Genomic DNA, 46,795 nt, shown 5'->3' on the forward strand with positions numbered 1-46,795 from the left:
AAAATCGTTTCATAAGGGGCAGCGGTCTTGGGCGCGTATTCTTGCTGCTTTCGCAAATAGGAGGGTAAATGGCTGAGATTCGCGTTCATCAAGGTGATTTACCAAACTTAGATAATTATAAAACTGACGCCATTGCGATTGATACTGAAACTTTAGGGTTACAACCCCATCGTGATCGTTTATGTGTTGTTCAGCTTTCTTCTGGAGATGGTACTGCCGATATTATACAAATTGCTAAAGGACAAAAGAGTGCACCTAATTTGGTCAAGCTTCTTGGAGATAACGCAGTCATCAAAATATTCCATTTTGGGCGTTTTGATCTTGCGATTTTAGCGCATACATTTGGTGTTATGCCAGAGGCTATTTTTTGTACAAAGATTGCTTCGAAACTCACGCGTACTTATACGGATCGTCATGGCTTGAAAGAAATTTGTAATGAATTGCTGAATGTGAATATTTCTAAACAGCAACAATCTTCGGATTGGGCGGCAGAAACGTTATCACAGGCACAAATTGAATATGCTGCGTCGGATGTGTTATATTTGCATCGTTTAAAGGTTATATTTGAAGAACGTTTAAGACGTGAAGAGCGAGAAAATGTTGCCAAGGCATGCTTTCAATTTTTGCCTATGAGAGCTAGGCTTGATCTTTTAGGATGGGCGGAAGTTGATATTTTTGCGCATAGCTAACTTTAAAATTGGCTTTTAATGGAGTTAATTATTGATGTGAGAGGATGAAATGCTTGTACATTATGGGCATTTTATCCTCTCATCTTTTCTGATAAGAGTTATAATAAATTCTTAAGTGCTATTTCATTTGAAGTTTAGGTAATCAAAGTGCTTTTGCGAATTCATATTTTTTACTTTTGTAACAGCTTTTATTTGAAAAAAGCAATTTTGAGGAGAGTTTTGAAACATATGGTAGGTTCGAAGACCTAAATCTCTGAAACCAGTACACAGCCTAATTGGGAAAAAATATGAAGGCGTAAATATAAAAACCAAATCTTATCTTTACCATCATTTTTAATTCTGCTTTACGACTTTCAAAAGTATCTAAAGCAATGTCTGTTAAATAATAGAGATTACGCATTGCCTCACGCTTTTGTTTCTCACGTTTTTAATGGATTTACGTTCTTCATGTAAAACAGAACGCCCTAAACGGAATATATTTGTGTTGCTAATTCATGTGCTTTTTTTAAAATAAACCGGCACCCAAGCTCATTTCACGGCGGCGCTTATGAGTGGTATAACGATAAAGCCCCCAAATATGATATAAAATTCGTTGAGCACTCCCATCTTTACGCTTATGGAGTAACAAGCCGCTACCATCACACAATTTGCCAACTCCCAATGTTGTGTAGCTCTTGGCACTTGGGATGGTTTATAAGAGGCATTTTTAGTCTTTTTTATTTTTGTCTACACAGCTCTCCCCACTTGTAACATGCAATCAAATGGTTTTGATGGATTCAACATGAAAAAGATTTGGATGAGAGAATCTTACGGTATTCAGGGTTTTTACTCAATATGAATAACGCTAAACTATCATTATAAATCAATATATTATATGATTAATGTATACAGATAACTACGATTGCACTGAACAATGCAAAGAGCAACTCCTAGAAAAGTGTGCTAGAAACAAGTCAGCAAGAGCGCTTTTTACTAAGTCAAAACGTTGCAATAGCTTTTGCATTTAAATAGATTCGTAAGAATCCCCCTGTTTTCAAGAGTTTTATCTCTATACAAACTTCATTTATGATGTGGACGCGAATAAATTTGCTTAATGTATAATGAACAAGTTTGGAATGAGAGAATATTCTGATATTCTAGGGGCTCATTTTATGTGAGGAAATGTACATTATATTTATAAATCAATATATTTATGTGAGGCTCGTATAGTTTATTATTTTCAGACGATACTTCGTGCCTTTAATTTATTACTCAATAAGTGATTTCTATGTTGGTAGAGCAGGGCAATTTGCTTTTATTTTAAAATCAAAAGGGCTCCAAAGCTTTATTTGTAAGGATTTTCACTTTTTATCTATAAACATATTATTTTTCTCTAGAAATTTGCAATGAAGGCACTAGGTAAAATCCATTATGGATATTTAATGAGGTTAATTTATGAACATAAAATATTTTATTACAGCTTTTGCTACTTTTGCTTCAATCTCTATCGCTCAGGGTGCGAGTTTTTTAGCGTCTCAAAACCTTATACAGAGAGCATCTTCGGCTGTTCCTCCAATAGGTCTTTTTTCTGGTGAACAGCTTCGCAAGGTATTATCTGAAGTTTTTCAAATAGAACTTTCTTGCACAAATAACAGTGAATACATAACAGCAGCTAAGTTAGTACCTGTGTCACATTCTGGTAAAAAAAGAGGATATAATCCTAAAAAAGGACTAGGGAAAAGAGGACGACCAAACCTATTTACACGAAGTCCAATGAGTTTTTAAAAAGTGAGAAAACAACATTGAGAGCTGTAACGTATGCTCGAAAAATGAAGAAAAGAGATATTATCACCTGAAAACAGGAGGGGAGCTATTTTTTTAAATGGTGTTATAATTGTATACGGTGAGAATGAAGAGTACTGTTCGGAAAAGATACGAGCAGGGAGATTTTAGTGAACGAATAGTACTGTATAATAGCAACCAGTCGTTACAAAATTCATGGGTTTAGATGAATATAGCCTAGAGATTTCGGGTTATTTTGTTATGCCGATCGTCATTTTAAGTGTGGTTATATAAGGCATGTAAAACGCCTTGATAAGTGCTTTTAGAGTATGGGGTGGGATTAGTGAAGGACTTGTCTATAGGGAATCTTTGGTTAAGTGAATTACATGAATGGGAAGCTAAATGAAACCCACTCGACAAAAATCTGGACTATTTGCAGACAGGGTCTGATAGGACGCTTCATCCAAATCGAGAAGAAAGCCAAGTATTTATTTTAATGTTAAACTTTTGATCTTGGTGTGTTTCAAGGAATAAAACGCCATTGAGTTGCATACTTACGTGAGCTTGTTTTAAAGAAACATTTCTCAATGCTCACAAGCCTATTTCGCGACGCCATTTATGAAAGGTATAATGGTAAATCCATTGAGTACTACCGCCTTTACGCTTATGAAGGTGAAAAGCCAGCATTCATCACACACTTTGCTAGTTCTCAATATTGTGACAGCCTTTGGTATGTGAGACGATTCATAAGGAGGCGTTTTTAATCCTTTCTTGTACAGTTTTTATCGACACGGCTTTTCTTGCTTGTAATGTGCAAGCGAATGATTTTGATTGATTGCGACATGCAACCAGTTTGGAATGAGAGAATCTTACGATATGTGACTACAGAATTTTATAAAATATTCTTTATTTGTCTATGATTCAAAATATCAGATATTTGCTCTACCAAATTAATGACTTTTAAAGCAAAGTTTGGTGTGAACACTTTAAGAAAGATCTCTCATCTTTTTTGCTTTAGGGAGAGTTTTAATATAGATGTCAGCATTTATCATACCAGTTTCTTGTCTTTAGGCATTTTTTTCAATTTAGTCTTGTAATGGAGTATGAAATGATAGCCTACAAATAAGGCTGAAGCTCTGAAAAAGACTTTACTATAAGGTTGAAAGAAGAAAAAAATGGTAAATATTTAAAAACAATAAATGCCTAAAGTAAAAATAAAGAGCAGGCAAGTTGCATGTGATCTTGTTTCAATCCATGGATTATTGGAAGTCTTATTTTGTGCGATACAAGTTTATGTTTGAAATAAGCATCCTTTTTATGAAAAAAACGAATACATAGTTTTCATATTTGGTTATGCGAAGGATGAAGGTAAAAACGTTATTTGTATAAATTTAAATAGAACGGTTGCATTTGACAGTTCTTGCTATTGAAAACATTCATAAGTGACATTTTTAGTTTTTTAACGGTTTCACATACTTGCTCGTTTGTAATGTATAGAGGGATGATTTTTGTTGCTTGAATATACAATGGTTTAAGATGAGAGCATTTGAATTTAATATAAAAGGATAATTTTTCATTAGACAAGAGCACATGCTTTCCACGGTGATAACGCAGATATTTTTGAAAAATTTATAAAGAAGAGCAAATGTGACAAGAGACAATCATTTGTACATTGGCATAGTTCAATTCTCATTTATTACAGATCAAGCAATCAAAGGTGATTTGATTGGCTTTTTGTTTTTTTTATGAGTGTATCATTTTTGCTACAGATATCTGAAGTTTGGGCTCTATATGAAACGATGTGTTCAAATAAATATTCAGCTATGGAGAGAAAATATGAATATGAAATGGTTAATAACAGCTTCTGCTTTCGCTTTTGTTTCAGCTTCAGCAGCACAAGCAGCAGATGTTATTGTTCCCCCAAGTCCAACACCTGTTGCTCCCGTTATTGTTGCTCCAGCTTTTTCTTGGACAGGTTTTTATGTTGGAGGCCAGATTGGTGGTTTTTCGGGTAAAACGAAAATGGATATTCTCAGTAACGGAAAAAAGATTCCAGCGCCGGATGACCTTTTGCCTAAACTATCTGGTTTCATGGGTGGTCTTTACGCAGGTTCCAACGTTGATCTCGGTAATGGCCTTATTTTAGGTGTTGATACAGATATCGTGTGGTCTAATAAAGATGACACGAAGACAGGAAACACATATGTTATTCTTCCAGGTCATATCAATTATATTAAGAAGATATTAACAGAATCTGGAATTAGTATTGGTAAAGATGCGCTTGAAGCTGGTGCTAAACGGACCCACAGTTTCACTTTTAAAGAAAAGTGGGCTGGTGCGACACGCGTACGTATTGGTTTTGCAGCTGAACGCATTATGCCTTATGTTGCTGGTGGTATCGCCTATACACAGCTTCAAGATACTGCATCGATTTCAATAACAGGCAAAGATTCAGATAAAGTAATAGCTTCTGGTACCTTGTCTGATGAAACAAAGACCCTTGTTGGTTACACTCTGGGTGCTGGTGTTGATTTAGCAATGACCAATAACGTTATTGTCCGTGCGGAATATCGTTACTCTGATTTTGGTAAAAAGAAATTCTCAAATGATAAATATGAGACATCTTACAAAACCAATGATTTCCGAGTTGGTGTTGCTTACAAATTTTAACAGATGATAAGTTAAATAACAGAGGCGCTGTCTTTAACAGCGCCTCTGTTATTCTCTGTTGCTATATTATCACACAATACATAATTTATTGTGGATGTGGAAAGATATTATTCAGATTTTCTTAAAAAAAATCATAAACAATAATTACATTTAAGATCAATAAGTTATTTATATATACAGTTTGTAATTTCTCGTACAAAACAAAGCTATGAATTGCTTTTGTCTGAGATGTGCCCTCCATTTTCTGTGACTGTATCATTTTTACTACAGCTTTTCTTTCTGTAATCTTGTAGCACTGTGCTCATAAATAAATTAGGAGCAAAGTTTATGAATATAAAATCTTTAGTAACAACTTCTGTTATCGCTATAGCAGCAGCTTCTGCAGCACAAGCTGCTGATGTTATCATCCCTCGTGAAACAGCCCCAGCAGTCATTGCAGCCCCTTCATTTTCTTGGACAGGCTTTTATATCGGTGGTCAAGTTGGTAACTTTTCAGGTAAAGTTGATGTAGTTGATTCAGAAACAAACAAGAAAATTACAGATAAAGACTGGACACCTAAGCCTTCCGGTTTCATGGGTGGTATTTATGTAGGTTCCAACGTAGATCTTGGTAATGGCCTCATTCTAGGTGTTGAAACCGATGCAGTCTGGGCAGACCGTGAAGATTCAAAAACGCATTCAGCAGTTATTGGAGAAACTGGCCTTGATGCTTTCAAAAATGAGCTTATAGAAGCGAAAGCTACACCTGCTACAGGAAAAACTATTGCTGGTATCGCGGCGACTGACAAACGTGTAGAGGGCACCTCTATAAAAGAAAAATGGTCTGGTGCAACACGCGTTCGCATTGGTTTTGCAGCAGTTGATCGCATTATGCCTTATTTTGCTGGTGGTATTGCTTATACGCAGCTGCAAGTGGTTGATTTTCTTAAGGCGGAAGGAGCTGATGGTGCCGAAATCGCTTCTGCTAAAGTGTTTGATGCATCAAAAACAATGGTTGGTTTCACTGTAGGTGGTGGTATTGACTTTGCAATGACAGACAATGTTCTATTGCGTGCAGAATATCGTTACTCAGACTACGGTAAAAAAGCATTTGTAAAGGATGGGGATAAATTCGCTTACAAAACCAATGATTTCCGTGTAGGTGTAGCTTACAAATTCTAATTTCGTAAACAACGAAATAAACTTCCAAGAGGCTCTGTCAAAGACAGAGCCTCTATTATTTTCCGTTGTTATATTATCACATACCCTATATTTATTAGGGAAGTAAAAGATATTATTCAGATTTTATTAAAAAGATTTTTATAAACGAAAGATAAGAATTATGCCATAAAATCAATAAGTTATACGTACTTGTAACTTACAATTTCTTGTACGAAGTGAAGTTATGAAATGATTTTATCTTGGGCTTGTCTTTCATTTTCTATGGTTGTGTCATGTTGACTACAGCGTTTTTTCTGTAGTTTTATAATACTTTGTTCCTAAATAAATAAGGAGAAAAGTTTACGAATATAAAATCTTTAGTAACAACTTTTTGTTATCGCTATGGCTGGAGCTTTTACGACATAAGCTGCAGACATTATTCTTCTTCGTGAAACAATCCCAGCAGTTATCACAGCTCTTTCGTTTTCTTGGATAAATTTTTATCTTGGTGGTCAAGTTAGCAACTTTTTAAGTCAAAATTGATGTATTTGATTTAGAGACAAAAGAAAAAACTTCAGATAAAGATGGACTACCTAAACCTTCAGGTTTCATGGGTGGTATTTATGTAGGTTCCAACATAGATCTTGGAAATGTCCTCATTCTAGGTATTGAAACCGATGCAGTCTGGGCAGACCGAGGAGAGACGAAGACGGTTTCAAAGCTTCTTGCGATTGATAAATTTAATGATGTTAATGATGAATTTGAAGATGCTGGTGTTACATTGGATGAAGATGAAAAGTTTCAAAAGGGTAACACAGCAGTGTATCGTATTGGTTTCAAAGAAAAATAGTCTGGTGCAACACGGGTTTGTGTTGGTTTTTCCGTCGCTGACCGCATTATGCCTTATGTTGCCAATGGTATTGCCTATGCGCAAATACAAGGTGTCGATAAAGTTTCAGAAACAAAAAAGTCGGCAAATGGTAAGTCAAGTAAAGAAGTTGCTGCTACGGTATTTGATAAATCAAAAACGTTGGTGGGTTTTACCCTTGGTGGTGGTATAGATTTCACGATGACAGATCATATTCTTCTTCGTGCGGAATACCGCTACTCAGACTTTGGTAAGAAGGAATTTAAAAAAGATTACCTTAAACTAGGCTACAAAACAATGACTTTTATGTAGGTGTCGCTTACAAGGTCTAATTTCATCAAAAGCGCAATTATGAATACAAAGTATTAATAAAAAATTAAATTTTAAAGAGATCTTGACTTTTACAAAACCGCTGTTTTCTAGGCTTTTATTTGTATGACTGTGACATTTTTACTACAGCTTTTCTATCTATAATCTTGTAAGGTCATCTTATAGTTAATTTAGGAGCAAAATTATGAATACAAAATCTTTAATAGCAACTTCTGCTGCTGCTTTAATTTCAGCTTCTGCAGCACAGGCTGCTGATGTGATGATCCCTCATGAAGTCGCACCAGCAGTTATCGCAGCAGCCCCTTCGTTTTCTTGGACGGGTTTTTATCTTGGTGGTCAAGTTGGCAACTTTTCGAGTAAAACTAAAGTAACTATTCCAGGAGCGGATAAAGAACTTTTCAAAAAAGATAACATACCTAGTCCTTCTGGTTTCATGGGTGGTATTTATGCCGGATCTAACGTAGACCTCGGAAATGGTCTCATTCTCGGGGTTGAAACCGATGCAGTTTGGGCAGGCCGTGAAGAATCAAAAAAAGCCCGTGAATTGACTCTTACTGAAAAAGATGCAGAAAATTTTAATGCTGCCCTTGAAAAAGCTAAGGTTGAACTAAAAGATCAGCAGCAGTTTGCAGAAGGTGACAAGGTAACAGAAACGCACAGTTACAAAGAAAAATGGTCTGGTGCGACACGCGTCCGTATCGGTTTTGCTGCTGTTGACCGTATTATGCCTTATGTTGCTGGTGGTATTGCCTATGCGCAGGTACAGGGCATTCAATCCGTTGCAGGAAAAGGAGAGAGAGCTAAAGTTGAGCAGAAAACTGACGGGGATGAAAAAGTGCCAGACGCAGAGGCTAAGCAAACCATAGATTTGACTGGTGGTACTTGGGCTGATGACACGAAGACAATGCTTGGTTTCACTATTGGTGGTGGAGTTGACTTTGCAATGACAGACAACGTTCTTTTACGTGCGGAATACCGTTACTCCGATTTTGGTAAAAAGAAATTCGCAAACGATACACGTGAATTCAATTACAAAACCAATGACTTCCGTGTAGGTGTCGCTTACAAATTCTAATTTCATAAAAATGAAATTAGAAGCATAAAAAATACTAAGGCCTCGTTTAACGGGGCCTTTATTTTATTAGCTCTCTATTCTATATCTCTTAATCCCTTCTATTTTTATTTGTATCATTTTGTGCTATAAGACTTTAGAGAAAAAAGTTTTATATTATAGAGGGCGAATTGGTGGTATATATGGATTTTATAGCTACTGATTACATAAAATCTTATATCATGGCTATCATTTTACGCCTAAGTGAAAAGTATTCAATTAATCTCAGAAATAGGAAAAGATCATAACCAGTGATTAAATTTATTCTGTATATACCAGATTAGAGTGAGCGTATTACATATATCTGTTGGAGTAAGCTTTGGGAAATACAGTCTCATTGGGGAAGCATATGAAGTAACAAAGAGAAAAACTAGTTTTCAACTTTATCCTCTTCTTTTAATTTAGCTTTACGATTTTCAAAAGCATTTAGGATAATGTCTTACGTTTTTGTTTATTGCATTCTTTTTATGGGATCACACTCCTCATGCAAAACAGAACGCCCCAAACGGAATACACTTGTTGTTGTGTATTCACACATTTGTTTTAAAGAAATATTTTTCAAAGTACATCAAGCCCACTTCATGTCAGTATCCGTGAGTGATATAAGACGGTAAAACCTCCCAATGAAATAATATAAAATCTATAGAGCACCACTATCTTTACACTCTTAATAAAAAGAGCAAGCTAGCATCATCATACAACTTTGCCAGCCACCAATGTTGGTGGACAGACCTTGGCTGTTAAAAGCGTTCATAAGAGGCATTTAAAATTCTTTTAATGTTTTTTGTCCACAGACTGTTTCCGCTATCGAGAGACATGGTTTTGATTAATACAACATAGAACAGGTTTTTAATGATAGAATCCTACAGTATTAGTTTTTTCATTCAACATGAAAACAATAAATTATCCTTATAAATTAAACCGATGTGTCATGATGAAGATATTTACGCAAAGAATCTAAAAGTTTTTTTGCGAGTGTTTGAATAAGTCTTTTGTTTCTCTTAATTTTAGATACAAAAGACTATCGCTAAAGCACCAAAAGTAGATCATGTTGATAAATAGATGAAACTTTGATGGCGCTTGGTTTTAAAAAAGGCAATATTTGATTTCACTGTTTTCGTTGGCATTGATTTTGCAATGACAGATGATAGTTTATTGCATGCAGAATACTGTTATTCAGATTTCGGTAAAAAGAAATTTATAAAGAATATTATCATTAACAGTTATGCGAAAATTTAATGAAAATGAATCCAACTTTAAGACACATAATTCTGGTGTGATTTAGTTTACAAATTCTCATTGAATGCAAAATTGAAAGTTTAAGAAGCCTTATTTTCAAAAAAATTTTTATTTTTTTGTGAGTGTGTCATTTTTGCTACAGATCTTTCAAAAAAGATGCTCTATATACATTTCATTTTGGATATTTGGAGAGATTTTATGAATACAAAACGTTTAATAACAGCATCTATTTTTTCTTTAATTTCAGCGTCTACAGCGCTAGCTGCTGATGTTATGATTCCTCATCAACCAGCACCATCGACATCTTCTACCATTGTTGCGCCTACTTTTTCATGGACAGGTCTTTATTTAGGTGTCCAAGCTGGTGGTTTTTCGAGCAAATCTGATATAGCTCTCGTTGATCAAGAAAAGAATTTGCCACTAGATAAAGAGTTCTCTCCTAAACTTTCGGGTTTTGTAGGTGGTTTTTATGCAGGTTCTAATATTGATCTCGGTGATAACTTTATTTTTGGTGTCGATACGGATTTAATGATATCTGGTAAAAAACACACAAAGACCATTACCATAGGTGCGGCTGATAACACTACAATAGAAAATGCAGTCGTAAGATCCCGCAGATCCGCAAACCCACAAACGCCTCCAGCCCCACCAGCAGTACCAGGAACACCGGCACCAGCACCAAAAGCCTCTTCAGGAGGATCTGGGGGTGCAGGAACACCTGCTGGTGCAAGAACTGCAACAGTAGGAACTCCAGCGGTAGGATCCGCTTCAGGAAAAACTGCTACACCGCGAGCCGATCAAGCACCAGCTAAGCCAGCAGGTGCAGTTCAACAACCACCAGCAGGAGCAGGACAAGCAAGTCAATCAGCAGCAACTGGAAGTTCTGGCAATACTAATCCAACATTATCATCACAAACGCCATCTTCACCCCCAGCCTCACAAGCAGGAACAGGAGCACAAACACAAAAAACCAACTCAGGAGTATCTGCAGGTGCAGGAACTGCAACAAGAGGGACTCCAGCAGCAGGATCCGCGTCAAAAAAATCTGCTGTAACGCAATCCAGTTCAGCACCAGCTAAACCAGTAAGTGCAGCTCAACAACTACAATCAGCAGCAGGACAATCAAATCAATCAGCAGCAGGAAGAACAGCATCGAGCGGAGAGACACTTATACTCGCGAGATCAGCATCACAACCATCATCATCAGAAAGAACAGTACCGAGCGGAGGGAGACTTGTACTCGCGAGATCAGGTTCAACCTCTGAGTCAGCAAAAGCTTCCAATGGAACAAGCGGAGCCCAACACGGAGCTCATCATAGCGCCCATGGTAGTGGAAGTAATGCTAATCCGCATGGTGCTTCTCATGGAGGTGGGCATGGCTCTGGCGCTCATGCGCATGGTACTAATTCACATGCTTCTCGTTCTCATGGTGGACAGAATGTGGCTGGACATGGTGCACAAAGTACACAAGTGGTGGATAAGAACAATTCCAGTGCATATGGTATAGAACAAATGAAAAAGCTGGCTTCTGAACTTGGTCTTGATCAAGAGGATGAAGTTGAAACTTTAAGTCATACTTTCAAACAAAATTGGGGTGGTGCTACACGGGTACGTATTGGTTTTGCTGCTGATCGCTTTATGCCTTATCTTGCTGGTGGTATTGCTTATGGGCAGTTCCAAGACACTGTATCAATATCCGTTAAGGATGAGGATGGAAGAGTCGTTTCTTCTAAGAACTTAGCTGATGAAACAAAAACCATGATTGGTTACACACTTGGTGGTGGCGTTGATTTCTCGCTTCTGGATAATGTGATTGTACGTGCAGAATATCGTTACTCTGATTTTGGTAAAAAGAAATTTGCAAAGGAAAAACTTGAAGTTAACTACAAAACCAATGATTTCCGCGTTGGTGTAGCTTATAAATTCTAATTTTTTAAAGAGTAAATTTCTAAGAGGCTCCACTATTAGTGGAGCCTTTATTTTTTAAAAGATCACTTTTTGGTTTCTTTTCTTGTGAATTTCATGATAAAGCCCATAGAGTGTGATGATATATTTTCCTGATCGCTGCTTAATACGAATGATAAGCTCGGCTTTCCCTATAGATAAAAACCAGAGTTGCAGGGTTCAGGGAAGTTATGCAAAAATGAAATCGTAAAAGTGGACAGGAATATTTCACAATGACTGTGAAAAATGAAACAATAGATTATTCAAAAACTCTTTATCTCCCACAGACAAATTTTCCTATGCGTGCAGGGCTTCCGCAAAAAGAGCTTGAATTGATGGCGCGTTGGGAAAATATGGGGCTTTATGCGCAATTGCGCCAACAAGCAAAAGATCGTCCATTTTATATTCTTCATGATGGTCCACCTTATGCAAATGGACATATTCATATTGGGCATGCTTTAAACAAAGTTTTAAAGGATGTGGTTGTCCGTTCATTCCAAATGCGCGGTTTTAATGCAAATTATGTACCTGGTTGGGATTGCCATGGGCTTCCAATTGAATGGAAAATTGAAGAAAAATATCGAGCACAAGGAAAAAATAAGGATGAGGTACCGCTTAACGAGTTTCGTCAAGAATGCCGTGAATTTGCACAGCATTGGGTAACCGTTCAAAGTGAAGAATTTAAACGCCTTGGTGTCATGGGAGATTTTAACACGCCTTATACTACAATGGCTTTCCATGCAGAAGCACGCATTGCCAGTGAATTGATAAAATTTGCTATGTCAGATCAGATCTATCGTGGTTCCAAGCCGGTGATGTGGTCTGTTGTAGAGCGTACGGCTTTGGCAGAGGCTGAGATTGAATATCATGATCATGAATCAGAGGTGCTTTGGGTTAAGTTTCCTGTTTTTGAAGCAAATTCTGATGATTTATATGGTGCTTATGTCGTCATTTGGACAACAACGCCGTGGACAATTCCAAGCAATCGTGCAGTGAGTTATTCTTCACAGATTTCTTATGGTATTTACGAAGTTGAAAGTGCTGAAAATGATTTTGGTCCTCAAGTGGGAGAAAAGCTTCTCTTTGCAGACGCTTTAGCAATGATTTGTGCAGAAAAAGCCAAACTTGTTTTGAAGCGTTTGCGTGTTATTTCTGCTGAAGAATTGAAAGCTCTTGTTCTTTCTCATCCACTCAAAGGTTTGGCTGGGGGGTATAACTTTAAAATTCCATTGCTTGATGGTTCGCACGTAACAGAGAGTGCTGGTACAGGTTTTGTCCATACAGCACCAAGCCATGGGCGTGAGGACTTTGAAATTTGGAATGATTATAAGTCCTTACTGGAGCAAACGGGGATTGATACGTCTATACCGTTTCCTGTTGATGATGCAGGGTTCTATACGAAAGATGTTCCAGGTTTAGGACCAGATCGTGAAGGAGGACCTGCGCGTGTTATTGATGATAATGGAAAAATGGGTGATGCCAATAAAGAGGTCATTAACGCTTTAATTAAAGCAGATCGATTGTTTGCACGGGGGCGTTTAAAGCATTCCTATCCCCATAGTTGGCGTTCAAAAAAACCCGTTATTTTTCGCAATACACCGCAATGGTTTATTTCAATGGATAAAGATTTTGGGGATGGTTCAACTTTACGTAGTCGGGCTTTGGAAGCTGTTTCAAAAACGCGTTTTGTGCCGTCTTCTGGTCAAAACCGCCTAGCTTCTATGATAGAAGATCGTCCTGATTGGGTTCTTTCTCGTCAGCGTTCTTGGGGTGTTCCTATTTGTATTTTTGCGAATGAGGATGGTGTTATTCTAAAAGATGAAGGTGTGAACGAGCGTATTTTACGGGCTTTTGAAGCAGAAGGGGCAGATGCATGGTTTGCTGAAGGAGCACGTGAACGTTTTTTAGGTGAGCGTGCACATGAGCCTTGGGTACAGGTTTATGATATTTTGGATGTTTGGTTTGATTCTGGAGCAAGCCATAGCTTTGTGTTGGAAGATAGGGCGGATTTGAAATGGCCTGCTGATGTTTATTTTGAAGGTTCAGATCAACATCGCGGATGGTTCCAATCTTCTCTTTTGGAAAGCTGTGGTACGCGTGCTTGTTCTCCCTATAAGGCAGTGATCACACACGGTTTTACTTTGGATGAGAATGGTAAGAAAATGTCTAAATCTTTAGGCAATACGGTTGTTCCGCAAGAGATCATTAAAACATCTGGAGCTGATATTTTTCGTCTCTGGGTTATGACAACTGATTATTGGGAAGATCAGCGTTTAGGCAAAAAAATTCTTCAAACAAATGTGGATTCGTATCGTAAACTACGCAATGCAATTCGTTGGATGCTTGGAACTTTAGCATATGATGATGGAGAAGAAATATCTTATGGCGCACTGCCGGATCTTGAAAAATTTATATTGCATAGGCTTTTTGAACTTGATCAGTTGATTAATCGCGCTTACGATGAATTTGATTTTAAAAAGATTATGCGTGCATTATTGGATTTTTCAATCATTGAGTTATCGGCATTTTATTTTGATATCCGCAAGGATTCTCTTTATTGTGATGCGCCTTCATCAAAAAAACGCAAGGCCTCCTTGCAGGTTGTCCGTGAGATTTTTGAGCGTATGGTAACATGGCTTGCTCCAATGTTACCTTTTACTATGGAGGAAGCTTGGTTAGAGCGTTACCCAGAAAGCCAATCGGTGCATTTGGAACAATTTCGCTCTGTACCAGAAGAATGGCAAAACCAATCTTTGTCTGAGCGTTGGAAAAAAATTCGGCAGGTCCGTAAAGTTGTCACAGGTGCTTTAGAGCTTGAGCGCGTTGATAAGCGTATTGGATCCTCGTTAGAAGCTGCGCCTATTGTTTTTATTTCCAATCCGGCTTTACGGGAAGCATTAGAAAATGTGGATATGGCGGAGATCTGTATTACCAGTGCACTCACAATTACGCAGGATACAATACCTTCTGATGCTTTTACTTTGAGTGATGTTGAAGGTGTTGGTGTATATCCAGAGAAGGCATTAGGAAAAAAATGTGCTCGATCATGGCGTTATACACAAGATGTTGGGAGTGATCCTGCCTATCCGGATGTATCTGCTCGTGATGCAGCTGCTTTGCGGGAATTGCAGATTCTTGGCAAGATTTAAAATTTTAGATTAAAGGAAAGAAATGCAAGTAAATTTCTCATATTGATGAATATAGTTTTTTGTGGTACGAGAAAAATTCCGTTGTTTTATCTGCAGGGGGGAAATTTGTGTATGGACCGTTCTCTCATAAATAACGGGAATATTAATCAGCCATACACCTAGGGAATGGAATAGGCAGTGAGAAAACGTGAAATAAAAATATTTCCAATAGGAATTTTAGGGATGTGCTTTGTTTTGACGGGATGCAATTTATCCGCTCCTACCTATGGTACCGATAAACCAGTTTCGATACAGTTTTTTGAAGATGTTGCTAATATTACTTCATTAACACCAACAAATAACAGCAGCCAGATTGTTATGAAACCTCATCCAAAACTTGTAATACCAAGCCCTAGTTCGCGCGGATTTTTGCCGGTGCCGCAACAAGATAGATCTGTCAATGAAATGGCAGCATCGAAGAAGCATCAAGGAAATACTCCTTTTCCTCACAAAGGATCGTCAGTTAATGGTGCTGGTTCAGAAAATCCTTCACAGTTGAATGCAAAGCAACGACAGGAATATTTACGTCGTCAGAGAGCACAAGTTGGAAGTTCAAAATACCGTCGCTACCTCACTGAACCACCTTTAAGTTATCGCCAACCTGCAAAAACTGCACCTATTGGTCGATAGGGGAAAAACAAAATATTTAAGTAAAGTATTTTTCCAATTACTTATGGTACCAAGCTCTCATTCACGCACAGTTATAATGCTGCTGTAGGAGGGGCGTTATTCTCATGAAATAGCAATATGACAACAGCATCGAGAGAGTCCTTATGCGTTTCCTAACACGAAAAATTTCTCAAGCTCATTTTACAACATCGCTCATGTGGATAGTATAACGTAAAATCTATTGTGCTCCAGAAGCTTTATGCTTAGGAAGGAGAAATCTGATACCATCATTTTATTTTCCAGATTCTAATATTGCGACAATTCTTGCATTTGAGAGCCTTCATAAGAGACATTTTTAATCTTTTCTAAAACGTTCTTTATCTAGACGATAATCCCGCTTATGATATGCAAGAAAGTGATTTTTATTGCTTCAATGTAATTTGAAATGAGAGTATATCTACGATATGTTGGACTTTATATTTTATTATATAAAATAATGAATTATTCTTATGAATGAATGTATCATCTAGTAGAAGCAATATGCAGGATTAAAAGAGAGAAAAAATGCTTTGAAGTAGCTTTTGCTATATATATCAGAAGTATTAATAGTCTTGTTTGAGAAATAGGATAGTTTTTAAAGAGTGAAAGTTATGGAAGAAGAATTTTTTTTAGTATCGCTTTTGTACAAAAAAATCTTTAAGTAATTGAGCAGCTTCTTTTTCTTTAAAACCAGAATAAATGTCAGGTTTGTGATGACAGGTTGGTTGCTGATAAAAACGTGGACCATTTTCTATAGCACCCCCTTTGGGATCATTTGTTGCATAATAGAGACGTCGTATGCGTGCAAATGAAATGGCAGCAGCACACATAGCACAAGGCTCAAGTGTTACATAAAGATCGCAATCAGGAAGCCTTTCGCTTTGCAATGTTTTGCAAGCCATACGGATTGCGCGCATTTCTGCGTGTCCTGTAGGGTCATATGCAGATTTTATAAAGTTACCAGCGCGCGCAATGATAGCTTTTCCACGTGTAATGACAGCACCTACGGGAACTTCATCTTTTTTTGCAGCCCCTTGCGCTTCTAAAAGGGCTATTTCCATGGGCGTCAAAGTCATAATATTCTTTCTACTGAAGGTATAGAAAATCTAAAGGTTATCTCGATAAGAAATGCGATGGAATGAATAATTTATTACGCTTTTATAATGAAAGGAATACCTCTATTTTTTAAAGTGTTTGAAACAAACGTGCAAGTCAACAGATACATTATTGTCGTTAAAGGATAGAAAATGATAAATGATTATGCTACTTCCTTTTTCAGGATAAGCGGTATGGTGCATGTGAATAATTTTCTGAACATACTGGCAAAGATTGGTTTGAAACGCAAATGAATGAAAATAATGAGAGTGAACGAATTGCTAAAAGGTTAGCGCGTGCTGGTATTGCTTCGCGTCGAGATGCAGAAATGATGATTGTTGCAGGTCGTATTTCTGTGAATGGTACAGTCGTGACAACGCCTGCTTTTAATGTTAGCCGCTCTGATGTTATTAAAGTTGATGGCAAACCTTTACCTCCTATAGAACGAACGCGTTTATGGCTTTACCATAAGCCAGCAGGACTTGTCACCACGAACCGTGATCCTGAAGGCAGACCTACAGTATTTAGTAACTTACCAAAAGGAATGCCGCGTGTTCTTTCTGTTGGAAGGCTTGACATTAACACGGAAGGTCTTTTGCTTTTAACCAATGATGGTGGCTTAGCGCGTGTATTAGAGCTTCCTGTAACAGGATGGGTCCGCAAATATCGCGTCCGTGCTCATGGAAGAGTAAAACAGAGTGCGCTGGATAACCTTAAAAATGGTATTGCGATTAATGGTATTTTTTATGGTTCGATTGAAGCATCAATTGAACGTGAACAAGGGTCGAATGTATGGCTTTCTGTCGCTTTGCGTGAAGGAAAAAATCGTGAAATAAAGAATGTTTTAGGGGCTTTGGGATTATCAGTTAATCGATTAATCCGTGTATCCTATGGTCCATTTCATCTCTCTGATTTAGAAGAAGGAGCCGTGCAAGAGTTAAAAGGGCGGATGTTACGAGATCAGTTGGGGGAGCGTTTGATTATGCAAGCCAATGCAGATTTTGATGCTCCTATTCTGAAACCTTTTTCAAATTCTGCAGTTGTTGCAGAAAAGCAAAGCCAGAAAGATCTTTCTGTTGCAAATGATGGTTGGGTTTTCTCAAGTGAAAGGGCGATACGGCGCCGACCAAGAGATGGTTCTGTTGAACATAGTCGCGCGCAATTAAGTACAAAGTCTCATGAGAATGTAAAGAAGGAGAAAAGTGAGGAAGGAAAAGCAGAGCGTTTTCTACCGCGTTCTCGCCGTGCTAATGTTTGGATGGCTCCTGGTGCGCGTCCCCAGAGTACACGTAGAAAGCCTTCCTATAGTGAGGAGAAATCGCATGATCATAAGAGCGGTTTGGATGGTAAAAAATCCTTTCATCGAGGCAAGGAAAAACTAAAAGAAAGTCCGTCACACAAAGAGAAGAGGGGAAGTTTTGTTCAAAAACGTGGCAAAACATCTTATGATGAGACGCACCCCTTTGGTGAGAAAGATCGCTTTTTAAAGGATAAAGAGAACATGATAAAAGGTGGACATGAGGAGCATTCTTTTGAGAGAAAGAAAAAGGTAAAATCGTTTGGTGGTGCTATGAAAAAATCTAAACCACATAGGGATGGTGGAAAAACTTCGAAGCGATTTGGAGGCTCACTTGCGGATCATAGGCGGTAAATTTGCTGGTCGTGTTTTGTTTTCGCCTGTTAATCAGTCGATTCGCCCAACGAGTGATCGTACACGTGAAAGCCTTTTTAATATTCTTTCTAGCCGTGAAGAACAATTTTGGACCAATAAACGTATTCTTGATCTTTTTGCTGGTACTGGTGCTTTAGGCATCGAAGCACTTTCACGTGGAGCAAAGGCGGCTGTTTTTGTTGAAAACTCGGTTGAGGGGCGGGCGTTGCTTCAAAAAAATATAGAAGCCTTTGAATTACAGTCGATAGGACGGATTTTGCGTCGCGATGCGACCAAACTTGGCAATATTGGCACTATGCTTCCATTTGATGTTATCTGCGCTGATCCTCCCTATAGCCGTTGTTTAGGGGAACGTGCTTTCGTAGAAGCTTTGCGAGGGGGGTGGGCAAAAGCTGATACACTTTTCATACTTGAAGAAAAGAAAGATACAATGATTCATTTACCTGACGTCTTTTATCTAGATGATGAGCGTTTTTATGGTGAGACAGCAATACGTCTCTATAAATTACGATCGCTTACATCTTGAGAAAGTTCTTGTTTTTATCCGGTAGGATGAAAAAATGCTTCTTTACAGTTTTCTTCATTTTATATGGTTTTTAAAAGGTTAAGCAGAAAGTAAATAAAAGATTTTGATGTTAAAGAAATTGATGAATTTTTATTTCATTATGTTTTTTGTCTCAATCTCTTATTTTTTTTGAAGTTTTTTATAGCCTCAAGAGCGAGTTTTTACAATATACGCCCTTTAATATAGAGGGGCCATCTGTTCTTTTGTCTAGCCAAAAATTGCTTTGAGGTATAATGCTATTAGACCTAAATTAGCAGTATGTATTGCTGCTAATTTTTGTAAGTTATATGCTGATTTGTTAATTTCATCTACATTAAAAGTGTAACACATTGTCAAAGCTTTAGTGTATTATTAGCTTTACTACCGATGAATGTTTTTTCTCCAATAGGATATATATTTCACGACAACAGTTATGATACCTTTTTGTCTCATTTCTTTCGGCTGCACATTAATCATCAACATCTCATTAGCAGCTGAAAGCTTTCAACTATGCAGTCTGCATTTATATCCTAAATAGTGCGTAACTTTTATCTTTGTTATTGTATGAACTTAAAACAGATATTTTCTATTTAAGGTAGACAATAGTGTTCATTTATACTGAACATTTGTGTGTTTATTTTATTAATATCGCTTAGTGAGTTAATCATTATATTAAGTAAATCTGAAAGTATTAAGTGTGTTATCGTTATTACATTTTTAAGAATAATTTTTATATTATTCTTAAGCAATAAAACTAAATGATTTCTAAAACAGGGAAGATTATCATGTTTAAATGGATATATAGCGAAGAAATTAACACAGAAGCGAGTGCTGAGCAAATTTGGGCTATATGGGAAGATGTGTCATCATGGCCTTGTTGGGATAGTGAACTTGAGTGGGTAGAACTTTCTGGTCCTTTCAAAGAAGGGGCTACAGGACGCATGAAACCTAGAAAGGGACCTACAGTAACTTTTACACTTGATAAAGTTATAAAAAATGTTTTCTTTTCTGATTATGCTAAACTTCCTTTTACACGTATGAGTTTTGATCATGAATATATTTGTTCAACAAAATCGGGTTCTTCAAATAACAAAATTCGTCATACTGTAACCATGTCTGGTTTATTTTCTCCTTTCTTTGGAATGATTATTGGGTCAAAAATTAAGTTACATCTTCGGGATGCAATGATTGAAATGAGCAGACGTGCTCTTACTGAAAACAAAATCATCTCGTAAGGGGGTGCATTTATAAAGAAGTTAATACCTTTACAAAGGCGCAGAAACCTTAGTCTTGTTAGAATAAAATTTGTTATGAGTACATAGCAAATCGATGAGCTATGATTTGTTTTTTCATTAGTCGTTGAAATCGAGTCAAATCATCTGAGAAAATTAATTTTGCACCAAAGATCTTATAAAAGTCATTGAATTTTATTCAATATATAAAAGCTTATAAGGTGCGCATTTTTACTGAAAATAAAGAAAGTTGTAGAAGCTTATTTCTGCTCTTGTGAATCTGAGGTCGATATTGTCATGATATTTGCCAGTTTCTAGTATTGCGATAGTTTTTGATTTGGGAGCATTCATAAAAGGCATTTTGACTTCTTCTTAAATAGGTTTTATCAATATTACCTCTATTCATGATGTGAGAGCAAATAGTTGTGATTTCCTCAACATAAATAAGTTTAAAATGGAGAAAATTTAATGATATTTGATTCTTTTATGCAAATTACAAAACGATCAATTATGATTATAAATCAAAGTGTTTTTTTGATTAAAAGATGATCACTTTTCTAGAGAGTGGAAGTTCTAAAAGGCTCTAGATGATAAAATAAAACCTCCCTTAATTTTCGTAAAAATTAATCTCGTATCGTTGTATGTATTTGGTTTAAATGTTTAAAAAAGCGATTTTTTAAAATGCGCACAGATATCCCAGTTTCTGCAAATATTTTTGTATCTATTAAAACAATTATGAGCGATAAACTTGCCAAAATTAATTGGAAGAATACGCTTATTGCAGATTGAATTGAAAGATAGATACAACGTTGAGTTTCATATAAAAGTTTTATTAATTATCATTTTATGACAATACTACGCTTCTTTATTTTTTAATGGAAGGGAAAGAGTATAGTCCTTAAATCAAAATCTATCCTGTATTTTGGGACTTTTATTTTAGGAAAAAGAAGTCAGTCAAATTATGCCTGTTTAATAACAAAATAACCGATTAAGGATGCCGCATGAAAAAATGAGATGCTCTCGATTAGACGTATTAGAAACGAGAGAGAATGTTATGATTATAACTTATTTCTGATAAATATAAAAAATGAGTTCTTTGTGATACCACGTCCATGAGGGTAAAGAAGTTTATGACTGCTCATTTTGTTGAAACCATAATGAAAGGAAAAATTTTTTATTCCGTTTATGTCTTTTTGTTTACAAGATTGCCATCTTATTGTGAGAGAGTTTATAAAAGCAAAGAAGTATACACAAATATAAGGCATTTTCTTGATTCTTGCTTGGAAATTAAAGAGTGCTATAGGAATGAAGGAAGTTATTTCACTATCCAGAGGACATAAGGCTTGTGACTTAAGTCGTTTTATGCTTTTCGAATTTTTGAGGATTTTGACTTAAATTCAAGTGTTATTGCTAGGTCTTTTGTTGATTGCCAAGTTTTCGGTTGATTTGATTATCAGTACAGATTGGGTTTTCTAAAATGATAAGGGGCAATGAGAAATCTTGAAACTAAAGAAATTTTACGACATACTGCGTCTTTTCATAAAGAAGCTAAAAGGGAAATTATTCGATGCATTAAAAGAAAAAAATGCATGAAATATGCGTAATCTTATGAATAAACATACAAGAGTATATTCTGATTTATATAAATTTGTCAGAGTGCTTATCAATGTAAATAATAAAATATTTCAGGGAGTCTATAATGACTGACAAAAACCAGATTGAGAAAGCTGTTTCATTGGTTGAAGCAGCAAGGCGTTCTGGGGCAGATGCTGCTGATGCCGTTATTGTTCATGCTCATTCTACCAGTGTATCAGTGCGTTTTGGGAAAGTCGAATCAACAGAAGCAGCAGAGAGCAATGATTTTACTCTAAGGGTTTTTGTTGGAAAAAAAGTAGCAAGTGTTTCTGCTAATTTAGCGTCTTATCCGCAAGAACTTGCGGAACGTGCTGTTGCGATGGCTAAAGCTTCTCCCGATAGTTTATTTGAAGGTTTGGCAGATAAAGAGTGTCTGGTTAAGTCTCCTAAAGATCTTGATCTTTTTGATGATTTTGTGCCAAGTAGTCATTTTTTAACAGAAGATGCTTTAAAAACAGAGGCAGCAGCTCTTGATGTTAAAGGTGTAAGTAATTCTGGTGGCGCTGCAACAGCTTATGGCCGTAGTGGGTTTATTCTTGTGACCAGCGATGGTTTTTGTGGAGCCTATCGCTCCAGTTGTTTTTCACGTTCTTGTAGTGCTCTTGCAGGTGAAGGAACACAAATGGAGCGGGATTATGATTATACAACAGCCTTACATTTTTCTGATTTAGAGGCAGCAGAAACTGTTGGAAAGAATGCAGGGTTTGGTGCTGTTCGACGTTTGGGTGCAGTTCGTGCGGCGACTGGGGGTGTTGATGTTATTTTTAATCCGCGTACGGCTCGCGGAATTGCAGGGCATATCGCATCTATGGTCAATGGAGCCTCTGTGGCTCGTAAAACAAGTCTTTTACAGAATTTCCTAGGCAAGGAAGTGATGAAGCCTAATGTTAATGTAACCGATCAACCTTTGCGATTACGTGGAAATGCTTCTCATCCTTTTGATGGAGAAGGGGTAGAGGGGCAAGCACTCAATATTATTGAAAATGGTATTTTAAAAAATTGGCTTCTTTCATCAGCTACAGCACGTGAATTGGGACTTAAAACAAATGGACGCGGTGTGCGTTCGGCATCATTAGTGCAGCCGACAAGTACAAATTTTGCTATTGAACCAGGTTTAGTATCGCCTTGTGATATGATAAAAGATTTGCGAAATGGATTTTATGTGACCGAATTATTCGGTCATGGCATTGATTTTATTACTGGTCAGTATAGTCGTGGGGCTTCCGGTTTTTGGATTGAAAATGGTGAAATTGCTTATCCAGTGAGTGAAGTAACGCTAGGTTCTGATTTGCTTCATATGTTAGCACATTTAACACCTGCCAATGATATTGATCGGCGTTATGGTACGGCGGCTCCAACATTGTTAATTGAAGGGATGACACTTGCAGGAAAATAACACGCATCATTCTTCTGATTTAAATCTTTTGCGTGATGTTTGTCGAGAGGCAGGAGATTTAGCAATGCGGTATTTTGGATGCACGTTGGATGTTTGGATTAAAGAAGGTAATTCACCGGTCAGTGAGGCAGATTTTGCTGTTGATCATTTTTTGAAAGAGAAGCTTCTTGGAGCGCGTCCAAATTATGGATGGATTTCAGAAGAAACAAAAGATAATCGAGAACAACAAGATTATGAACGCTCCTTTGTGGTTGATCCTATTGATGGAACACGAGGTTTTCTTTCTGGCAGTCCTTATTGGTGTATTTCGGTTGCCATTATTGAGAATGGGCGTCCTATTGTGGGCGTTCTACAATGTCCGGCTCAAGGAGACATTTATGCAGCTGTAACGGGTGGAGGGGCAACATTAAATGGGGTAAAACTTCCTCGTTTAACTTCGGGGGGGCATCGAAAATATAAAATTTCGCTTGATAAATCGCTCGCACAAAAATTACCAGATGATTTTCTCAATCGAGTTAGTCTTTACCATTATCTTCCTTCTCTTGCTTATCGTATTGTCCTTGTTGCTCAAGATGAAATTGATATCGTATTAGTTCGTCCGAATTGTCATGAATGGGATATTGCCGCTGCTGACCTTATTTTGCAGGAGTGTGGAGGGTGTTTTTTATCGCTTGATGCCCCTTTACTATCTTATGGAATTGAACCTTACCAATATGGACTTTTAATTGCTGGTAAAAATAATTGCTGTCAAGATATGATAGATGTTGTTCGTCAAACAAAGTTAGTTTAATCACGTAAAAGCACGCTAAAATAATCTAAATGATATAGAGGCACATATGACTGAAACCAAAGAAAAAAAACAATATTTACATCTTGTATTTGGTGGGGAATTAAAAAATCTTAACAGTAATCAATTTAAGAATCCTGATGATTTAGATGTGGTTGGTATTTTCTCAGATTATCAATCGGCTAAAGAAGCATGGCAGGCAAAAGCACAAAGCAGTGTAGATAATGCATTACAACGTTATTACATTGTAGATTTGCATCAGTGTCTTGATGCTGAGTTAGGCGATGTAGAATAAAGCTTGAATATTTGGTCATCATAGCTTGTAGATTGTTTCACGCTTTTGTTTAGTCGTCCTTTTCATAGGTACGTTCTTTGGGTAAAATAGAATGCCGTAAAAAAATATGCTTGTTATTTAAAATTCATATGTTTTCTTAAGGAAACATCTTTCAAGGCACCCAAGCACATTTCATAATGGTGTCCGTGCAAGGTATAAAATCCATTGTTATACCACCATCTTTACGCTTAATAAAAATTCAAGACAGTTCTATTAACCTATTTACAACAGCAATATTATCATGACGAGCGATCACTCGAAGTTTATGATTATATTGTGAATAGTCACTCTGCTTTTGAATGGAGTATGAAACATTAATGCGTTCAGATTAATAAAAAGAGTAGCATTATTAATGATACCAATTACTACTTCGTTGAGATTATTAGCACTCCCTACTTATCCATTGGAATTTTTCCAACAAGTTATCACTATAAGCTTAGAAACCATGAAAGTCGTTAGAAACTTACCAAAATTAGAAACTTAGAAAAACTGAATAGATTGATGAAGTTAATTTACCTCATAAGGATTTCTTGAGTACTCGTTTAAAACTACAATCTATAAATTAATCATTTTGCGTTGATTATATACAACCTTAAAAGGAATAATATACCATGCGATTTCCTGAAAAGAGAGGATTTAAAATTTTGAAAACTCTTATTTAAATTGCTTTAAGACTTTTAAGAAATTTTCTATTAAACAAGATTAGATTTTTCTGGATTACCTTTAAGAGATTATATCACAATTTAAAATGAGAACTTTATACCGCTCAAAAGTTTTTTTAAGATTAGTTTTACATATTCATTTTATTGAAATGAAATTATAGAGATTGGGCTTTCTTTTAAACATATTTTATTTGTTGTATTTATATAGGTTGTAATATTTATATGGATTATTTTTTGAAAAATTGATAATACCTAACATATGTAAAAATAAGTTTTTTCTCTAAAATATCAACGTGCAAAATTCAAATTTTTACTAAAATCATAAGAAGTATTTATTCAGTGAGCTGAAAAAAATTGATATAATCTATGTTATAGGTTGTATGATATTTATCATTTATATTCTCAAAATTATAATCGACTGAAATGTAGCTTTGTTATTTTTTGAGTAAGACTTTTCATAGGGTGCAGAATGAAGTGATACAAAATTTCATTAAAAGAGATTTAAATAATCTGTATATGTTATCTTTATAGGAAAATTTAAAAAAAATATGGCGATAAAATTACGTTTTTTGTCCTTTATGTATTGAATTTTCTCATGGGTGAAGCGTTTTTTATTCAAGATATGGATGATATTAAAAAAATATGGATGTAACTAATAGTGTTGATGAATTTTTTAACAAAATAAGCATATAGATATCTTAAAGTAGCTGGATGAGGTGATTTAAATGGTAGAATTAAAGGCACATACGGCTCTTTTAAGCTATCGGATGATTGGTTTTTTCTTATGTCCTGTTATTCCTTTTTATTTGTTCTTTCGTGCTATTCGTGGAAAAGAAGAGTGGTGTCGCAAAAAAGAGCGTTTAGGTAAAAGTTCTCATGTACGTCCCCAAGGTTCGTTAGTTTGGTTGCATGCAGCAAGTGTTGGAGAAACACTTGCACTTGTTCCACTTGTAAACTATATTTTATCATTAAAAATCAATGTATTAATGACAACTGGGACTGTAACATCTTCTACTCTTGTGAAAAAACATTTTGGTAATAGGTTGATTCATCAATATGCTCCTTTGGATTTAGATTTTGCAGTGCGCCGTTTTATTAGTCATTGGAAGCCTGATCTCGTCTTGATTTGTGAATCAGAAATTTGGCCCCTTCGTATTAAAGAACTTGCAAAAATGCGTATTCCGCAGATTTTGGTTAATGCCCATATGTCTGAACGTTCTTTTAAAGCTTGGCAAAAACGACGCGTTCTTGCCAAACATATTTTTAAGGATATTGATTTGGCGATTGGTCAAAACGAAAGAGATGTAGCTTATTACCATACACTTGGCGTAAAATCTGTTACGTTTTCTGGTAATCTCAAGGCTGATGTTTTTCTGGTTGAAAATCAAGCATTGCTTGCACGTTATCGTAATGCTATCGGCAATCGCCCAGTTTGGGCAGCTGTTTCAACGCATGAAGGGGAAGAGGAAATTGCTTTTGAGGTCCATAAGATTGTTAAAAATTATTTGCCAGATTTATTAACAATTATTGTGCCTCGTCATCCTGAACGTTCAGAAGATCTTATCAGAAAATGCGACAATAAGGGATTACGTTTTATTCGTAGGAGTAGAGATGCTGTTCCAAACATGAATACCGATATTTTATGGGGAGATACAATTGGAGAAATGGGTCTTTTTCTTCGCTTATCGAAAGTTTCTTTCGTTGGTAAGTCGTTATGTGGAAATGGTGGACACAATCCATTGGAATTGGCTTTGCTTGGTTCCGCTATTTTGACAGGGCCCCATGTTTCAAATTTTCAAGAGATGTTCGAACAATTTTTAACGCATGATGCAGCATATATGGTTCAAGATACAAAACAGCTTGCTATTCAGGTGTATAAGCTTTTAACAAATGAAACATTGCGACAAGAAATGGTTGATAAGGCTCATGAAGTGGCGACAAATATGGCAGGTGCACTTGAGCGCACATTAAAGATTTTAGATCCATTTTTACAACCCCTTGTAATACAAACAGGTTTACGTCAGCGTCAGGGTAGATATGCATATTAGCGCCCCCCATTTTTGGTGGAAAAATAAAAGCTTTTTGCGTTTTGTATTAGCTCCAGTTTCATGGGGGTATGGTTATTTTTCAAGTCGTTTTATGGCAAGACAGCCTCCCGTGATTGATTTGCCAGTTTTGTGTATTGGAAATTTTACATGTGGCGGTGCGGGTAAAACGCCGGTTGTTATTGCTTTTACCAAAGTGGCTAAAGAACTTGGTTTCGTACCTGGTGTTGTATCACGTGGTTATGGTGGATCAGTTAAAGGGGTACATCTTGTAAATGAGAAATATGATACTCCACACAATGTTGGAGATGAGGCACTTTTACTTGCACGGCATGCTTTGGTAGCTGTATCACCTAATCGTTATGCAGCGGCACAACGGCTGAAAAAAGAGGGATGTAATCTTATTTTAATGGATGACGGATTTCAAAGTCGCCGTCTTTATATGGATTATACGTTACTCGTTGTTGATGCGATGCGCGGTTTTGGTAATGGAGCTGTCTTTCCAGCAGGACCTTTGCGCGTACCATTAAAAACGCAATTTTCTTTTATGGATAGTGTTTTATTGGTTGGTCACTCCGATGCGCCTGATAATGTTGCTTTTCTTGTGTCTCGTACTGGAAAGCCTTTATATCGTGCTCATCTTAAAGCCAGTGCCTCTGATGAGGTTTCAGGAAAATCATTTTTGGCATTTGCTGGGATTGGCAATCCAGATAAATTTTTTAAATCTATTAAAGAATTGTCTGGTCATGTGGTGCAAACTTACATATATCCAGACCACTATTTTTTCACAGATGAAAATTTAAAAACCCTTATACAAAAGGCTAAAATGCACAATTTATGGCTAGCAACAACAGCTAAAGATTATACCCGTATACAGACAATTCACACGCAAAAAGATTTGAAAAATCTTATTGTCTTTGATGTGAATGTCGATTTTGTTCAAAAAGACTTCTGTCGCATAGTCCTTGAGGAGGTCATGACCCGCTTTAGAAAACGTTCCCTTGAGTTTTCTTGTCTAAGAGGCAAAGGCTAAATTTATAGCTTTCGAGGGTTTATTTTTCTTTTGTTTTTAACAATTGCTTGAGATATGGGTTGCACTCAAGTTCGCGCTTATAGGAGATTTCACAACTAGCATATGCTTCTTGGCGGTGATGATTCCAATATTTTAAATCATCTATAGGGATCTTTTGTCCGCTAACAGCACAAATGGTATAGGAACCATATTCTATAATGTCATATCCATTATTAGAATAATGAATTTTTGCTTCGCGTTCACTATCGGAAAACATTATAACTCCTTTTTACTGATACAAGAGATTCAGGAAAAGTGCCATAAGATATATTATAAAGTCGAGAGTTAATTTAAAAATATTTTTCTTGTCAAAATGGTTAAGAGTTTATTTTCTGCCAAAAAGCCGTTCTATATCTGCCAATTTGAGTTCAATATAAGTAGGGCGTCCATGATTACATGTACTTGTATTGGGTATTGCCTCCATTTGTCGCAACAGTGTGTTCATTTCTTCGGGGTGTAAAAGGCGCCCAGACCGTATTGAACCGTGACAAGCCATCGTTGCTGCAACATAATCAAGCATTGCTTTTAAATTGTTTGTTGTATCATATTCAGCGGCTTCATCTGCGAGATCTTTAATAAGGGCTTGGACGTTGATCTCTCCTAACATGGAAGGTGTTTCACGCACAACAATTGCTCCTGGTCCAAATGGTTCTATTCCTAATCCAAATTTTTGCAAAGCATCTTTGTGGGTTAAAAGGCATGTTGCATCCTCTTCAGAGAGTTCTACAATTTCAGGAATAAGTAATAACTGTGAAGGAAGCGGTTTGGAATAAAGTGCATTTTTGAGTGCTTCATAAACCAATCGTTCGTGAGCTGCATGCTGATCGACAATGATCAAACTATCTTGTGTTTGGGCGATAATATAGTTTTTATGGATTTGTGCTCTGGCCGCTCCTAATGGATAAGATAACTCTTCTGATGAAGATGTAGTGTTTGGAATGTATGCATCTCCACTTGGTATATTTAAGCCCTCCATAATAGGAGTAGCATCTTCTTTTAAACCAGAAGAACTAGTAATATCCAATGGTTTGTGAACCATTGAAGCGGTGGCAAAATGATGAGGCTGTGGGCTATAAGAAGAGGACTGGTACGTGTTCTTAAAATTGCCTAACGGTTGTTGTGCCAATGGTTTTTGTATTTGAAATGCAGCTAGCGTTGCTTCAGAATGGGTTGAAGTAGGACGAATACCAGATTGCTGTAATGCTTCACGAATAGCTCCAACGATCAAACCACGAATTAATCCTGGATCACGGAATCGTACATCAGCTTTGGCTGGATGTACATTAACATCTACCTCAGCAGGTGGGAGATCAATAAAGAGAATAGCGACAGGATAACGATCTCGTGTCATGACATCAGCATAAGCGCCTCGGATAGCGCCCCATAGAAATTTATCACGCACGGGACGCCCATTAACATAAGCAAATTGATGAAGGCTGTTATTTCGGTTGAAGGATGGCAAACAGGCAAAACCCGTTAAGCGCACTGCTTCGCGTTTAGCATTCAGTGCGATGCTATTAGGGGCGAATTCTTTTCCCATAATTTGCGTAATACGTTGCAATTGTCCTTGAATATTATTTTCTGTAGCGGACAGTTCCATAGATGTTCTGTCTAGTCCTGAAAGAGAAAAGCGGATATGTGGAAATGCGATAGCAATTCGCTTAATCATATCGCTAATAGCATTTGTTTCAGCCCGATCGGTTTTCATAAATTTTAATCGTGCCGGCGTGACAAAGAAAAGATCACGAACTTCAACAATTGTTCCAAGGTTTGCAGCAGCTGGTTTGGGTCCTACAATTTTTCCTGCAGTAACGGAAATTTCAGCAGCGCTCTCAGCATCTTTTGTTCGTGAAATGAGTTTAAGTTTAGCAACAGAACCAATAGAGGGGAGGGCTTCTCCTCTAAACCCAAGGAAGCAGATATTGTGTACGTCATCGGTAATCTTTGAGGTACAATGGCGAGAAACTGCTAAAGTTAACTGATCTGCAGGAATTCCATAACCATTATCACTCACCTTTATAAAATTTTTTCCACCATTTGCTGTAATAATTTCGATGCGTGTTGCACCAGCATCAATAGCGTTTTCAACAAGTTCTTTGACAACATTTGCTGGTCGTTCAATAACTTCACCAGCGGCGATTTGATTAATAATATTTTCGCTAAGATGGCGTATAATCATAATAAATTCTAACAGGAATCTTAAGGCTTCTATAAAAAATTATGATAACATCATTTGCGCGACATTCAAGAATAAGAGAGTATGGAAGGTATTATTTTTACAATACCTCCTATTTTATTTTATGTTAACAAATTGGTTGGAAAAAACAGAAAAAATAGTTTTTATCACCTTAAAATAGCTTGCACCAATTTATCATCTAGGTCAAAAAAGAAACAATGTAAAAAGGGAAGGCAATATATATGGCGCGTATAAGCGGTATTTTAGCAGATAGTGATATACAAGCTCTGATTGAGAATAACTTTCTCAAGGCTCAGTATCCATTTGATAGATCTCAAATACAACCAGCAAGCCTTGATCTTCGTTTAGGGGAGAAAGCTTATCGTATACGTGCTTCTTTTATGCCGGGTCCTAATACAAAAGTTTTGGATAAGCTTGAACGGTTAAAGTTGCATGAGTTTGACTTACGAGACGGAGCCGTTTTGGAAACGGGGTGTGTTTATATTGTTCCTCTTTTGGAAAGTTTAGCTTTACCAGAATTTTTATCTGCTGTTGCCAATCCCAAAAGTTCTACAGGCCGATTAGATATTTTTACGCGTGTCATTACGGATAACGCTCAGGAGTTTGATAAAATTTGTGCTGGTTATCATGGTCCACTTTATTTGGAAATTAGTCCACGCACATTTCCAATTTTGGTGCATAAAGGCTCACATTTATCACAGCTTCGGTTTAGAAAAGGGCAAAGTTATTTAAATGAAGTTGAGTTACACACTTTGCAAAAGCAAGAAACACTGATATCGGAGGATCTTCCTAATATTAGCGCTGGTGGTATTGGTCTTTCCATTAATTTAAAGGGAGACGAAAACGGGCTTATAGGTTATCGTGGTAAACATCATACAAGTGTTATTGATATTGATAAACGTGCTGTTGCCCACGTTTTAGATTTTTGGGAACCTCTTTTTGATCGTGGTCAAAGGGAGTTGGTTCTTGATCCTGATGAATTTTATATTTTAGTTTCACGAGAGTCTGTTCATGTGCCTCCGCTTTATGCCGCAGAAATGACTCCTTTTGATCCTTTAGTTGGTGAGTTTAGGGTGCATTATGCAGGCTTTTTTGATCCAGGATTTGGGCATGTGGAAGCGGGTGGAAAAGGAGCAAGAGCGGTTTTAGAAGTGCGGAGCCATGAAGTTCCTTTTATCTTAGAGCATGGTCAAATGATTGGCCGTTTGGTCTATGAGCATATGCTTAATCGACCATCAACCCTTTATGGACATGATGTTGGATCACATTATCAAGCACAGGGTTTAAAGTTGTCCAAGCATTTTAAATGAGTTGGAAACTACGAATTTTGATAACATGTATGCAGAAAGTGTATTTTGGATAAAAGAAAATTTTGTTCTTCGCAAAACCGGCGCCATTCATTCTATTTTTAGTTTCCAAAGTTATTGCATCCCTTGCATTTGAGAGGCATTTTTATTTCTTTTTTTCAAGAGGTTGTATCTATAGGAACTTCGTTTATGATGTGCAAAAGAATAGTTTTGATTATTTCATCATGAAAAAATCTAAAATGAAAGAATTTTACTATATTCAATATGTTATTCGTATTTATTGATTATAATAAATCAATAAATTACTAAAATTCAATATAACAGTAACGTATTTGCTTTTCAAAGTAAACATGCGAGATTGGATGCTGCTATTGCTCCATTTTTCTAGAGCTTGAATGACCAGTATATTTTATTTCGTATAAAAATTATCCTTAAGAGCCAATAAAGAAGTTTTGCACTACAGTTTATTAACAATTTTTTTAATAAAAATTGTTCTACTTTTAGTAACTCATTTATAGCTTCAAGATATAAAATATTGCTAGAAAATTATTCAATTCAATATGGAGAGCTTCTACTCGTATGAACGTTAAATTTTTTTTTATGCTTTATGTGAATTAGGCACTGTATATTTTTATAAAATTTCATGAAGTAAGTAACAAGTCTCAGTTTTGAGTATTGATATAAGAAGATTTCTGGATATATGCGACAGCTTTATTTCCAGTATTAATAAAGGATTTTTTTATCTTTTAGGGGAGATTATGGTTTATACTTAATGACTACAGGCTCTATATTATCTATATTCTTATAACCTATAATGTAAGGACCTGTGGAGGGAGAAACGACTTTAAATTATAACTAATTAAGCTGCGGAGCAATCGCTTTCGAAGAGGTGTTCGTTTAAAGAAAATATAACATTTCAATTGCACATGAACAATATATGAGTGGATACGTTATTAATGATACCCCATACTGTGAGATTTTAAATTTGGATAGGAGAAATAAAGACATTGTTTTTATCAATTAGTTTTTTTAGAAAGTTGCAATCTCTGTTGCTTCTATCTATTCAATAGAGCGTTTTGGGAGAATATCGAGTAGGAAGGTACACGGATTCGCTTTTATGCGTTTTAGGATATCTTCTCTTTTCATTTAGGAACAATGGTGCCATCAATGATTATTTCTTCAACACTTGATTATCGTAAGGCAGCAAAGCGTCGTCTTCCTCCCTTTCTTTTTCACTATATTGATGGTGGGGCTTATGCTGAAGAAACGATGCGACGTAACTGTAAAGATCTTCAAGCTCTTGCACTGCGTCAAAGGATTCTAAGGCAAGTTGGTGAAGTTGATCTTTCAATCAAGCTTTTTGATCAGACACTTGATTTACCGATTGTACTTGCACCTGTTGGGCTAACGGGCATGTATACACGTCGTGGAGAGGTAAAAGCAGCGCGTGCCGCAGCGGCAAAAGGGATTCCTTTTACTCTATCCTCTGTTTCAGTTTGTCCCATTGCGGAAGTGCAAGAAGCGGTTGGAGGTGCATTTTGGTTTCAACTTTATGTTCTCAAAGATCGCGGTTTCATGCGTGATGCACTAGAACGGGCTTGGTTAGCTGGTGTACGCACGTTGGTTTTTACAGTTGATATGCCAGTTCCTGGTGCGCGTTATCGTGATGCGCATTCGGGGATGTCTGGTCCTTATGCTGGATTACGTCGTTTTTTACAAGCGTTTACTCATCCATATTGGGCTTGGAACGTTGGTGTTATGGGGCGCCCCCATGATCTTGGAAATGTCTCCACTTATCTCAAAAAGAAAATTGCATTAGATGATTACGTTGGTTGGCTTGGTGCAAATTTTGATCCATCAATTGGTTGGCATGATTTACAATGGATTCGCGATTTTTGGAAAGGAAAAATGATTTTGAAAGGTATTCTTGATCCAGAAGATGCACGAGAAGCAGTAAAATTTGGTGCGGATGGTATTGTTGTTTCTAATCACGGCGGACGTCAGCTTGATGGTGTATTATCAACAACACGAGCGTTGCCTGCAATTGCGGATGCTGTAAAGGATCATTTGACTATTTTAGCGGACTCAGGTGTTCGTTCTGGTCTTGATGTTGTCCGCATGATAGCACAAGGTGCGGATGCTGTTATGATTGGCCGTGCTTTTGTTTATGCGCTTGCAGCAGCAGGTAAGAAAGGTGTTATGCATCTCCTTGATCTTTTTGCCAATGAAATGCGGGTAGCTATGACACTGACCGGTACTCAGACAATTAAAGATATTACACGCAAGAGTTTAGTAAATATAGATGTTTTTAAGCAATGAAAGCAATATTTTTACTGCTTTCAGAAAAAGAAAGTCTTTTTATAGAGGAGCATAATTATATATTTTACAAATATGTTGACAGTTAAAGTTAAATAGAAAAGATCAAAAAGCTCCTCTATAAAATCACATAAAATACTCAGTAACTAAAATAATACTCCGTAAATACAATAATATTTAACGCAAAAATCTTAATAATAATAAACACAAAAAAAACACTAATAACATTGCATACATCTTTTACTTATTTTATTAAAAGCTCATTCTATGGATAAAAAGGAACAAGCGCTGATATTAAAGGTAAAACAATTGTTGATATAGAAAAAATAGATATAAATAATGCTGCGAGCATTTTTCTCTCCTATATATAAAAATATAACATGTTAATTACTTCTTTCCCACATTATCATAAAACGTAAATTTATAAACTTCATTTAGTTTTATTTTAATATAGAACAATATTAATTATGGCATATAAATAAAATTATTAAAAATGTCAATATGTGTTTATTGTAATATATAATTATAATAAAAAATAGATCTAATAAATAATATTTCTATAATCTATATATTATTTATATTAATTTTATTGGGTAATTATTATATGGATATGATATTGTTTTTATGGAGTACATTTTTAAGCAATGAAAAAAATACCCATACAATCTTTAAAAAAGCTCGTTTACTGAGAGCAAGACTGCGTGAATTAATGTTTTTCTTTCTTATTTTCTTGCATCCTCAATGAGTTATGATGTTTTTGAACTGGCGAACATATTAGGAAGCAGTTAAATATTTTTTGTATAGTATGTCATTGCTAACACTGTTTATGCTTTCTCTATTGATTTCATAATTTGTTAAAAAAATCCAGTTTGTTTTTATTACAGATGGGGTCGTTAGGTATTCCTAATGATACAAATTGGCATAGAACGTTTTGTTCTATAAGGGATTTAACAATTGCATCTCTAGGCTTCTCCATTGATACTATGCTCTTCATAGACAACAACAGATTGGTGAGATTGGCATAACTCTAGCACAGATATATTATCTCAAAGTTGAATTGTTGGCACACTTGTAAACGTTGGGATAACTTTATGTTTTTTGAAGCTCTACAGCAATATCAAGACAAATCTGAACAGGTTCTTCAGTAGCAAGTAAGAGAACATCTTTCCCTTTTTTAAACAGAAGTTTTTCTGATATCAATTTTTGCAGCATTTTTGTGAATATTCATAACAGCGCGCTTTCCTAAACTTATATAAACGGGTACAGGATTACTCAGAGTGGAAAAAATTACAGTTTCCATTTGATCGAATTACTCTCATAAGTAATTGGATAATATTTACTTTATCGCTGAATAAAAAAGAAAATTTTTTCTTTCTTTAAATAGAGGATGTGTTGTCATCTAGCCAATAGGGATAGTTTGCGAGCAATTTGTTCGATGCAAGACAACTTAACATTGCAGTTACTTTTTATCACTTGAAGCTGTGAAAAGAAGGCTAAGATAGATAAAAGAATGTAAAAAATGAGGGATACATTTTAAAATAAAAAATTATAATTATGTTAATTCCACACCAGTTGCTGCTGATATTGGTAACAAAAGAAATTTGACTAAAAAAATTATCAAAATTATTGAGGACATTTCTAATAGCATGTAGACTAAATCTTTTTGTTGGTATGGGTGGGATTTTCTTTGAGCAGAAATTGATTCTATCCCCTGAAATTAGCAATAATCTCTCCGGTGATGTCGTAAACTTTTGGGGGATGTTACAACGTCACTATCGTCCTTTTATGAAAAATCTAGCATTTCAGATGAGTAGCTGTGAGGAGTTTCAACGTTTAATACAGTAAGACCCAACAACTCTCACGGATTTAGAATGGGCTTCAAGATTTTTATATTTACAGCGATTAAGTTTTGGAGGGAAGGTAAATCGTACGATGAGAGTTGGAATCCGTCGTAGCGCGTGGGTTTAAGTCTTTCCAATTTGAAGGCGTGCTAAAACTTATTTGCCTCTGTTTAGCAGGTGTTAGCATTGAACATTTAAACTGGTCTGATTTTATTGTGCGTTATGATCATCTAAAAAACTTGTTTTATCTTTCACCACTTTATTGTGGTTTTGAAGGTTATTCCAGAAAAGATTTTTATAAGCGGGAGAATTATCAGCTGATGTCTAAGCTGCTTGTATAAATAAAAGGGAGGTTTCTTTTGTCTTTAAACAATATGCTAGAAATTCAAAAAACTTTAGTTAATTTCATAAAAGAGATTACACCATCTTATACAGATTGCTCTTCAAATAATACAATTTCTGGTAAGGAATAGGGCACCACCAATTTTGATTTCTAAAAAAGAAACAATACGCATTAAAGAGTCTTTAAATTTGCGGACTTTTTGAGAATCCTTTCAGAATCTTTTGCAAAAAGTGAACTGATAGAAGATTTGCTATCAAAATATAGAAACTTTTCTAACAAATTACGAATAAATCTAAAAATATATATTACATATAAAAAACAGTATGATACGCTGGCAGACTGGGCTTTAGAAACAAGAATCAAAGTGTATAAAGATGCATAGAGGTGAGATTGGTATGGATCATTTTTATGATTCAATAAAAATTAAAGAAAAAATTCTATATCAAAAATTTAAGGTGGTTTAAAAGGTGGACGGGCAATGCATAGAAGGATGAACGAGAAGGTGAATTAGGTGAGGGAGATTTATAGATTATCAGCATCTTTTGTATAAAGTGTCTCCTCAAGGTAAATATTGTGATGAAGTAAGACAGTGGTTGAATGTTCAAAAAGATAATACACGCTCTTAATTTTTCCGTTATACACATCACAATAAACGCCGTGAAAGGCACGGTTCTGTTACAAACTTTCTCTAAAAGCAGCATATGAGTTTGCAAGATATTAGAGTGATGTTTTAAAAGAAGGTAATGGTCCCATTTTATTTCAGGAACAAGTTATCTTAAAACAGCAAAGCAATATTTTTCAAGAAACTGCAAAAGCGACTTTTGAAAGCAAAAAAGCAGAGTTAAAAAATAAAGGTAAAAACGGTTTCTGGTTTTCTCCACTAGAGTTGCATGTTATTTCCCACATAGGGAATTTACTGCAGAAAAATTAACAGCCAAGATCACTCACAATGTTTTTGCGCCACTTTAGCATGAAAAAGCAGATACCGTGCGGAACTATTTGTCTTATCTTCAACATCATTATTACAATTAGAAAGCTGAAACAACGTCATTCACAAATCACATAAAAGCTGTCCATTGTTCATTATACAATCCCGTGGATTGTTTTTCTTAAGCATGCCAAATCCTATTTTGTTGAAGACAGAACGTTGAGTATTATTAGTTCTTTGAACGACGACAGCAGTGCAATCCGTAAAATCTTTTCTCATCTTCTTTAGTAGGATAACAAAGATGCTCTTGGAATACATCAATAGACTCAATCACTTTATACAAATATAACCTTGTTGAATCCTTTCGCTTCAACTCAGACATCTCCGTCACTCTAATTAAATCCAATCGACCACCAGAGCGTTTTTATCCTTTAAGTTCTTTTACTTTTAATCTGAATATATCGACCTCTTTCAAATCTTTTCATTGATTAATCTTTCAGAGGAATTGTATCCTTAGCACTTTATTTTCCGTTTATGTCTCCAACCACATAGACCAGCACCTTGTTCATTATGTTTTAAATATTTCTCGCCAAATTTGGACTAATCACATTGATATCTTGTCGATTCAAATAAATTGGCAGCCATCCAATACAAGAAGTTTATTCATTCGTCGCGCAGCCAGTTAGAAAGCTTAGTACGCATAGCGGCATCAGTTTTCTTATTAATCTTCATTTTCTACCTTAAGCCGTGTTGTCCTATTTTGAAAGCTTCCTTTGTTTGCTTTTGCTTCTCAACTTGTTTCCCAAGAAAAAAGGCTTTCACTAAAGCTATAAGAAAAGTTGCTATGGTCACTGATGTCATTGTTAGATATTTTTTTATCCATAAGATCATAGGCGGTGTTCTTGAAAGCGTTTAGCAATGTATACCATAGCTGTACAAGCAGCTAAAACCATAATGCCTGCTAAAACCCATTGAATAGGACCATTTCCTGAAAAAAGCCCTCCAAGCCCTGAAAAAGAACCTATGATTGGTGCAAGAGCTTCTACTTTGCAAATACCTGTTACACCTTCTGATTCTACTACATGATAATTTGGAGCAACATGAGATCCTTTCGCCCATAATCCTGCTTCGGCTGCTCGGCGATTGACAAGACCTTGGATACGTTTTCCTCCTACTCTTGTCCATTTTTGTAATTCAGTTGGTACCACTTCATATGCACCTTTATTGAGCTTTTTTAAAAGTGTAGAATTGCAAAAGGCTGTTATTCCTACGTTATAGCAAAATGATACTAATGCCGCGAATTGTTCATTGTTTAAAGGAACGGTAACGGCTTTTTCAACAACGAGTTCACACTCTCTCAAATCCTGACAAAGGATTTTTTCAGCTTCTTTTTCCGTAATTTGCATGTCTTTGTGGACGCTTGGAGCACCAGCAGCATTTGTATGTCCATAACCAATTGTCCATACACCACCAGAATATTCATAAGCCGATAAACGTAAGCCTTCCAATTGCTTAATCAATGCAAGCCCTTCTTTTGATATTTTTCGCATTATTCTTACCTATAAAAAAACCTACACAAAGCAGGATATGAATCGAAAACTTACATCTACTCATTTTTAAGAACAGAACAGCGAAAGGGCATAATAAATTCAAAATCTCCATAGTGAGTTATGTTAAAATCCATATCGTTTTTTGAACAAATATTATGCTAAACACCATTCATTTTGCAGCAATTGATCTCCATCTCAAGATAATAACTTTATAATAGATCCATTTATAATCAGATAGATTTTACTCATAAATTCTTACAGTTGATCCAGAATGATTTAGAAGAACTTTACTTAAAAAACTTCAATAATCCTGATGAAAAAAAGCATTTTTTAACAAAAAAATAAGAGATATAATAAGTAATGAAATAATAGGTATTGATTTTCAAGTAATTGCATAACCCATAAATTACACCATAGAATTATTTTCATAAAAACAAAAAAACATTACAGTTGAATATTATAGATCTACAAATTATCTTAGAATCAACACGATATACACGTAACGTATTATACATATTTAATAAAAAAATCTATAGTGAATTTAACTATTATTTATTTTTTCCTCTAATTGCTTAATTTTCTTAAAAAATATCTTTATGAAGGATTTTAAATAAAATGTTATATAAAACATAATCGATATTTTCTCCCTCTCTAGTAGTCTGTTTCCAACTAAAACAATATAGTAATGGACCAATGATATTGGATAGTGTTGTAAAGAATATTGTATTGTAATAAACTTGAACGATGATTTCGGTTTCATATATTTTTTCCATATGAATAACGCTTTCGTCTTTTTCATATGAAGTGTTTTATGGGGCATTTGAGGCCAATGGTATCATCTTTGTCTAGTGATGTATTGGCTACGTTTCCAGAAGCGTCTTAAACAAATCAATCAAGCTATTGAAATCTTTTTAGAGGCAATAATACAAGAGATACAAAAGATTTTAACAAAAAGCCGCTTGAAGATATGGGAGGTTCTCTCCTCCTAGCATCTCCGCCCATTTACATAACATAAAAAAGAGAAAGGTAATGAGATGATATTTGATAATGGCGATAGATATGTAACAACCCGTGAATGTGTACAGCTTTTTAGTGTATCCACAACAACGATTCGCAATTGGGTGCTTCAGGGGGGTTGTTTCCGGAGCCATATAAGCTAGGGAGAGCGGTGAGGTGGAGAAAGAAAGAGATCTTAGCCTTTACTCCAGAGAAAAATACGGAGCAAATAACAACAGATTAGGTAAAATTGTATAAACGGTAGAAGGTGGTCTAAAAGGTGGTTTTCAAACAGATAATTAAATAAAAAATCTGGATGTTCTAATATGATAAAGAGAAAATGCGGTGCCGCATGCCGGATTCGAACCAGCGACCCCATCATTACGAATGATGTGCTCTACCAACTGAGCTAATGCGGCATAGGTTTGTAAATCAATGAGACAAAACTAATTTGAGGGTAATAGCTAAAAGTACGTATAAAAGCAAGAATGCATTTTTTCAATAATTTATAAAATATGATAATAATTTGCAGGAGAAGTATGTAAAAGTCAGAGGACAGTATTCTTTGATCTTAATACTATAAATGCTTTCCAATTTACGATAGCACTCAAATTAAGAAGCTAGGAATGTAGATCTTGAGGATGGAAAAAGGTGTCAAGATAACTTAGTAAAGATAAAAACATTTTCTGATTCTTAAGAAAGAAATTTGTTGAATAAGTGATTAGGAAAAAAAGATCATTATAAACCCTTTATAATGTGAAAATAAGATGAGTAGAATTAGTTGAAAAGTTACTTCTTATTTTTATGGGAAGAAAAAGGGGGAGGATTAATAAAATTAATCACGTTTTTTTATTTAAGATGGAGTAAGAATCATGTCGGATGAAGATCGGCTGATAGAACTAGAAATGAAGCTAGCTTACCAAGAAAAATTCATTGAGGAGCTTTCTCTAGTAGTAACTAATCAATGGAAAATTTTGGATGAGATATCTAAAAAAGTTGATGTTTTAGCGAGGCGATTTTCAGATTTAAAAGAACAGAGTGTTACTGAAGCTGTTGTTTTACCATTTTCTCAATAGGGAGAAGGTGCTTAAAAATTCTTCTGCTAATAGTCTCTTGGATTTTTTTAGATGTAATAGGGTGGATATCACAATGGGAGGAAGCTGCGAAATATTCTTTATTACAATTGCAATTATTTACAGATTAGTTTTTATTTAACGCATTTTGTTAGACTTGTAGAATAATTTTTATAAGCTTCTTCCTTAATTTCAAGAAGTTCTAATTTTATAAAGAGTGCTGATATTAGAAGACGTTTTTTATATGTGATTTCTAGTATTAAAATTAAGAAAAGTTTTTGTGGAGTATAGAGAAGTATCCATAAAAATATATGAACTTCAATATGTTAAGTTTTTTCTGTACAGAGTTTTCTATAGATGGGAGTTAGATTTATTCGCTACTTTTTTAAATTGATACAAATGAAGTGATGTTATCGTTATCTATAGAAATTATAAGTGAGCGCATATATTTATAATAAAGCGTTTTAATCCATTTTGATGATCAAGTGATTTGCAGTTGTTTTAATAGGGTGAGGTGCTCTAAGCGATATCGGTTGTGTATAGTATAAAGAGCTCTAGAAGTCTTTTTCAAGATTAAATGTATTCTTCGTTATATGTACATGACATTTTGTGAAAAGGTTTTTGTTTTTCGTAATTTAAGATATAAAATACTATTGCTAAAGCACCAAAGATAGACCATGCTGGTAAATAAGTGAGAGTAATGCAAATTGAAGATAGAAAATCAGGCATTACCTTGCATAGAGATTGGTTAAGGTGATAGACATCTGTTTGCAGAAGGTTTGTTAAAATTTTATTAAAGGGGGTTGTTGTCCAATGTGATGTGATTACAGAGTGTGCGTTATCAATGACCAATGCTATAATAGTTAGTGTAACGAAAATGAAGGACATTAATTTAAATAAATGGTGGAGCATATTTTTTCTTAAAACTTCAACGGGGCATATATATAATGCACAAAAAAATAAGGGGTTGCATTATGATAAGAAAATAATTTTACGTTTGTTTTGTGTTTTTTGAAAAAGGTGCCTGATTTTTCGATAAAAGTTGAAGTTAGGTTCAACAAAAGTAATGAGGCATGATGTCTGAAAAAAAGCACAATGAATTGAAGCGTAGCCTTCAAAATCGCCATATTCAAATGATTGCTTTGGGTGGCGTTATTGGGACAGGACTTTTTTATGGGTCAACCGAGGCAATTCAATTAGCTGGTCCCTCAGTCATTTTATCTTATCTTGTCGGCGGGCTTATTATGTATTTCATTATGCGAATGCTTGGTGAAATGTCAGTAGAAGAGCCGTCTTCAGGAGCATTTAGTTTTTTTGCTTATAAATATTGGGGGAGATTAGCTGGTTTCATAACAGGTTGGAATTATTGGTTTCTTTATATTCTTGTGAGCATGGCTGAACTTACAGTGATAGGTTTTTATCTTGATCATTGGATTTTGATTGATCATTGGAAAGCATCTTTCATTGTTCTTTTATTTGTTACATTCATTAACTTGTTTAATGTTCGTTTTTATGGAGAATTTGAATTTGCTTGCGCTTTGATCAAAGTGGCTGCTGTTATTGGTATGATTATTTTGGGAATTTTTCTCATTGTCACTGAACTAGGGGAAAATCAAGCGAATATTCATTATCTTTGGGACCATGGCGGTTTTTTCCCTTATGGAGCAGTAGGGGTTGTTTTAGCGACTTCTGTAGTAATGTTTTCCTTTGGAGGAACAGAGCTTATTGGTATTGCTGCTGGAGAGGCATCTGATCCACAAAAAACAATTCCAGCGGCTATCCGTCAAGTTATGTGGAGGATTATAATTTTTTATATTGGTTCTATCAGCGTTATTATGATAATCAGCCCTTGGAATATGATTGGAAAAAATGGCAGTCCTTTTGTTACAATTTTCGAGACTATAGGAATTCCTGCTGCTGGTCATATTTTGAATTTTGTGGTGATTATGGCTGCTATTTCTGTTTACAATAGTGGCATTTATTCTAATGGACGTATGCTTTATAGTTTAGCTGTACAAAAAAATGCACCACATATTTTTAGTAAACTGAGTGCTGCTCGTGTTCCTTATATTGCTATCCTTTTTTCATCATTCTGTACGGTGTTGATTGTCGTTTTTAATGCTCTTGTTCCTGATAATAGTTTCATGCGGATCATGGCTCTTGCAACTGCAGCAGCAGTGATTACTTGGGCTATTATTGTTATTGTTCATTTGAAATTTCGCAATGCACATAAGAACAGAAAAGGCAACTTTACTTATGCGTTTGGTTTATATCCTTACGCTAACTATCTTTGTCTCTGCTTTCTTGCTTTATTATTTTGCATTATGTTTATCAGTGGTTTTGGGCAAAATGGATTGATGACTCGACTTTTTGATATGATAGGAATAAGCGTGCCTTTTCTTGAAACATATATTCCTGTACAGATGCCTGATATGAGTTTGGCAGTCATTATTATTCCTCTATGGTGCTTATTATTACTTTTAGGTTATAAACTGAGACGATAGAGAAAGAAGAGCTAATAAAACGGATTGATTGGAATAAATCTTGGGGACTATAAAATTTGATGAGGTAACACAAGTTTTTGGTGATTTGTGTGTTTTAAGGAATATTACTGTACAGCTTACCGAAAAACGAATTGCTGTTATAGGTGCGAATGGTTCTGGAAAAAGTACATTTGTTCGTCTTATTAATGGACTCCAATTACCATCTCACGGTTTTGTAAGCGTTGATGGGCTTGATACCAAGCGCGATGCAAAAGCAGTAAAGCGTAAAGTTGGATTTGTATTTCAGAATCCCGATAATCAGATTGTTTTACCATTAGTTGAAGAGGACTTATCATTTGGTCTCAAAAATTTAAAGCTTAGTAAAGATGAAATTAAGGAGCGTGTAGATGAAATTTTACAGCGCTACGAACTTCAAGACTTCAGAAATCACGCTGTCCATTTATTAAGTGGTGGGCAAAAACAACTTGTTGCTATTTCCGGTGTAGTTGCAATGAAACCAGACTACATTATTTTTGATGAGCCGACGACATTACTTGATTTGCGAAATAAGCATCGCGTTACGCAAGTGATAGAAGAATTACCACAAACGGCAATAGTTGTATCGCATGATTTGGAGTTTTTGAAAAAGTTTGATAGAGTGCTGGTTTTTGATAAGGGGGAGATAGCAATTGATGATGTACCTTTTGTTGCTATCAAGGAGTATATAAGAAGAATGTCATGATCGGTTTATATATTCCAAGGGATACGTTTATTCATAGGTTAAGTCCTGGAGTTAAGTTATTATTTCTTGCGGCGTGTGGAACTTTTATAATAATGGTTTCTTCCATAGCGCTTCTTGGGTTATTTTTGTTGTTGGTCATCTTATTCTATAGAGTCGCCAAGGTCCCTCTCAAAACTGCGATAAAGCAATTTAAATCGATGGGATTGCTTTTGGTTCTTCTATTTGTATTTCAAACTATTTTTAGCGGTTGGCTTACGGGGGTTGAGGTCATATTACGTCTTGTTATCCTCTTTTCTTTATCATCACTTGTTTCATTCACAACAAAAGTTTCAGATATGGTGGATGCAATTGAAGTCTGGCTTCAGCCTTTTTGCTGTTTTGGTATAAATCCATCAAAAGTGAGTATGGTTATTTCTATGGCGATCAGGTTTATTCCTCTTTTGAGTGAAAAGTTTAATGAGGTACATGAAGCACAGCAAGCACGGGGACTTAATACTAACATTGTCGCTCTTGCGATACCTTTAATTATACGAACCATAAGAATGGCTTCAGAAGTGGCTGAAGCATTGGAAGCGCGTTCTTATGATGCTGATACCATTGATACAGCATCTCATAATAATCAAAGTTTTTTATAGTGAAAGAAGAATCAAATGAATACAAAAGATTTAGTTTATATTGCTTTATTTGCCGCTATTTATGCTATTTTAGGACTTTTCCCTTCTATTTATCTTCCTTTTCTTCTAGGGGTACCTATTACAGCTCAATCGATGGGACCGATGCTAGCAGGGTCTATTCTTGGGGCAAAAAGGGGTGCTTTAGCATCACTCCTTTTTCTTGTTCTTGTTGCGATTGGATTACCTCTGTTGCCTGGTGGTCGTGGTGGAATCAGTGTCTTTTCAGGGATTGCAAGTGGTTACTTAATAGGTTTTCCATTTGCTGCATTTTTTATTGGTTTAATGGTAGAATTGTTTTGGCAGCGGTTAAATTTTATAACATTATTTGTGATAAATACTGTTGGTGGCATTGGGATAGTTTATTCTTTTGGTGTTCCATGGACAGCGTATATGACCAAAGTCTCTTTACTGAAGGTTTTAATGGCTTCATCAGGTTTTTTGATAGGCGATTGTTTAAAAGTGTTGATTGCATCCTTTGTTGCACTCGCGATTAAAAGATCTGTTCCTCTCATTCATTCAAAGCATAATAAGAACAAGCTAAAATGAATGTATTATTTTGTTACGCTGTTATTATATAATATTCATGTATCACAATAATTTTACTGAATTTAACCATAGTAATCTATGATGTAATTAAACATTGTAGAATCTAATATGATTTATATAAGTGATATTATTAAAATAAATTATTATAATATTTTTCTCTATATCTAAGGCATTTAAAGTGTACTTTTATAAATCTGATACTTTTTATTAATATAGAACATTAACGAAATATTTTCCATAGTGAAGGAATAATTCAGTGAATACAAAAGACTTAGTTTATATTGCTTTATTTGCCGCTATTTACGCTGTTTTGAGTCTTTTCCCTCCTATTTATCTTCCTTTTTTACTGGGTGTCCCTATTACAGCTCAGTCTATGGCTCCGATGTTAGCAGGCTCTATACTTGGAGCGAAAAGGGGAGCTTTAGCATCACTTCTTTTCCTTATTCTTGTTGCGATTGGATTACCTCTATTGCCTGGTGGTCGTGGTGGAATTAGTGTTTTTTCAGGAGTTACGAGTGGTTATCTGATTAGTTTTCCATTTGCTGCATTTTTTATTGGCTTTATGGTAGAATTGTTTTGGCAGCGGTTAAATTTCATAATATTATTTCTGATAAATACTGTGTGCGGTATTGGGATAGTCTATTCTTTTGGAATACCATGGGTAGCTTATATGACTCAGGTTCCTTTGCTAACAGTTTTAATAAGTTCATTAGGTTTTTTGGCTGGTGGTTTCTTGAAAGTGCTGATTGCATCCTTTGTAGCGTTGACTATTAAGAAAATCGTTCCTCTCATTCATCCGGAAAAGGGGTAGTTCTGTACTGAAGAATAATTTTTGCCAAATGTATGTGGATTAAAAATCACCACAGAATACCATTCTGTTTTGTCTACTTTATGTCATGTTTCCATTGGGCGATTCTGAATATTACGCTAGCAATTTTTATGAATTCCTTTGCAAAAGAATTAAAGAGCACGCACGGTAATGACGATGCAAACCAAAGATGTCACGGAGATTTTAAAAAGACTGGGCTGGGAGCCTTATCGTGATAACGTGGGGGATACTTTTGCGCATTATCATCTTCCCGATCGCATTGTCGGTATTGGGTATGGTGTAAAAAATTATGGAGAGAGTGGCAAAGAGTTTTTGCTTTCGGCTGATCTCACCACCGCTGCTTATTGTCTTGGCTGGGAATATTCTAGAGGTGAAAAATCACAGCGTAAATATGGAGATGTGCTGTTTTACGCGAAGGAGGATTTTAATGTTAAAGCTCCGGATCTTTCCGAAAGCCATATCACAACCGCTTTAAACAAAGTGATTGCATGGGCGCAAGCACAGGATATTGAAAAAAAGTTGTGCGAGGAAGCTGCTGATCATTCTGCCGTTGCACAAGCATTACTTGGTGATATGGAGGCTTTAAGGAGTGATAGATCTACTCCAAAACTATCTGTGCCAGAATTTGCAGATTATAAAACAATGACATCGGATGATCGCCTGCTTTTTTTTGCGCAAGCCTATAAAAATGGGGAGTTGGATGATATTCTAACGCGCAAAAAAACCAAACAGCGCTCGATAAGCCTCACAGCAGCAATGCGCGTTCTCAAAACACAAGGGTGGTTTTCTACGGAGCCTGGAAAAATGTGGTTGATTTTGCCCGACCGCTTCATTCAATTTGATTTTGGTTTTATACGTCTCCATGACAATTACAATGTCCGTATTGAAGCTGAAATATCTAATGAAAT

General features: G+C 35.8%; 34 protein-coding genes, 1 tRNA gene and 5 pseudogenes (1 of these 40 running past the window's edge). 32 read left to right on the forward strand and 8 right to left on the reverse strand.

What is annotated here, in order from left to right; genetic code table 11:
- Together ACFIKH_RS03280 and ACFIKH_RS03285 are read left to right on the forward strand one after the other, a co-directional pair.
- Positions 1–76 carry the end of a M20/M25/M40 family metallo-hydrolase gene (locus ACFIKH_RS03280; RefSeq protein ID WP_375626811.1) on the forward strand. Its footprint begins 1,319 nt before the window's first position, so the window shows 76 of its 1,395 coding nt (coding positions 1,320–1,395); its start codon lies beyond the left edge, outside the window; the stop codon is at positions 74–76.
- Complete coding sequence (locus tag ACFIKH_RS03285; RefSeq protein ID WP_273787818.1) at positions 69–689, forward strand: ribonuclease D; 621 nt, start codon at positions 69–71, stop codon at positions 687–689. Before ACFIKH_RS03280 ends, ACFIKH_RS03285 begins: the two co-directional genes overlap by 8 nt.
- Before the next feature lie 248 nt (positions 690–937).
- Here ACFIKH_RS03285 and ACFIKH_RS03290 read toward each other — a convergent pair.
- Positions 938–1,393, reverse strand: a pseudogene (locus tag ACFIKH_RS03290) (integrase); the annotation flags it as partial.
- A gap of 730 nt (positions 1,394–2,123) precedes the next feature.
- On the opposite strand from ACFIKH_RS03290, the gene ACFIKH_RS03295 reads away from it, so the two are divergent.
- The 9 genes from ACFIKH_RS03295 to ACFIKH_RS03335 all read left to right on the forward strand — a co-directional run bounded on the left by ACFIKH_RS03295 (position 2,124) and on the right by ACFIKH_RS03335 (position 15,570).
- A complete protein-coding gene (locus ACFIKH_RS03295) occupies positions 2,124–2,453 on the forward strand; it encodes a hypothetical protein (RefSeq protein WP_375651810.1) in 330 nt (109 codons plus the stop codon).
- A 1,833-nt stretch (positions 2,454–4,286) separates the two neighbouring features.
- Entirely contained in the window at positions 4,287–5,120 is an 834-nt protein-coding gene (locus tag ACFIKH_RS03300; RefSeq protein WP_375670981.1) for an outer membrane protein, read from the forward strand.
- A 327-nt stretch (positions 5,121–5,447) separates the two neighbouring features.
- On the forward strand, positions 5,448–6,281 hold the full coding sequence (locus ACFIKH_RS03305; RefSeq protein WP_375670983.1) for a porin: 834 nt from the start codon (positions 5,448–5,450) through the stop codon (positions 6,279–6,281).
- Between the two features lie 589 nt (positions 6,282–6,870).
- A complete protein-coding gene (locus ACFIKH_RS03310) occupies positions 6,871–7,110 on the forward strand; it encodes a hypothetical protein (RefSeq protein ID WP_375670985.1) in 240 nt (79 codons plus the stop codon).
- Between the two features lie 48 nt (positions 7,111–7,158).
- Complete coding sequence (locus tag ACFIKH_RS03315) at positions 7,159–7,440, forward strand: outer membrane protein (protein WP_375626820.1); 282 nt, start codon at positions 7,159–7,161, stop codon at positions 7,438–7,440.
- Positions 7,441–7,642: 202 nt separating this feature from the next.
- Complete coding sequence (locus ACFIKH_RS03320) at positions 7,643–8,533, forward strand: outer membrane protein (protein ID WP_375670987.1); 891 nt, start codon at positions 7,643–7,645, stop codon at positions 8,531–8,533.
- A gap of 1,473 nt (positions 8,534–10,006) precedes the next feature.
- The gene (locus ACFIKH_RS03325; RefSeq protein WP_375670989.1) at positions 10,007–11,737 is read left to right on the forward strand and encodes a porin; all 1,731 of its coding nucleotides are present in this window, start codon (positions 10,007–10,009) and stop codon (positions 11,735–11,737) included.
- 248 nt (positions 11,738–11,985) lie between these two features.
- A complete protein-coding gene (gene ileS / locus ACFIKH_RS03330; RefSeq protein WP_375626826.1) occupies positions 11,986–14,901 on the forward strand; it encodes an isoleucine--tRNA ligase in 2,916 nt (971 codons plus the stop codon).
- Positions 14,902–15,078: 177 nt separating this feature from the next.
- Positions 15,079–15,570 carry a hypothetical protein gene (locus ACFIKH_RS03335; protein WP_375625697.1) on the forward strand — a complete coding sequence of 164 codons (492 nt, stop codon included), beginning with the start codon at positions 15,079–15,081 and terminating at the stop codon, positions 15,568–15,570.
- A 647-nt stretch (positions 15,571–16,217) separates the two neighbouring features.
- Here the strand turns inward: ACFIKH_RS03335 and ACFIKH_RS03340 are convergent.
- The gene (locus ACFIKH_RS03340; protein ID WP_375625699.1) at positions 16,218–16,664 is read right to left on the reverse strand and encodes a nucleoside deaminase; all 447 of its coding nucleotides are present in this window, start codon (positions 16,662–16,664) and stop codon (positions 16,218–16,220) included.
- Positions 16,665–16,933: 269 nt separating this feature from the next.
- Here ACFIKH_RS03340 and ACFIKH_RS03345 point away from each other — a divergent pair, with 269 nt between their 5' ends.
- From ACFIKH_RS03345 to lpxK, 9 genes and pseudogenes are all read left to right on the forward strand, one after another.
- On the forward strand, positions 16,934–18,334 hold the full coding sequence (locus ACFIKH_RS03345) for a pseudouridine synthase (RefSeq protein WP_375670991.1): 1,401 nt from the start codon (positions 16,934–16,936) through the stop codon (positions 18,332–18,334).
- The gene (gene rsmD, locus ACFIKH_RS03350; protein WP_375625702.1) at positions 18,315–18,881 is read left to right on the forward strand and encodes a 16S rRNA (guanine(966)-N(2))-methyltransferase RsmD; all 567 of its coding nucleotides are present in this window, start codon (positions 18,315–18,317) and stop codon (positions 18,879–18,881) included. The genes ACFIKH_RS03345 and rsmD overlap by 20 nt, the downstream gene beginning before the upstream one ends.
- 803 nt (positions 18,882–19,684) lie before the next feature.
- A complete protein-coding gene (locus ACFIKH_RS03355; protein ID WP_375626831.1) occupies positions 19,685–20,134 on the forward strand; it encodes a hypothetical protein in 450 nt (149 codons plus the stop codon).
- A gap of 1,696 nt (positions 20,135–21,830) precedes the next feature.
- Positions 21,831–23,162, forward strand: coding sequence for a TldD/PmbA family protein (locus ACFIKH_RS03360; protein ID WP_375626833.1), 1,332 nt, complete (start codon positions 21,831–21,833; stop codon positions 23,160–23,162).
- Positions 23,149–23,952 carry a 3'(2'),5'-bisphosphate nucleotidase CysQ gene (locus ACFIKH_RS03365; RefSeq protein WP_375648504.1) on the forward strand — a complete coding sequence of 268 codons (804 nt, stop codon included), beginning with the start codon at positions 23,149–23,151 and terminating at the stop codon, positions 23,950–23,952. Before ACFIKH_RS03360 ends, ACFIKH_RS03365 begins: the two co-directional genes overlap by 14 nt.
- A 46-nt stretch (positions 23,953–23,998) precedes the next feature.
- Entirely contained in the window at positions 23,999–24,244 is a 246-nt protein-coding gene (locus ACFIKH_RS03370) for a DUF4170 domain-containing protein (RefSeq protein WP_375626837.1), read from the forward strand.
- Between the two features lie 259 nt (positions 24,245–24,503).
- Positions 24,504–24,767, forward strand: a pseudogene (locus tag ACFIKH_RS03375) (type ISP restriction/modification enzyme); the annotation flags it as partial.
- 903 nt (positions 24,768–25,670) lie between these two features.
- Complete coding sequence (waaA, locus tag ACFIKH_RS03380) at positions 25,671–26,993, forward strand: lipid IV(A) 3-deoxy-D-manno-octulosonic acid transferase (protein WP_375626839.1); 1,323 nt, start codon at positions 25,671–25,673, stop codon at positions 26,991–26,993.
- Positions 26,983–28,023: a tetraacyldisaccharide 4'-kinase gene (gene lpxK / locus ACFIKH_RS03385; RefSeq protein WP_375670993.1), complete on the forward strand. Its 1,041-nt coding sequence runs from the start codon at positions 26,983–26,985 to the stop codon at positions 28,021–28,023. The genes waaA and lpxK overlap by 11 nt, the downstream gene beginning before the upstream one ends.
- A gap of 19 nt (positions 28,024–28,042) precedes the next feature.
- Here lpxK and ACFIKH_RS03390 read toward each other — a convergent pair whose 3' ends face one another.
- Both ACFIKH_RS03390 and mutL read right to left on the reverse strand, forming a co-directional pair.
- Positions 28,043–28,279 carry a DUF2093 domain-containing protein gene (locus tag ACFIKH_RS03390; protein WP_375625714.1) on the reverse strand — a complete coding sequence of 79 codons (237 nt, stop codon included), beginning with the start codon at positions 28,277–28,279 and terminating at the stop codon, positions 28,043–28,045.
- A 108-nt stretch (positions 28,280–28,387) separates the two neighbouring features.
- Positions 28,388–30,241, reverse strand: a complete 1,854-nt coding sequence (gene mutL / locus ACFIKH_RS03395) for a DNA mismatch repair endonuclease MutL (protein ID WP_375670995.1) — start codon at positions 30,239–30,241, stop codon at positions 28,388–28,390.
- Between the two features lie 239 nt (positions 30,242–30,480).
- Between mutL and ACFIKH_RS03400 the strand changes: the two genes are divergently transcribed.
- A complete protein-coding gene (locus ACFIKH_RS03400) occupies positions 30,481–31,569 on the forward strand; it encodes a 2'-deoxycytidine 5'-triphosphate deaminase (RefSeq protein ID WP_375625718.1) in 1,089 nt (362 codons plus the stop codon).
- Between the two features lie 1,164 nt (positions 31,570–32,733).
- Positions 32,734–33,885, forward strand: a complete 1,152-nt coding sequence (gene lldD / locus ACFIKH_RS03405) for an FMN-dependent L-lactate dehydrogenase LldD (protein WP_375626848.1) — start codon at positions 32,734–32,736, stop codon at positions 33,883–33,885.
- Between the two features lie 1,171 nt (positions 33,886–35,056).
- On the opposite strand, the gene ACFIKH_RS03410 is transcribed toward lldD, so the two are convergent.
- On the reverse strand, positions 35,057–35,182 hold the full coding sequence (locus ACFIKH_RS03410) for a hypothetical protein (RefSeq protein ID WP_375670997.1): 126 nt from the start codon (positions 35,180–35,182) through the stop codon (positions 35,057–35,059).
- A 1,395-nt stretch (positions 35,183–36,577) separates the two neighbouring features.
- Here ACFIKH_RS03410 and ACFIKH_RS03415 point away from each other — a divergent pair.
- Positions 36,578–37,032: pseudogene (locus ACFIKH_RS03415) on the forward strand (integrase); the annotation flags it as partial.
- Between the two features lie 849 nt (positions 37,033–37,881).
- On the opposite strand, the gene ACFIKH_RS03420 reads toward ACFIKH_RS03415, so the two are convergent.
- Positions 37,882–38,544, reverse strand: a complete 663-nt coding sequence (locus ACFIKH_RS03420) for a lysozyme (protein WP_375670999.1) — start codon at positions 38,542–38,544, stop codon at positions 37,882–37,884.
- A gap of 1,034 nt (positions 38,545–39,578) precedes the next feature.
- Here ACFIKH_RS03420 and ACFIKH_RS03425 point away from each other — a divergent pair.
- Positions 39,579–39,784, forward strand: a pseudogene (locus ACFIKH_RS03425) (helix-turn-helix transcriptional regulator).
- Between the two features lie 102 nt (positions 39,785–39,886).
- Here the strand turns inward: ACFIKH_RS03425 and ACFIKH_RS03430 are convergent.
- Positions 39,887–39,959: transfer RNA gene (locus ACFIKH_RS03430), tRNA-Thr, on the reverse strand.
- Between the two features lie 453 nt (positions 39,960–40,412).
- On the opposite strand from ACFIKH_RS03430, the gene ACFIKH_RS03435 reads away from it, so the two are divergent.
- Positions 40,413–40,616 carry a SlyX family protein gene (locus ACFIKH_RS03435; protein WP_375626827.1) on the forward strand — a complete coding sequence of 68 codons (204 nt, stop codon included), beginning with the start codon at positions 40,413–40,415 and terminating at the stop codon, positions 40,614–40,616.
- Between the two features lie 570 nt (positions 40,617–41,186).
- On the opposite strand, the gene ACFIKH_RS03440 is transcribed toward ACFIKH_RS03435, so the two are convergent.
- Complete coding sequence (locus tag ACFIKH_RS03440; protein WP_375626851.1) at positions 41,187–41,525, reverse strand: hypothetical protein; 339 nt, start codon at positions 41,523–41,525, stop codon at positions 41,187–41,189.
- 164 nt (positions 41,526–41,689) lie between these two features.
- Here ACFIKH_RS03440 and ACFIKH_RS03445 point away from each other — a divergent pair, with 164 nt between their 5' ends.
- From ACFIKH_RS03445 to ACFIKH_RS03475, 7 genes and pseudogenes are all read left to right on the forward strand, one after another.
- On the forward strand, positions 41,690–43,117 hold the full coding sequence (locus ACFIKH_RS03445) for an amino acid permease (protein ID WP_375626823.1): 1,428 nt from the start codon (positions 41,690–41,692) through the stop codon (positions 43,115–43,117).
- 40 nt (positions 43,118–43,157) lie between these two features.
- Positions 43,158–43,838 carry an energy-coupling factor ABC transporter ATP-binding protein gene (locus ACFIKH_RS03450; protein ID WP_012754688.1) on the forward strand — a complete coding sequence of 227 codons (681 nt, stop codon included), beginning with the start codon at positions 43,158–43,160 and terminating at the stop codon, positions 43,836–43,838.
- Positions 43,835–44,473, forward strand: a complete 639-nt coding sequence (locus ACFIKH_RS03455) for an energy-coupling factor transporter transmembrane component T family protein (RefSeq protein ID WP_375651818.1) — start codon at positions 43,835–43,837, stop codon at positions 44,471–44,473. Before ACFIKH_RS03450 ends, ACFIKH_RS03455 begins: the two co-directional genes overlap by 4 nt.
- Before the next feature lie 15 nt (positions 44,474–44,488).
- Positions 44,489–45,058 (forward strand): biotin transporter BioY, encoded by a 570-nt coding sequence (locus ACFIKH_RS03460; protein ID WP_375626819.1) that lies wholly within the window; start codon positions 44,489–44,491, stop codon positions 45,056–45,058.
- A 256-nt stretch (positions 45,059–45,314) separates the two neighbouring features.
- Complete coding sequence (locus ACFIKH_RS03465) at positions 45,315–45,869, forward strand: biotin transporter BioY (RefSeq protein WP_375651819.1); 555 nt, start codon at positions 45,315–45,317, stop codon at positions 45,867–45,869.
- 70 nt (positions 45,870–45,939) lie between these two features.
- Positions 45,940–46,038: pseudogene (locus tag ACFIKH_RS03470) on the forward strand (SMI1/KNR4 family protein); the annotation flags it as partial.
- A gap of 5 nt (positions 46,039–46,043) precedes the next feature.
- Positions 46,044–46,795 (forward strand): DUF6990 domain-containing protein (locus tag ACFIKH_RS03475; protein WP_375671002.1); only part of this gene is annotated, 752 nt, incomplete at its 3' end.

This window comes from Bartonella sp. SD1336NMGDW, assembly GCF_042193565.1.
GTDB lineage: Bacteria > Pseudomonadota > Alphaproteobacteria > Rhizobiales > Rhizobiaceae > Bartonella > Bartonella grahamii.

Excerpts from the sequence above, each read along its gene's own strand:
- ACFIKH_RS03345 (WP_375670991.1), top strand. The coding sequence starts at position 16,934 with ATGAATGAAAATAATGAGAGTGAACGAATTGCTAAAAGGTTAGCGCGT.
- ACFIKH_RS03355 (WP_375626831.1), top strand. The coding sequence starts at position 19,685 with ATGTTTAAATGGATATATAGCGAAGAAATTAACACAGAAGCGAGTGCT.
- ACFIKH_RS03320 (WP_375670987.1), top strand. The coding sequence starts at position 7,643 with ATGAATACAAAATCTTTAATAGCAACTTCTGCTGCTGCTTTAATTTCA.
- waaA (WP_375626839.1), top strand. The coding sequence starts at position 25,671 with ATGGTAGAATTAAAGGCACATACGGCTCTTTTAAGCTATCGGATGATT.
- ACFIKH_RS03310 (WP_375670985.1), top strand. The coding sequence starts at position 6,871 with ATGGGTGGTATTTATGTAGGTTCCAACATAGATCTTGGAAATGTCCTC.
- ACFIKH_RS03445 (WP_375626823.1), top strand. The coding sequence starts at position 41,690 with ATGTCTGAAAAAAAGCACAATGAATTGAAGCGTAGCCTTCAAAATCGC.
- ACFIKH_RS03400 (WP_375625718.1), top strand. The coding sequence starts at position 30,481 with ATGGCGCGTATAAGCGGTATTTTAGCAGATAGTGATATACAAGCTCTG.
- ACFIKH_RS03360 (WP_375626833.1), top strand. The coding sequence starts at position 21,831 with ATGACTGACAAAAACCAGATTGAGAAAGCTGTTTCATTGGTTGAAGCA.
- ACFIKH_RS03420 (WP_375670999.1), bottom strand. The coding sequence starts at position 38,544 with ATGCGAAAAATATCAAAAGAAGGGCTTGCATTGATTAAGCAATTGGAA.
- ACFIKH_RS03315 (WP_375626820.1), top strand. The coding sequence starts at position 7,159 with ATGCCTTATGTTGCCAATGGTATTGCCTATGCGCAAATACAAGGTGTC.
- ACFIKH_RS03340 (WP_375625699.1), bottom strand. The coding sequence starts at position 16,664 with ATGACTTTGACGCCCATGGAAATAGCCCTTTTAGAAGCGCAAGGGGCT.
- ACFIKH_RS03305 (WP_375670983.1), top strand. The coding sequence starts at position 5,448 with ATGAATATAAAATCTTTAGTAACAACTTCTGTTATCGCTATAGCAGCA.
- ACFIKH_RS03295 (WP_375651810.1), top strand. The coding sequence starts at position 2,124 with ATGAACATAAAATATTTTATTACAGCTTTTGCTACTTTTGCTTCAATC.
- ACFIKH_RS03455 (WP_375651818.1), top strand. The coding sequence starts at position 43,835 with ATGATCGGTTTATATATTCCAAGGGATACGTTTATTCATAGGTTAAGT.
- ACFIKH_RS03370 (WP_375626837.1), top strand. The coding sequence starts at position 23,999 with ATGACTGAAACCAAAGAAAAAAAACAATATTTACATCTTGTATTTGGT.
- ACFIKH_RS03460 (WP_375626819.1), top strand. The coding sequence starts at position 44,489 with ATGAATACAAAAGATTTAGTTTATATTGCTTTATTTGCCGCTATTTAT.
- ACFIKH_RS03435 (WP_375626827.1), top strand. The coding sequence starts at position 40,413 with ATGTCGGATGAAGATCGGCTGATAGAACTAGAAATGAAGCTAGCTTAC.
- ACFIKH_RS03390 (WP_375625714.1), bottom strand. The coding sequence starts at position 28,279 with ATGTTTTCCGATAGTGAACGCGAAGCAAAAATTCATTATTCTAATAAT.
- mutL (WP_375670995.1), bottom strand. The coding sequence starts at position 30,241 with ATGATTATACGCCATCTTAGCGAAAATATTATTAATCAAATCGCCGCT.
- lpxK (WP_375670993.1), top strand. The coding sequence starts at position 26,983 with ATGCATATTAGCGCCCCCCATTTTTGGTGGAAAAATAAAAGCTTTTTG.
- ACFIKH_RS03410 (WP_375670997.1), bottom strand. The coding sequence starts at position 35,182 with ATGGAAACTGTAATTTTTTCCACTCTGAGTAATCCTGTACCCGTTTAT.
- ACFIKH_RS03285 (WP_273787818.1), top strand. The coding sequence starts at position 69 with ATGGCTGAGATTCGCGTTCATCAAGGTGATTTACCAAACTTAGATAAT.
- ACFIKH_RS03440 (WP_375626851.1), bottom strand. The coding sequence starts at position 41,525 with ATGCTCCACCATTTATTTAAATTAATGTCCTTCATTTTCGTTACACTA.
- ACFIKH_RS03300 (WP_375670981.1), top strand. The coding sequence starts at position 4,287 with ATGAATATGAAATGGTTAATAACAGCTTCTGCTTTCGCTTTTGTTTCA.
- ACFIKH_RS03325 (WP_375670989.1), top strand. The coding sequence starts at position 10,007 with ATGAATACAAAACGTTTAATAACAGCATCTATTTTTTCTTTAATTTCA.
- ileS (WP_375626826.1), top strand. The coding sequence starts at position 11,986 with ATGACTGTGAAAAATGAAACAATAGATTATTCAAAAACTCTTTATCTC.
- lldD (WP_375626848.1), top strand. The coding sequence starts at position 32,734 with ATGATTATTTCTTCAACACTTGATTATCGTAAGGCAGCAAAGCGTCGT.